The organism is Pseudomonas sp. Tof1 (assembly GCF_055390395.1).
The window spans coordinates 5,543,894-5,599,989 of record NZ_AP024344.1 but is presented as its reverse complement, the minus strand read 5'-3'; the positions used below and the strand labels follow the sequence as shown (position 1 = coordinate 5,599,989).

Annotated in this window: 48 protein-coding genes and 6 pseudogenes (2 of these 54 running past the window's edge); 38 read left to right on the top strand and 16 right to left on the bottom strand. The window is 63.8% G+C overall.

Features of this window, described 5'->3' with window-relative positions:
• The 4 genes from ACZ5KU_RS25170 to ACZ5KU_RS25155 all read left to right on the top strand — a co-directional run.
• Positions 1-382, top strand: the end of a protein-coding gene (locus ACZ5KU_RS25170; protein WP_054057577.1) for a sensor histidine kinase. Its footprint begins 899 nt before the window's first position; 382 of the gene's 1,281 nt are visible here — the last part of the coding sequence; its start codon lies beyond the left edge, outside the window; the stop codon is at positions 380-382.
• A 194-nt stretch (positions 383-576) separates the two neighbouring features.
• Positions 577-1,257 (top strand): class I SAM-dependent methyltransferase, encoded by a 681-nt coding sequence (locus ACZ5KU_RS25165; protein WP_054057576.1) that lies wholly within the window; start codon positions 577-579, stop codon positions 1,255-1,257.
• Between the two features lie 4 nt (positions 1,258-1,261).
• Positions 1,262-1,978, top strand: a complete 717-nt coding sequence (locus ACZ5KU_RS25160; protein WP_054057575.1) for a lipopolysaccharide kinase InaA family protein — start codon at positions 1,262-1,264, stop codon at positions 1,976-1,978.
• The gene (locus ACZ5KU_RS25155; RefSeq protein WP_054057574.1) at positions 1,978-2,205 is read left to right on the top strand and encodes a hypothetical protein; all 228 of its coding nucleotides are present in this window, start codon (positions 1,978-1,980) and stop codon (positions 2,203-2,205) included. Before ACZ5KU_RS25160 ends, ACZ5KU_RS25155 begins: the two co-directional genes overlap by 1 nt.
• A 71-nt stretch (positions 2,206-2,276) precedes the next feature.
• Here ACZ5KU_RS25155 and gap read toward each other — a convergent pair whose 3' ends face one another.
• Positions 2,277-3,278 (bottom strand): type I glyceraldehyde-3-phosphate dehydrogenase, encoded by a 1,002-nt coding sequence (gene gap / locus ACZ5KU_RS25150; RefSeq protein ID WP_054057573.1) that lies wholly within the window; start codon positions 3,276-3,278, stop codon positions 2,277-2,279.
• A gap of 212 nt (positions 3,279-3,490) precedes the next feature.
• On the opposite strand from gap, the gene edd reads away from it, so the two are divergent.
• The 4 genes and pseudogenes from edd (at position 3,491) to ACZ5KU_RS25130 (ending at position 8,643) form a co-directional block, all read left to right on the top strand.
• Positions 3,491-5,317, top strand: a complete 1,827-nt coding sequence (gene edd / locus ACZ5KU_RS25145) for a phosphogluconate dehydratase (RefSeq protein WP_054057572.1) — start codon at positions 3,491-3,493, stop codon at positions 5,315-5,317.
• Positions 5,314-6,272: pseudogene (locus tag ACZ5KU_RS25140) on the top strand (glucokinase). The gene edd and the pseudogene ACZ5KU_RS25140 overlap by 4 nt, the downstream one beginning before the upstream one ends.
• A 189-nt stretch (positions 6,273-6,461) precedes the next feature.
• Positions 6,462-7,193, top strand: a complete 732-nt coding sequence (locus ACZ5KU_RS25135) for a response regulator (RefSeq protein ID WP_054057570.1) — start codon at positions 6,462-6,464, stop codon at positions 7,191-7,193.
• On the top strand, positions 7,183-8,643 hold the full coding sequence (locus tag ACZ5KU_RS25130; RefSeq protein ID WP_054057569.1) for a sensor histidine kinase: 1,461 nt from the start codon (positions 7,183-7,185) through the stop codon (positions 8,641-8,643). The genes ACZ5KU_RS25135 and ACZ5KU_RS25130 overlap by 11 nt, the downstream gene beginning before the upstream one ends.
• Here ACZ5KU_RS25130 and ACZ5KU_RS25125 read toward each other — a convergent pair.
• Positions 8,612-9,253 carry an AP2 domain-containing protein gene (locus tag ACZ5KU_RS25125; RefSeq protein ID WP_273820271.1) on the bottom strand — a complete coding sequence of 214 codons (642 nt, stop codon included), beginning with the start codon at positions 9,251-9,253 and terminating at the stop codon, positions 8,612-8,614. The genes ACZ5KU_RS25130 and ACZ5KU_RS25125 overlap by 32 nt on opposite strands.
• Positions 9,254-9,595: 342 nt before the next feature.
• Here ACZ5KU_RS25125 and ACZ5KU_RS25120 point away from each other — a divergent pair, with 342 nt between their 5' ends.
• The 7 genes and pseudogenes from ACZ5KU_RS25120 (at position 9,596) to ACZ5KU_RS25090 (ending at position 17,796) form a co-directional block, all read left to right on the top strand.
• A complete protein-coding gene (locus tag ACZ5KU_RS25120) occupies positions 9,596-10,864 on the top strand; it encodes a D-mannose isomerase (RefSeq protein WP_464736423.1) in 1,269 nt (422 codons plus the stop codon).
• A gap of 125 nt (positions 10,865-10,989) precedes the next feature.
• A complete protein-coding gene (locus tag ACZ5KU_RS25115; protein ID WP_273820275.1) occupies positions 10,990-12,276 on the top strand; it encodes an ABC transporter substrate-binding protein in 1,287 nt (428 codons plus the stop codon).
• Positions 12,277-12,431: 155 nt separating this feature from the next.
• Positions 12,432-13,340 (top strand): carbohydrate ABC transporter permease, encoded by a 909-nt coding sequence (locus ACZ5KU_RS25110; protein ID WP_026145004.1) that lies wholly within the window; start codon positions 12,432-12,434, stop codon positions 13,338-13,340.
• Positions 13,333-14,178 carry a carbohydrate ABC transporter permease gene (locus ACZ5KU_RS25105; RefSeq protein WP_054057566.1) on the top strand — a complete coding sequence of 282 codons (846 nt, stop codon included), beginning with the start codon at positions 13,333-13,335 and terminating at the stop codon, positions 14,176-14,178. Before ACZ5KU_RS25110 ends, ACZ5KU_RS25105 begins: the two co-directional genes overlap by 8 nt.
• Positions 14,179-14,180: 2 nt before the next feature.
• Positions 14,181-15,338 (top strand): ABC transporter ATP-binding protein, encoded by a 1,158-nt coding sequence (locus tag ACZ5KU_RS25100; protein ID WP_054061621.1) that lies wholly within the window; start codon positions 14,181-14,183, stop codon positions 15,336-15,338.
• Between the two features lie 90 nt (positions 15,339-15,428).
• Entirely contained in the window at positions 15,429-16,778 is a 1,350-nt protein-coding gene (locus ACZ5KU_RS25095) for a carbohydrate porin (RefSeq protein ID WP_054057564.1), read from the top strand.
• 125 nt (positions 16,779-16,903) lie between these two features.
• Positions 16,904-17,796 (top strand): annotated as a pseudogene (locus ACZ5KU_RS25090) (D-hexose-6-phosphate mutarotase).
• Here ACZ5KU_RS25090 and ACZ5KU_RS25085 read toward each other — a convergent pair.
• Positions 17,769-18,629 carry a MurR/RpiR family transcriptional regulator gene (locus ACZ5KU_RS25085; RefSeq protein ID WP_192842675.1) on the bottom strand — a complete coding sequence of 287 codons (861 nt, stop codon included), beginning with the start codon at positions 18,627-18,629 and terminating at the stop codon, positions 17,769-17,771. The pseudogene ACZ5KU_RS25090 and the gene ACZ5KU_RS25085 overlap by 28 nt on opposite strands.
• Before the next feature lie 211 nt (positions 18,630-18,840).
• Between ACZ5KU_RS25085 and zwf the strand changes: the two genes are divergently transcribed.
• Genes zwf through ACZ5KU_RS25070 form a run of 3 tightly spaced genes read left to right on the top strand, consistent with a single transcriptional unit; the run spans position 18,841 to position 21,693 of the window.
• On the top strand, positions 18,841-20,310 hold the full coding sequence (zwf, locus tag ACZ5KU_RS25080) for a glucose-6-phosphate dehydrogenase (protein ID WP_054057561.1): 1,470 nt from the start codon (positions 18,841-18,843) through the stop codon (positions 20,308-20,310).
• Positions 20,297-21,010 (top strand): 6-phosphogluconolactonase, encoded by a 714-nt coding sequence (pgl, locus tag ACZ5KU_RS25075; protein WP_273820285.1) that lies wholly within the window; start codon positions 20,297-20,299, stop codon positions 21,008-21,010. Before zwf ends, pgl begins: the two co-directional genes overlap by 14 nt.
• A gap of 17 nt (positions 21,011-21,027) precedes the next feature.
• A complete protein-coding gene (locus tag ACZ5KU_RS25070; protein WP_054057559.1) occupies positions 21,028-21,693 on the top strand; it encodes a bifunctional 4-hydroxy-2-oxoglutarate aldolase/2-dehydro-3-deoxy-phosphogluconate aldolase in 666 nt (221 codons plus the stop codon).
• 193 nt (positions 21,694-21,886) lie between these two features.
• Here the strand turns inward: ACZ5KU_RS25070 and ACZ5KU_RS25065 are convergent, their stop codons facing one another.
• Positions 21,887-23,071: an aminotransferase class V-fold PLP-dependent enzyme gene (locus ACZ5KU_RS25065; protein ID WP_464736422.1), complete on the bottom strand. Its 1,185-nt coding sequence runs from the start codon at positions 23,069-23,071 to the stop codon at positions 21,887-21,889.
• Between the two features lie 27 nt (positions 23,072-23,098).
• On the bottom strand, positions 23,099-23,335 hold the full coding sequence (locus ACZ5KU_RS25060; RefSeq protein WP_054057557.1) for a DUF3820 family protein: 237 nt from the start codon (positions 23,333-23,335) through the stop codon (positions 23,099-23,101).
• A gap of 204 nt (positions 23,336-23,539) precedes the next feature.
• Here ACZ5KU_RS25060 and ACZ5KU_RS25055 point away from each other — a divergent pair, with 204 nt between their 5' ends.
• Positions 23,540-24,004, top strand: coding sequence for a PA2169 family four-helix-bundle protein (locus tag ACZ5KU_RS25055; RefSeq protein WP_054057556.1), 465 nt, complete (start codon positions 23,540-23,542; stop codon positions 24,002-24,004).
• 115 nt (positions 24,005-24,119) lie between these two features.
• Here the strand turns inward: ACZ5KU_RS25055 and ACZ5KU_RS25050 are convergent, their stop codons facing one another.
• Positions 24,120-24,596 carry a MaoC family dehydratase gene (locus ACZ5KU_RS25050; RefSeq protein WP_017905299.1) on the bottom strand — a complete coding sequence of 159 codons (477 nt, stop codon included), beginning with the start codon at positions 24,594-24,596 and terminating at the stop codon, positions 24,120-24,122.
• A gap of 60 nt (positions 24,597-24,656) precedes the next feature.
• The gene (locus ACZ5KU_RS25045; RefSeq protein WP_054061616.1) at positions 24,657-25,601 is read right to left on the bottom strand and encodes an alpha/beta hydrolase; all 945 of its coding nucleotides are present in this window, start codon (positions 25,599-25,601) and stop codon (positions 24,657-24,659) included.
• A gap of 239 nt (positions 25,602-25,840) precedes the next feature.
• On the opposite strand from ACZ5KU_RS25045, the pseudogene fadD2 reads away from it, so the two are divergent.
• Both fadD2 and fadD1 read left to right on the top strand, forming a co-directional pair.
• Positions 25,841-27,528 (top strand): annotated as a pseudogene (fadD2, locus tag ACZ5KU_RS25040) (long-chain-fatty-acid--CoA ligase FadD2).
• Between the two features lie 545 nt (positions 27,529-28,073).
• Positions 28,074-29,771 carry a long-chain-fatty-acid--CoA ligase FadD1 gene (fadD1, locus tag ACZ5KU_RS25035; protein ID WP_054057553.1) on the top strand — a complete coding sequence of 566 codons (1,698 nt, stop codon included), beginning with the start codon at positions 28,074-28,076 and terminating at the stop codon, positions 29,769-29,771.
• 62 nt (positions 29,772-29,833) lie between these two features.
• Here fadD1 and ACZ5KU_RS25030 read toward each other — a convergent pair whose 3' ends face one another.
• Positions 29,834-30,211, bottom strand: coding sequence for a hypothetical protein (locus ACZ5KU_RS25030; protein ID WP_054057552.1), 378 nt, complete (start codon positions 30,209-30,211; stop codon positions 29,834-29,836).
• Between the two features lie 198 nt (positions 30,212-30,409).
• Between ACZ5KU_RS25030 and ACZ5KU_RS25025 the strand changes: the two genes are divergently transcribed.
• From ACZ5KU_RS25025 to def, 3 genes are all read left to right on the top strand, one after another.
• Entirely contained in the window at positions 30,410-30,601 is a 192-nt protein-coding gene (locus tag ACZ5KU_RS25025; protein WP_054057551.1) for a CsbD family protein, read from the top strand.
• Between the two features lie 175 nt (positions 30,602-30,776).
• Positions 30,777-31,727: a YihY/virulence factor BrkB family protein gene (locus ACZ5KU_RS25020; RefSeq protein ID WP_054057550.1), complete on the top strand. Its 951-nt coding sequence runs from the start codon at positions 30,777-30,779 to the stop codon at positions 31,725-31,727.
• Positions 31,724-32,263 carry a peptide deformylase gene (def, locus tag ACZ5KU_RS25015; RefSeq protein ID WP_054061614.1) on the top strand — a complete coding sequence of 180 codons (540 nt, stop codon included), beginning with the start codon at positions 31,724-31,726 and terminating at the stop codon, positions 32,261-32,263. The genes ACZ5KU_RS25020 and def overlap by 4 nt, the downstream gene beginning before the upstream one ends.
• Positions 32,264-32,278: 15 nt before the next feature.
• On the opposite strand, the pseudogene ACZ5KU_RS25010 reads toward def, so the two are convergent.
• Both ACZ5KU_RS25010 and ACZ5KU_RS25005 read right to left on the bottom strand, forming a co-directional pair.
• Positions 32,279-33,114 (bottom strand): annotated as a pseudogene (locus ACZ5KU_RS25010) (class I SAM-dependent methyltransferase).
• 58 nt (positions 33,115-33,172) lie between these two features.
• On the bottom strand, positions 33,173-33,610 hold the full coding sequence (locus tag ACZ5KU_RS25005) for a GNAT family N-acetyltransferase (RefSeq protein WP_054057547.1): 438 nt from the start codon (positions 33,608-33,610) through the stop codon (positions 33,173-33,175).
• A gap of 173 nt (positions 33,611-33,783) precedes the next feature.
• On the opposite strand from ACZ5KU_RS25005, the gene ACZ5KU_RS25000 reads away from it, so the two are divergent.
• The 9 genes and pseudogenes from ACZ5KU_RS25000 (at position 33,784) to ACZ5KU_RS24960 (ending at position 44,572) form a co-directional block, all read left to right on the top strand.
• Positions 33,784-34,725, top strand: a complete 942-nt coding sequence (locus ACZ5KU_RS25000) for a fatty acid desaturase (RefSeq protein WP_054057546.1) — start codon at positions 33,784-33,786, stop codon at positions 34,723-34,725.
• 9 nt (positions 34,726-34,734) lie between these two features.
• Positions 34,735-35,556 (top strand): phosphate/phosphite/phosphonate ABC transporter substrate-binding protein, encoded by an 822-nt coding sequence (locus ACZ5KU_RS24995; RefSeq protein ID WP_054057545.1) that lies wholly within the window; start codon positions 34,735-34,737, stop codon positions 35,554-35,556.
• 148 nt (positions 35,557-35,704) lie between these two features.
• On the top strand, positions 35,705-36,214 hold the full coding sequence (locus ACZ5KU_RS24990) for a sigma-70 family RNA polymerase sigma factor (protein ID WP_273820310.1): 510 nt from the start codon (positions 35,705-35,707) through the stop codon (positions 36,212-36,214).
• Position 36,215: 1 nt separating this feature from the next.
• On the top strand, positions 36,216-37,175 hold the full coding sequence (locus ACZ5KU_RS24985) for a FecR domain-containing protein (RefSeq protein WP_419735312.1): 960 nt from the start codon (positions 36,216-36,218) through the stop codon (positions 37,173-37,175).
• Positions 37,176-37,293: 118 nt separating this feature from the next.
• Positions 37,294-39,957, top strand: coding sequence for a TonB-dependent receptor plug domain-containing protein (locus ACZ5KU_RS24980; protein WP_273820312.1), 2,664 nt, complete (start codon positions 37,294-37,296; stop codon positions 39,955-39,957).
• Positions 39,958-40,105: 148 nt separating this feature from the next.
• Positions 40,106-41,104 (top strand): annotated as a pseudogene (locus tag ACZ5KU_RS24975) (ABC transporter substrate-binding protein); the annotation flags it as partial.
• Positions 41,105-41,117: 13 nt separating this feature from the next.
• The gene (locus ACZ5KU_RS24970; protein ID WP_054061609.1) at positions 41,118-42,047 is read left to right on the top strand and encodes an aliphatic sulfonate ABC transporter substrate-binding protein; all 930 of its coding nucleotides are present in this window, start codon (positions 41,118-41,120) and stop codon (positions 42,045-42,047) included.
• Positions 42,048-42,071: 24 nt separating this feature from the next.
• The gene (locus tag ACZ5KU_RS24965) at positions 42,072-43,076 is read left to right on the top strand and encodes an ornithine cyclodeaminase family protein (protein ID WP_464736421.1); all 1,005 of its coding nucleotides are present in this window, start codon (positions 42,072-42,074) and stop codon (positions 43,074-43,076) included.
• The gene (locus ACZ5KU_RS24960; protein WP_464736420.1) at positions 43,073-44,572 is read left to right on the top strand and encodes an aromatic amino acid lyase; all 1,500 of its coding nucleotides are present in this window, start codon (positions 43,073-43,075) and stop codon (positions 44,570-44,572) included. The genes ACZ5KU_RS24965 and ACZ5KU_RS24960 overlap by 4 nt, the downstream gene beginning before the upstream one ends.
• 73 nt (positions 44,573-44,645) lie before the next feature.
• Here ACZ5KU_RS24960 and gstA read toward each other — a convergent pair.
• Positions 44,646-45,250 (bottom strand): annotated as a pseudogene (gstA, locus tag ACZ5KU_RS24955) (glutathione transferase GstA).
• Positions 45,251-45,356: 106 nt separating this feature from the next.
• Between gstA and ACZ5KU_RS24950 the strand changes: the two are divergent.
• Positions 45,357-46,223 carry a LysR family transcriptional regulator gene (locus ACZ5KU_RS24950; RefSeq protein WP_464736419.1) on the top strand — a complete coding sequence of 289 codons (867 nt, stop codon included), beginning with the start codon at positions 45,357-45,359 and terminating at the stop codon, positions 46,221-46,223.
• Between the two features lie 157 nt (positions 46,224-46,380).
• Here the strand turns inward: ACZ5KU_RS24950 and ACZ5KU_RS24945 are convergent, their stop codons facing one another.
• The gene (locus ACZ5KU_RS24945; RefSeq protein ID WP_054061604.1) at positions 46,381-46,932 is read right to left on the bottom strand and encodes a hypothetical protein; all 552 of its coding nucleotides are present in this window, start codon (positions 46,930-46,932) and stop codon (positions 46,381-46,383) included.
• 240 nt (positions 46,933-47,172) lie between these two features.
• On the opposite strand from ACZ5KU_RS24945, the gene ACZ5KU_RS24940 reads away from it, so the two are divergent.
• Positions 47,173-48,618 carry an NAD-dependent succinate-semialdehyde dehydrogenase gene (locus ACZ5KU_RS24940; RefSeq protein WP_054056522.1) on the top strand — a complete coding sequence of 482 codons (1,446 nt, stop codon included), beginning with the start codon at positions 47,173-47,175 and terminating at the stop codon, positions 48,616-48,618.
• On the opposite strand, the gene ACZ5KU_RS24935 is transcribed toward ACZ5KU_RS24940, so the two are convergent.
• The gene (locus ACZ5KU_RS24935; protein WP_464736418.1) at positions 48,613-49,410 is read right to left on the bottom strand and encodes an NAD-dependent epimerase/dehydratase family protein; all 798 of its coding nucleotides are present in this window, start codon (positions 49,408-49,410) and stop codon (positions 48,613-48,615) included. The genes ACZ5KU_RS24940 and ACZ5KU_RS24935 overlap by 6 nt on opposite strands.
• 119 nt (positions 49,411-49,529) lie before the next feature.
• Entirely contained in the window at positions 49,530-50,561 is a 1,032-nt protein-coding gene (gene gntR / locus ACZ5KU_RS24930) for an HTH-type transcriptional regulator GntR (protein ID WP_464736417.1), read from the bottom strand.
• Between the two features lie 227 nt (positions 50,562-50,788).
• On the opposite strand from gntR, the gene ACZ5KU_RS24925 reads away from it, so the two are divergent.
• Both ACZ5KU_RS24925 and ACZ5KU_RS24920 read left to right on the top strand, forming a co-directional pair.
• Entirely contained in the window at positions 50,789-51,319 is a 531-nt protein-coding gene (locus tag ACZ5KU_RS24925) for a gluconokinase (protein WP_054061602.1), read from the top strand.
• 97 nt (positions 51,320-51,416) lie between these two features.
• On the top strand, positions 51,417-52,769 hold the full coding sequence (locus ACZ5KU_RS24920) for a GntP family permease (protein ID WP_054056518.1): 1,353 nt from the start codon (positions 51,417-51,419) through the stop codon (positions 52,767-52,769).
• Positions 52,770-52,827: 58 nt separating this feature from the next.
• Here the strand turns inward: ACZ5KU_RS24920 and alaC are convergent, their stop codons facing one another.
• Entirely contained in the window at positions 52,828-54,045 is a 1,218-nt protein-coding gene (gene alaC / locus ACZ5KU_RS24915; RefSeq protein ID WP_017905281.1) for an alanine transaminase, read from the bottom strand.
• A gap of 161 nt (positions 54,046-54,206) precedes the next feature.
• Between alaC and ACZ5KU_RS24910 the strand changes: the two genes are divergently transcribed.
• Positions 54,207-54,692 (top strand): GyrI-like domain-containing protein, encoded by a 486-nt coding sequence (locus tag ACZ5KU_RS24910; RefSeq protein ID WP_054056517.1) that lies wholly within the window; start codon positions 54,207-54,209, stop codon positions 54,690-54,692.
• A 370-nt stretch (positions 54,693-55,062) separates the two neighbouring features.
• Here ACZ5KU_RS24910 and ACZ5KU_RS24905 read toward each other — a convergent pair whose 3' ends face one another.
• Positions 55,063-56,096, bottom strand: the 3' portion of a protein-coding gene (locus tag ACZ5KU_RS24905; RefSeq protein ID WP_464736416.1) for an NHL repeat-containing protein. The gene runs 184 nt beyond the window's last position; 1,034 of the gene's 1,218 nt are visible here — the last part of the coding sequence; the start codon falls outside the window, past its right edge; it ends in the stop codon at positions 55,063-55,065.

Below are 56,096 nucleotides of genomic sequence, written 5' to 3'. Positions count from 1 at the left end.
CCCGATCGAGGAGAAGGGGCTGACGTTGATCTTCGAGCCGGGCTCTCCGTTGAGTACGCGCTATAACGCCACATTCCTGCATGCGGTGATGGGCAATCTGTTACGTAATGCCCTGCACTATACGGAGCAGGGTTTCATTCGGCTGACGCTGGAGCCCGAGGGGTTCGTGGTCGAAGACACGGGCGTCGGGATTCCCGAGGAGAAGCGCGAAGCCATGTTCCAGCCGTTCGTGCGGGGCGATGAAAAGCGTGGCGAAGGATTGGGGCTGGGTCTGTCGCTGGTGCAGCGGATCTGCGAGAACCAGGGGTGGCATGTCAGCCTGACGACCATGGAGCCCAATGGTTGCCGCTTCCAGGTCGACCTGGCGCGCTCCAGCACCTGAAACCGTCCCTCCGTGCCCCGCGCCGCTGGGGCACAAACTGCCACGGGGTTTACGACTGTGGCCCCCTGCTATTATTGTTGACCTGTAAAAATTTGTAATGGTTTGCCCTGGACGGTACGAATTTTTCACGAGGGAACGACCTGTAGCTGACGCGTGCCTGCCTAACCTCTGGCCGTCACTTACAGGAGACGGTTATGAGTTCCCCGGTAAAACTTGAATTTTCCGACAAGTACGACGAGCAGCACGCTCAGGAATATTTGCACAAGCATCAGAACGGCTTGTGGCGACGGTTGTCCCACCTGCGTGACGAGCAATTGGCTCGTCATGCCCTGGCGCTGGCGGGTGAGCCGGGCCTGGTGCTCGACCTGCCCTGCGGTGCCGGGCGTTTCTGGCCCTTGCTGGCACAGAAGCCGAACCGCGTGATCATCGGCGCGGACAATTCCGCGCCGATGCTGGAAACCGCGCTCAAGGCGCAACCGGCGAATGTGGTGAGCCGGATACGCCCGCTGCAGACCTCGGCATTCGATATCGACTTGCCGGAGAACTCGGTGGACAGCATTTTCTGCATGCGTCTGCTACACCATATCGGTGAGTCGGCCCATCGGCTGGCGTTGCTCAAAGAATTTTATCGGGTAACCCGTGACAGCGTGATCGTTTCATTGTGGGTGGACGGCAATTTCAAGGCCTGGCGCCGCAAGCGCCTGGAGCGCAGGCGGGAGGCCGCGGCGCAGCCGTCCAGCTACCGGAATCGTTTTGTATTGCCGGCCGCGCAGGTCGAAGAAGAGTTCAGGCGCGTGGGTTTTCGCGTCCAGCAACACCTGGATTTTTTCCCTTTTTACGCCATGTGGCGGGTCTATATCTTACGCAAGAGGTAGCAGGATGACCGTTGAGTACGCTTCGTATACCGCACAGACCACCACGGATCGTTTCGAGCACTTCTGGACGCGCAAGGGCGAGTGGGTCGAAGAACCCAACCGGCGTCGCGGAGGCGAAAGTGGGGTCCAGCGCGTGACGGGCAGCAGCGGTCGGCTGTTGTACGTGAAGCGTCAGGTGGGGCATATCTATCGCAGCCTGCTGCACCCCTTCGGTCGTCCGACCGTCCTGCGTGAGCAGGCGGCGCTGAACAACCTGCGCATGCTCGACGTCGGTGTCCCCGAACTGGTGTTCTGTGGGGCGCGCCGCGGTCCCGAAGGCCAATGGCAGGCCCTGCTGGTGACCGCCGCCCTGGATGGGTTCATCGAAATCGAGCAATGGTATGCCCAGGGTGGGCGTGAACGGCATGGCGAGGTATTGCACGATCGCCTGCTCCAGGAACTGGCCGGTACGCTGGCGCGCATGCACCGTGGCCGCTGGCAGCATGGTTGCCTGTATATCAAGCACGTGTTTGTCCGGGTCGTGGGCGAGGGCGAGTCGGCCAGTGTCGAGGTGGCCCTGCTGGACTTCGAGAAAGCCCGCCAGCGCTTGAGCCGTCGCCGGGCGGCGCAGCACGACATGAAGCAACTGCGGCGCCATTCGTCGTGGAATGAAGCGGACTGGGAGCGGCTGAACTACTTTTACAGTATGGCGTTCGGCAGCACCATCAAAGGCTTACGGTGATGAAGTTAGAATTGGCTAGAGGTTTGTTTCTGATCGGGGCATTGGCTATCGCTTCCCTGGCGCTGGTGGTCTGGGAGCAGCCGCGACCGCAGGTCCTCAGCATGACCCAGAGCGCAGAGCGCTGTCCCCTGCCGCGAGTGGCCAAGGCCAGTGTGAGTGTCAAGCCCGATCATGACCTGTTGCTGCTCATGTTCGGTCTTTCACAGGGCTTGAAACCGCAAAGTTGAACCCCCGCTCTCCCCGAAAGCCTCGCGATTGACGAGGCTTTTTCTTCTGGCCGACTAAACCGGCTGTGCTGTCATTCCGCGTTGCACAGCGCCAGGCAGTTATCCAGCATGCGGTTGGAGAAGCCCCACTCATTGTCATACCAGGCCAGGACCTTGAGCAGCTTGCCACTGGCCTTGGTGTGGTTGGCGTCGAAGATCGACGACAGCGGATTGTGGTTGAAGTCGCTGGAGACCAGCGGCAGGGCGTTGTAGCCGAGAATCTTCGAATGCCGGCTGGCTTCCTTGAACAGCGCGTTGATCTCGTCGGCGCTGGCTTCGCGCTTGAGTTGCACAGTCAGGTCGACCAGCGACACGTTGATCACCGGCACGCGTACGGCCATGCCGGTCAACTTGCCGGCCAGGGTCGGCAGCACCAGGCCGACGGCTTCGGCCGCGCCGGTCTTGCTCGGGATCATGTTCTGGGTCGCCGAGCGGGCGCGGTACGGGTCGGTATGGTAGACGTCGGTCAGGTTCTGGTCATTGGTGTAGGCATGGATGGTGGTCATCAGGCCACTTTCGATGCCCAGTTCGCGATGCAGCACCTGGGCCACCGGGGCCAGGCAGTTGGTGGTGCACGAGGCGTTGGAGATGATCTCGTGGGACTGGCGCAGGATATCGTGGTTGACGCCATACACCACGGTGGCGTCGGCACCCTTGGCCGGAGCGGAGATGATCACCTTGCGGGCACCGGCGCTGATGTGCGCGGCAGCCTTGGCGCGGTCGGTGAACAGGCCGGTGCATTCGAACACCACGTCGATCCTTTCGGCGGCCCAGGGCAGTTCGGCCGGGTTGCGGATCGCGCTGACCGCGATGCGGTCGCCGTTGACTGTCAGGCTTTCGTTGTCATGTTCCACGCTGGCATCGAAAGTGCCGTGGACGGTGTCGTACTTGAGCAGGTGGGCATTGATCGAGCTGTCGCCCAGGTCATTGATGGCGACGACCTGCAGGTCCTGACGGTAACCTTGGGTATAGAGTGCGCGCAGGACGTTGCGGCCGATACGGCCAAATCCGTTGATTGCGATTCTTAGCGTCATGGGAAAAGCGCCTGTCGTAATTTTGTTGTTGGAATTACAAGATTATTCGCATAGAAATAGAAAACAAGCCTTTTTAGTGGCAATATTTTGTTTTATCTACAACGAGTGACCTGAATCAACGGGTCCGGATGAACGAAAAGCCCCGCCAGCCGAGGCCTTCGCTCACCTCAGGACGCACAGGTCGCCCTATCCGTTAGCCTGGAGTTCTACACATGCATCCCCGCGTTCTTGAGGTCACCGAACGGCTTATCGCCCGCAGCCGCGCCACCCGCGAGGCGTACCTGGCTCTGATTCGTGGTGCCGCCAGCGACGGTCCCGTGCGCGGCAAGCTGCAGTGCGCGAACTTCGCCCATGGCGTCGCCGGCTGCGGCAGCCAGGACAAGGAAACCCTGCGGATGATGAACGCTGCCAACGTGGCAATTGTTTCGTCATATAACGACATGCTTTCCGCGCACCAACCCTATGAGACCTACCCGCAACAGCTCAAGCAGGCCCTGCGCGAGATCGGATCGGTCGGCCAGTTCGCCGGCGGCGTGCCCGCCATGTGCGATGGCGTGACCCAGGGCGAGCCGGGCATGGAACTGGGGATCGCCAGTCGCGAAGTGATCGCGATGTCCACGGCGGTCGCGCTGTCGCACAACATGTTCGATGCGGCGCTGATGCTCGGTATCTGCGACAAGATCGTGCCGGGCCTGATGATGGGCTCGCTACGCTTCGGCCATCTGCCGACCATCTTCGTGCCGGGCGGGCCGATGGTCTCGGGCATTTCCAACAAGCAGAAGGCCGATGTCCGCCAGCGCTACGCTGAAGGCAAGGCCAGCCGCGAGGAGTTGCTGGAGTCGGAGATGAAGTCCTACCACAGCCCCGGCACCTGCACCTTCTACGGCACCGCCAACACCAACCAGTTGCTGATGGAGGTCATGGGCCTGCACCTGCCGGGGGCGTCCTTCGTCAACCCGAACACGCCGCTGCGTGACGCGCTGACCCGCGAGGCGGCGTTCCAGGTGACGCGCATGACCAAACAGAGCGGCAACTTCATGCCGATCGGCGAGATCGTCGACGAGCGGGCGCTGGTCAACTCCATCGTCGCCCTGCACGCCACCGGCGGCTCGACCAATCACACCCTGCACATGCCGGCCATCGCCCGCGCCGCGGGAATCCACCTGACCTGGCAGGACATGGCCGACCTTTCCGAGGTGGTGCCGACCCTGGCCCACGTCTATCCGAACGGCAAGGCCGACATCAACCACTTCCAGGCTGCGGGCGGCATGTCGTTCCTGATCCGTGAACTGCTCGAGGCCGGCCTGCTGCATGAGGACGTCAATACCGTGGCCGGTCGTGGCCTGAGCCTCTACACCCGCGAGCCATTCCTGCAGGACGGCGAACTGGTCTGGCGCGAAGGGCCGATCGAGAGCCTCGATGAAAATATCCTGCGTCCGGTGGCCCGTGCGTTCTCGCCCGAAGGTGGCCTGCGGGTGATGGAAGGCAACCTCGGCCGTGGCGTGATGAAGGTTTCCGCGGTGGCGCCGGAGCACCAGGTCGTCGAAGCGCCGGCGCTGGTGTTCCAGGACCAGCAGGACCTTGCCGATGCGTTCAAGGCCGGCCAGCTGGAGAAGGACTTCGTGGCGGTGATGCGCTTCCAGGGCCCGCGTTCCAACGGTATGCCGGAACTGCACAAGATGACCCCGTTCCTCGGTGTGCTGCAGGACCGTGGCTTCAAGGTCGCGCTGGTGACCGATGGCCGCATGTCCGGTGCCTCGGGCAAGATTCCGGCGGCGATCCATGTCTGCCCCGAGGCCCATGTCGGCGGCGCGCTGGCACGGGTACGCGACGGTGATGTGATCCGCGTCGACGGGGTGACGGGCACGCTCAAGGTGCTGGTCGATGACACCGAATTCGCCGCGCGCGAGCCGGCAGTCGGTCTGCTGGGTAATAATGTCGGCTGTGGCCGCGAACTGTTCGGCTTCATGCGTATGGCCTTCAGCTCGGCGGAGCAGGGGGCCAGTGCCTTCACTTCGGCCCTGGAGAGCCTTGAATGAAATTGGCCCTGGTTGGCGATATCGGCGGTACCAACGCCCGTTTCGCCCTGTGGAAAGATAACGGCCTGGACTCGGTCAAGGTGCTGGCGACTGCCGACCACGCCTGCCCCGAGGACGCCATCAGGGTGTACCTGAGTGAGCTGGGGCTGCAACCTGGCGCCATTGGCGCGGTGTGCCTGTCGGTGGCGGGGCCGGTGAGCGGCGATGAATTCCGCTTCACCAACAATCACTGGCGCCTGAGCCGCGAGGCGTTCTGCGCGACCCTTCAGGTCGACCAGTTGCTGCTGGTCAACGACTTCTCGGCCATGGCCCTGGGCATGACCCGCCTCGAACCCGGTGACTTCCGTGTGGTCTGCGAAGGGACTGCGGAACCGCGGCGGCCGGCGGTGGTGATTGGTCCGGGCACCGGTCTCGGGGTCGGCACCCTGCTGGATCTTGGCAACGGCGGTTTCATGGCCTTGCCGGGGGAAGGCGGGCATGTCGACCTGCCCCTGAGCAGCCCGCGGGAAACCCAGCTGTGGCGGCACATTCATGACGAAATCGGCCACGTCAGTGCCGAGACCGCCCTCAGTGGTGGTGGCCTGCCGCGCGTCTACCGGGCGATCTGCGCGGTGGATGGACATGAGCCGGTGCTGGAGACACCGGAGGCGATCACCGCTGCCGGCCTGGCCGGGGACCCGGTGGCCCAGGAAGTGCTGGAGCAATTCAGCTGCTGGCTCGGGCGGGTGGCGGGCAACAACGTGCTGACCACGGGGGGCGCGGTGGTGTCTATATCGTTGGTGGGGTGATTCCGCGGTTTGCCGATTTCTTCATCAAGAGTGGCTTCGCCAAAAGCTTTGCCGACAAGGGCTGCATGAGCGACTACTTCAAGGGTATTCCGGTGTGGCTGGTGACGGCGCCGTATTCCGGCCTGATTGGGGCAGGGGTGGCCCTGCAGCAGGCGCTTTGCGGCTGATTCGGCGTGGATCTCTTCGCGGGCAAGCCCGGCTCCTACAGGCACAGCGGTGATTTCAAACTCACCGCAATCCTGTAGGAGCCGGGCTTGCCCGCGAATGGGTCCTCAAGGACAACACATCTTCACGGCTCAATCGATTAAGGCATAATCCGCGTTTCGGTCCTAACCACAACAACAGGGACATCCACCGTGAGCGCAGTCAGTAAGTCCATTCTCCTGGTCGACGACGATCAGGAAATCCGTGAACTGCTGGACACCTACCTCAGTCGTGCCGGTTTCCAGGTGCGTACGGTCGGTGATGGCGCCGGTTTTCGCCAGGCGTTCAACGAAGCTCCCGGCGACCTGGTCATTCTCGACGTGATGCTGCCCGACGAGGACGGTTTCAGTCTCTGCCGCTGGATCCGGCAGCACCCCCGTCAGGCCCATGTGCCGATCATCATGCTGACCGCCAGTTCCGACGAGGCCGACCGGGTGATCGGGCTGGAACTGGGCGCCGACGATTACTTGGGCAAGCCCTTCAGCCCCCGTGAACTGCAGGCGCGGATCAAGGCCCTGCTGCGCCGTGCCCAGTTCGGCCAGGAGCGCGCCGGCAGCGAGGTGCTGGCTTTCGACGAGTGGCGGCTGGACACGGTCAGCCACCGGCTGTTTCACATCGATGGTGAAGAGGTCATTCTCTCCGGCGCCGATTTCGCCCTGCTCAAGCTGTTTCTCGACCATCCCCAGGAAATCCTCGACCGTGACACCATCGGCAACGCCACCCGCGGGCGTGACCTGATGCCCCTCGACCGTATCGTCGACATGGCCGTCAGCCGCTTGCGCCAGCGCCTGCGCGACACCGGGAAACCACCGCGACTGATCCGCACCGTGCGCGGCAGCGGCTACCAATTGGCCGCCCACGTCACGGCCGCCAATGTTCTCTGAACTGCGCCAGCGCCTGCCGGTGCCGCGTTCGCTGCTCGGAAGGATGCTGCTGCTGACATTGCTCGCGGTGTTGCTGGCCCAGGCGCTGTCCAGCGTCATCTGGCTTTCGCAACTGCGTGCCACCCAACTCGAAGGGCTGGTCACCAGTGCCCGCAGCCTGGCCCACTCGATGACTGCCAGCGTCAGCTACCTGCGCTCGTTGCCCCTGGCCTATCGGCCGCTGGTGCTCGACCAGTTGCGCAGCATGGGGGGGACGCGCTTCGTCGTGACCCTCAACGACAAGCCGCTGGACATGCAACTGCTCGGCCCGACCCCGCGCAAGACCGCGGTGCTCGAGGCGGTCCATGAGGTGCTGCGCCAGTCCCTGGGCAACGACGTGGATATCACGGTGAATTTCGTCAGCCCCGACAATCTGCGGATCTTCAACGGCGGCCTGAAACTCGATGAACTGCCTCGTTCGTGGGCCCACTACGCCCTGACCCTGGAGCCGGTGAACCCGCCGGTGCTGGTGACGCAGATCCAGATGTCGCCCGGCGAATGGCTGTATATCGCCTCGCTGTTGCCCGAACCCTACACCAGCCTGGAGGAGGAGGGGCTGCCGGCCCAGCAGGTCTGGTTCATCCTGCTCACCAGCGGGTTCCTGCTGCTGTTCATCGGCCTGCTGGTGCACTGGCAGAGCCGGCCGCTCAAGCGCCTGGCCCGTGCCGCGCGGGACATGTCGCTGGGAGCCGAAGAGGTGCGGCCGGTGCTTGCCGGCGGTGGCAGCGAGGTGATGGAGGTCGGGCGTGCGCTCAATACCATGCGTGAGCGCATCAGCCGCTACCTGACCGAACGCAGCCAGCTGTTCAGCGCGATTTCCCACGACCTGCGCACGCCCATCACCCGTCTGCGGCTGCGGGTCGAGTTGCTCGAGGATGAGCAGATGCAGTTGAAGTTCGGGCGCGATCTCGATGAGCTGGAGATGCTGGTCAAGGGGGCGCTGCAATGCGTGAAGGACACCGACATCCACGAGAATATCGAGGCGGTGGACCTCAACCAGGCGCTCGATACCCTGGTCGAATGCTACCTCTCGCCTACCGGCAATGGTCTGGTCAGCCTCGAAGGCCGTGCGCTTGCCACCTACCCGGGCAAGCCGCTGGCCTTGCGCCGCTGCATGGGCAACCTGATCGACAATGCCCTCAAGTATGGCGAGCGGGCGCACCTGCACATCGAGGACGATGACAGTGCGTTCATCCTGCATGTCGACGACGAAGGTCCCGGGGTTCCCGAGCAGCGCCTGGAACAGGTGTTCGAGCCGCATTTCCGCCTGTCCGGCCAGCAGCCGGGTTATGGCCTGGGCCTGGGTATCGCCCGCAACATCGCCCACAGCCATGGCGGCGAAGTGAGCCTGCAGAACCTGCGCGAAGGCGGCCTGCGGGTTACTTTGTTCCTGCCGCGAAATGCCGACTGATCGACAGCGAGGCCTGCTCCGGGGTGATGACCAGTTGTGCCGGGTCGCCCGACAATTGGCTGTCGGCTGAGGTGCGGCGCCCCCGGGCCTGGCCGATGGCCGCCTGGATCCGGTGTTCGCGCACGCGGGCGTTGGTCTGGCTGAAATGCTGCTGCAGGATCTTCATGGCCTGTTCGTAGGGCTCTTCGCAAAGCGCCAGTTGCCGTTGCCGCTCGTTCAGCGCCAGGCGCTTGGCCTGTTCCTCGCCATAGCGTTCGACGCTGAAGCTGCGGTTCAGGTTGTAGCCATGGATCCGCGTGCTGGCCCGCCAGTAGCCGATGTTGTTGGTCTCGATCCGCATCACCCCCGGATGACCGCTGGTGTTGTTCGGCAGCAGGCGCTGGCGGCTCTCGTAGGTCAGCGCGGCTGGCATCTTCAGCACCAGTGCGTTGCGGCACGACTCGGCGGCCAGCCGCGCCGGCTCTTCGCCACCGTACTCCTCGAACGTGAATATTTCGCTCAGCAGCTTGCCGCCCCGCCGCACTTCCACCTTCCAGGCGTACTGCCGGTTGCCCTGGCGCAATGGAAAGATGCAGCACTGGCGTGCCAGGCGTGGATTGTCGTTGACCATGGGGAGTGCCTCCTTAACGGGTGTCGGCTTTTCATGGGGCATGTCAGGGATGACGGATGGCGAGATTCGCTCAGGCAAAGTCGAGCTTCAATGTGGGAAAAGGCTTTAGGGATAGCTCCTACAGAGAAAAGGGAAGCGGCCTAATCGGCATTTTTCCTACTTTGCGTCATGAAAGAACCTTACAGGCATCGCGTTGCAGAGCCCGGGAATTGTCACCGGTTGGTGACATTCTCGTCAGCCTTCGTTACCTGTCGTCACCAGGCCGCTGGTTAGAATCCTCGGCACGACAGGCGCGCGACCTGCCCCTGAACAAGCTCCTGAATAACAAGAACGGTGAAGCGCATGACAGGCGACAGCCTTGAATTTTCGTTCGGCAGCTGGCTGAACGCACCTGCCCACAGTGCCTGGTTGATGGACGAAGGACGGCGCCTGCTGGCGTTCGCCAGGGCCGCCAGGCTCGATGAAGGATTCGGCAATCTCGACGGCCAGGGGCGCCTGCCGGCCCACGCCATGGCCGAGACCATGAATACCGCCCGCATGACCCACTGTTTTGCCATGGCCCATGTCCAGGGCATTCCCGGCTGCCTGCCGCTGGTCGAGCACGGTGTCGCCGCGCTCTGGGGGCCGCTGCGCGATGCGACCTTCGGTGGCTGGTACGCGGTACCGGAACATCGCGATGGCAACAGTGGCAAGGCCGCCTACCTGCATGCCTTCGTCGCGCTCGCCGCCAGTTCGGCGGTGGTCGCCGGCAGCCCGCAGGCCCCGGCCCTGCTGGCCGAGGCGATCCGGGTGATCGACACGCATTTCTGGAGTGAGGAGGAGGGCGCACTGCGCGAGTCCTTCGCCCGCGACTGGAGCAACGAGGAAGCCTATCGCGGCGCCAACAGCAACATGCACGGCACCGAGGCCTTCCTCGCCCTGGCCGACGTGACGGGCGACAGTCGCTGGCTGGACCGCGCCCTGCGGATCGTCGAGCGACTGATTCACCGGCAGGCGGCGGACAACGGTTTTGCGGTCATCGAACACTTCGACCGGCATTGGCAGCCGTTGCGCGAGTACAATCGGGACAATCCGGCGGACGGTTTCCGCCCCTACGGCACCACCCCGGGACATGCCTTCGAGTGGTCGCGGCTGCTGCTGCATCTTGAAGCGGCCCGCCGCGCAGCCGGGCTGGCAACCCCGGACTGGCTGCTGGAGGACGCCCGTGGACTGTTCGCCGCCGCCTGTCGCCATGCCTGGGCGGCGGATGGCCGGCCGGGGGTGGTCTATACCCTGGACTGGGACAACCGCCCGGTGGTCAGCGAGCGCCTGCACTGGGTGCACTGCGAGGCCAGCGCGACCGCGGCGGCCCTGCTGCGGCGTACGGGAGAGCAGCAGTACGAAACCTGGTACCGACGTTTCTGGGACTTCAACGAGCTGCATTTCATCGACCGGCAGTATGGCAGCTGGCATCACGAACTGGACGATCACAACCGGCCCAGCGCGCGGATCTGGGGTGGCAAGCCCGACCTCTATCACGCCTACCAGGCACTCCTGTTACCCTGCCTGCCGTTGGCGCCAAGCCTGGCAAGCGCTCTGGCCCGGCACTTTGCGTCGAAAACCGCGGTCTGACTCATGTAACCAGACGGTGACATTTGCGCGTCCCTTCGTTACCTGCGAGGGCACTCGCCTTTACTAGAATCCGATGCAGCGCAAGCACCAGACTTGCATGCATAACAACAAGAAAGGTACTTCAGATGAATTCGATTTCTCGCCTCGCCGCAATGATTTCCCTCGCCTCGTTGTTCCCCCTCAGTGCACTGGCTGCCGACTCCAAAGGGAGTGTGGAAGTGGTTCACTGGTGGACGTCCGGTGGGGAAAAAGCGGCTGTCGATGTGCTCAAGGCCCAGGTCGAAAAAGACGGCTTCACCTGGAAGGACGGGGCTGTCGCCGGCGGTGGCGGTGCCACGGCCATGACCGTGCTGAAAAGCCGTGCCGTAGCCGGCAACCCGCCTGGCGTCGCGCAGATCAAGGGGCCCGATATCCAGGAGTGGGCCTCCACCGGGCTGCTCGACACCGACGTCCTCAAGGACGTGGCCAAGGAAGAGAAGTGGGACAGCCTGCTCGACAAGAAAGTCTCCGATACCGTGAAGTACGACGGTGACTACGTCGCCGTGCCGGTGAACATCCACCGCGTCAACTGGCTGTGGATCAACCCCGAGGTCTTCAAGAAGGCCGGCATCGCCAAGGCGCCGACCACGCTCCAGGAATTCTACGCAGCCGGCGACAAGCTCAAGGCGGCGGGTTTCATCCCATTGGCCCACGGTGGCCAGCCTTGGCAGGACAGCACCGTGTTCGAAGCGGTGGTGCTCTCGGTGATGGGGGTCGATGGCTACAAGAAAGCCCTGGTCGACCTGGACAACGCTGCCCTGACCGGTCCTGAAATGGTCAAGGCCCTGACCGAGCTGAAGAAAGTCGCGACCTACATGGACGCCGACGGCAAGGGCCAGGACTGGAACCTGGAAGCGGCCAAGGTCATCAACGGCAAGGCCGGCATGCAGATCATGGGTGACTGGGCCAAGAGCGAATGGACCGCGGCCAAGAAAGTCGCCGGCAAGGACTACGAGTGCGTAGCCTTCCCGGGCACCGACAAGGCCTTCACCTACAACATCGATTCCCTGGCGGTGTTCAAGCAGAAGGACAAGGGCACCGCGGCCGGCCAGCAGGACATCGCCAAGGTGGTGCTGGGCGAAAACTTCCAGAAGGTCTTCAGCATCAACAAGGGTTCGATCCCGGTGCGCAACGACATGCTGGGCGACATGGCCAAGTATGGCTTCGACTCCTGCGCGCAGACCGCTGCCAAGGACTTCCTGGCCGATGCCAAGACCGGCGGCCTGCAGCCGAGCATGGCGCACAACATGGCGACCACGCTGGCTGTTCAGGGCGCGTTCTTTGATGTGGTGACCAACTACATCAACGACCCGAAAGCCGACCCGGCCGACGCGGCGAAGAAGCTCGGCGCGGCGGTCAAGTCCGCCAAGTAACCCGTAGGCAAGCCCTCCCCGTAGGAGCGCGGCTTGCCCGCGAAAGCGGTCTGTCAGCCTGTTCATCCGTTGACTGATACACCGCTTTCGCGGGCAAGCCACGCTCCTACAGGGGGCGCTGAAGCAGTTCCTTTTTTCCTGTAGTGGATTTTCCCATGAGCTCTGTTGCTGTGTTCAGCAAGGCCTCGCCGTTCGATTTCCTGCAGCGCTGGCTACCCAAACTGGTGCTCGCGCCGAGCATGTTCATCGTGCTGGTGGGCTTCTACGGCTACATCCTGTGGACGTTCGTGCTGTCGTTCACCAACTCGACTTTCCTGCCGACCTACAAGTGGGTCGGCCTGGCGCAATACGCGCGGTTGTTCGACAACGACCGCTGGTGGGTGGCGAGCAAGAACCTGGCGCTGTTCGGCGGCCTGTTCATCGCCATCACCCTGGCGATCGGCGTGATGCTGGCGGTGTTCCTCGACCAGCGGATCCGTCGCGAAGGCTTCATCCGTACCATCTACCTGTACCCGATGGCGTTGTCGATGATCGTCACCGGTACCGCCTGGAAATGGCTGCTCAACCCGGGCATGGGCCTGGACAAGCTGCTGCGTGACTGGGGCTGGGAAGGCTTCCGCCTGGACTGGCTGATCGACCCCGATCGCGTCGTCTACTGCCTGGTGATCGCCGCGGTCTGGCAGGCCTCGGGCTTCATCATGGCGATGTTCCTCGCCGGCCTGCGTGGCGTCGACCAGTCGATCATCCGTGCCGCCCAGATCGATGGCGCGAGCATGCCGAAGATCTACTGGAAGGTGGTGCTGCCCAGCCTGCGCCCGGTGTTCTTCAGTGCGGTGATGATCCTGGCGCATATCGCGATCAAGAGCTTCGACCTGGTGGCGGCGATGACCGCGGGCGGTCCCGGCTACTCGTCCGACCTGCCGGCGATGTTCATGTACTCCTTCACCTTCAGTCGCGGCCAGATGGGCATGGGTTCGGCCAGTGCGATTCTGATGCTCGGTGCGATTCTCGCGATCATCGTGCCTTACCTGTACTCCGAGCTTAGGACCAAGCGTCATGACTAGTCTCACCGACAAACCTTCCATCAGCCTGAGCCGCATCGCCATCCACGCGGTCCTGATCATCGCCGTGCTGCTGTACCTGGTGCCGCTGGTGGTGATGCTGCTGACCAGCTTCAAGTCGCCGGACGACATCAGCACCGGCAACCTGCTGAGCTGGCCGACGGTGTTTACCGACATCGGCTGGATCAAGGCCTGGGCCACGGTCAACGGCTACTTCTGGAACTCGATCAAGATCACCGTTCCGGCGGTGCTGATCTCCACCGCCATCGGTGCGCTGAACGGCTACGTGCTGTCGATGTGGCGCTTTCGCGGTTCGCAGCTGTTCTTCGGGCTGCTGCTGTTCGGCTGCTTCCTGCCGTTCCAGACCGTGCTGCTGCCGGCCTCTTTCACCCTCGGCAAGATGGGCCTGGCCAGCACCACCACCGGCCTGGTGTTCGTGCACGTGGTCTATGGCCTGGCCTTCACCACACTGTTCTTCCGCAACTACTACGTGAGCATCCCCGATGCGCTGGTCAAGGCGGCACGCCTGGATGGCGCGGGTTTCTTCACCATTTTCCGGCGGATCATCCTGCCGATGTCGACCCCGATCATCATGGTCTGCCTGATCTGGCAGTTCACCCAGATCTGGAACGACTTCCTGTTCGGCGTGGTGTTCTCCAGCGGTGATTCGCAACCGATCACCGTGGCGCTGAACAACCTGGTCAACACCAGCACCGGGGTCAAGGAATACAACGTGGACATGGCGGCGGCGATGATCGCCGGGCTGCCGACGCTGCTGGTCTATGTGGTCGCAGGCAAGTATTTCGTGCGCGGGCTGACGGCCGGCGCAGTCAAGGGGTAATCATGGCAACGCTCGAACTTCGCAACGTAAACAAGACCTATGGCGCCGGCCTGCCGGACACCCTGAAGAACATCGAACTGTCGATCAAGGACGGTGAGTTCCTGATCCTCGTCGGCCCTTCGGGTTGCGGCAAGTCGACCCTGATGAACTGCATCGCCGGCCTGGAGAACATCACCGGCGGCGCGATCATGATCGGCGACCAGGACGTCAGTGGCATGAGCCCCAAGGATCGCGACATCGCCATGGTGTTCCAGTCCTATGCGCTGTACCCGACCATGAGCGTGCGCGAAAACATCGAATTCGGCCTGAAGATCCGCAAGATGAGCCAGTCGGCCATCGACGAGGAAGTCGCCCGGGTCGCCAAGCTGCTGCAGATCGAACACCTGCTCAACCGCAAGCCGGGCCAGCTCTCCGGTGGACAGCAGCAGCGCGTGGCGATGGGCCGGGCGCTGGCGCGGCGGCCGAAGATCTACCTGTTCGACGAACCGCTGTCGAACCTCGACGCCAAGCTGCGGGTCGAGATGCGCACCGAAATGAAACTGATGCACCAGCGCCTGAAGACCACCACGGTCTACGTCACCCACGACCAGATCGAGGCGATGACCCTGGGCGACAAGGTGGCGGTGATGAAGGACGGCATCATCCAGCAGTTCGGTACGCCGAAAGAGATCTACAACGACCCGGCCAACCAGTTCGTCGCCAGCTTCATCGGTTCGCCGCCGATGAACTTCATTCCGCTGCGCCTGCAGCGCAAGGACGGTCGCCTGGTGGCGCTGCTCGACAGTGGCCAGGCGCGCTGCGAACTGCCGCTGAACACCAGCCAGGCCGGCCTTGAGGATCGTGAAGTGGTACTGGGCCTGCGCCCCGAGCAGATCCTGCTGGCCAATGGCGATGCCGATCTGCCGAGCATCCGCGCCGAGGTACAGGTCACCGAGCCGACCGGCCCGGACACCCTGGTGTTCGTCACCCTCAACGACAGCAAGGTCTGCTGCCGCCTGGCGCCGGATGTGGCGCCGCAGGTGGGCGAGACCCTGACCCTGCAGTTCGACCCGGCCAAGGTGTTGCTGTTCGACGCCGCGACCGGCGAGCGCCTGGGCCAGGTGGTGCAGTCCCGGCCCCAGGCCAGTGGCGACAATGTGGCGCAGTTCAAGGGCCGCTGAATTCAGGGCGGGCGGCTTGCCGCTCGTCGCGTTCGATGTAAACCACGTTCAATAAAGACTGTTAATAACAATAAAGACGAGGATGTAGGGATGAAAAAGAGGAACACCAACACCCGCTTGATCTGCCAGTTGTCAGCGGCGGCGGCCTTGGTCATGGCTGGCCATGCGGTGGCGGACGAGGCGTTCAGCGCCGACTCCAAGTGGATGACCGGCGACTGGGGGGGCGAACGTACCCGGCTCATCGAGCAGGGCATCGATATCAAGGCCGACTACGTCGGTGAAGTCGGTGGCAACCTGCATGGCGGCTACAACGACGACAAGACCGCACGTTACGCCGACCAGTTCGGCCTCGGCGTGGCGCTGGACCTGCAGAAACTGTGGGGCTGGGACAACACCCAGGCAAAGATCCAGCTGACCAACCGCAACGGCTACAACATTTCCAATGACCGGGTCGGTGACCCGCGTGCCGGCACCCTCAGTTCCTCCCAGGAAGTCTACGGCCGTGGCCACATGGTCCGCCTGACCCAACTGTGGATCCAGCACCAGTTCCTCGACGGCAAGCTCGACGTCAAGGCCGGTTACTTCGGCGAAGGCGAAGACTTCAACACCTTCCCCTGCGACTTCCAGAACCTGGCGTTCTGTGGCTCCCAGGTGGGCAACTGGGCAACCGGCATCTGGTACAACTGGCCGGTCAGCCAGGCGGCGCTGCGGGTCAAGTACCACATCACCCCTGAGCTGTATGCGCAGGTCGGCGCCTACAACCAGAACCCATCGCAGCTGGAGCATGGCAACGGCTTCAAGCTCAGCGGCAGCGGCACCAAGGGTACCGTGCTGCCGGTCGAACTGGTCTGGTCGCCGAAGCTGAACAGCCTGCCGGGCGAATACCGGGTCGGCTACTACAAGAGCACCGCGCCGGCCAATGACGTGCGCGAGGACGTCAATGGTGCCGATGCCGCAACCACCGGCAACGCCTATCGCGTTCACGACAGCAAGCACGGCTACTGGTTCGTTGCGCAGCAGCAGCTGACCAGCCACAACGGCGACGCCTCCCGTGGCCTGAACATCGCCGCCAACGCGACCTTCCACGACAAGGACACCAACGTCGTCGACAACTATCAGTCGCTGATGCTGGTGTACAAGGGGCCGTTCGATGCACGTCCCAAGGATGACATCGGCTTCGGCGTCGCCCGTATCCATGTCAACGACGACGTGAAGAAAAACGCCGAGCTGGCCAACGCCGCCATCGGTGTCAGCGACTATGACAACCCGCTGTACTCGCCACTGCGCGAAACCGAGTACAACTACGAGCTCAACTACGGCATCCATGTCACCAACTGGCTGACCGTACGGCCCAACCTGCAGTACATCACCCATCCGGGTGGTGTGGATCAAGTCGACAACGCCCTGGTGGCCGGCCTGAAAATTCAGTCGGTCTTCTGAGGCGTCGGCTGATAAGCTCTCTCTCTATGTGCGCATCTTGCGGATGGTCACCCGACCGTCCGCTTTTTTTTGCGCATCAGGACGCGTTGGCTTCACGACGATAGAGATTCCAGGATTCGCGGCACATGCACGAGCAACCGCTACAACGTTTCTTCAAATCCCGGCGCGAACAGCCGGTGTTCCAGTGGGAGCGCTTCCAACAGCGTGAAGTGCTGGTGATCGACCATCCGCTGTGCCAGGCGGTGTTCAGTCGCCAGGGGGCGCAGTTGCTGCACTTCCAGCCGCGCGGGCAAAAGCCCTGGTTGTGGTGTGCGGCGAAGTGGCCGCAGGTCGGGGCGATTCGCGGCGGGGTGCCGGTGTGCTGGCCGTGGTATGGCCGCCATCCGAGCGAAAATGCCTGGCCGTCCCATGGCTGGGCGCGGCTGATCGACTGGAAGTTGCTGGAGAGCAGTTCCGACGAACAGGGGTCAGCCTGCACTGGCGCCTGCAACTGTGCGACTGGCAGGTGGATCTGCAGGCGCGCCTTGGCGAAAGCATGGAGCTGCGCCTGAGCACCGAGCACCAGGACAGCGAACCTTGCCAGTTGAGTCATGCCTTGCACGCCTATTGGCGTATTGGCGACGTGGGTGAGGTAGCGCTGTCTGGGCTCGATGGCGCCGAGGGATACGACCATCTGAGTCGCCAGGTCTGCCGGCAGCGCGGCGAGTTGCGGGTCGAGGGTGGCTGTCAGCGGGTGTTCCAGCACGAGGGCGAATTGCACCTCAAGGACCATGCCTGGCAGCGTGAGTTGTGCATCGATACCGGGGAGAGCGGCGATACCGTGGTCTGGCACCCGGGGCCGCGGCCGTTGCTCGGGGTGAGCTGGAACGAGGTGATGGGCTTCGTCTGTGTCGAAGCCGCCGGTGGCGGCACCGACAGCCTGTGCCTGGCCCCGGGGGAGCAGGCGCACCTGAGCCTGCAGGCACGCGCGCAGGCTGTCGGTTCACATCGTCAGTCGTACTCGTCGCCCACCGGGTAACGGCTGGCGTTGAGGCTTTCCTTGATCTTGCGCAGGTGTGGCTGGAAGTCCACGCCGCGGCGCAGGGTCATGCCGGTGGCCAGCACGTCGAGCACGGTCAACTGGACGATCCGCGAAGTCATCGGCATGTAGATGTCGGTGTCCTCCGGCAACGGGATGTTCAGGCTCAGGGTGCTGGCCTTGGCCAGGGGCGAGCCGGCAGCGGTCAGCCCCAGGACCGAGGCGCCGTTGGCCCGGGCGATGCGTGCCACTTCCACCAGTTCCCGGGTGCGGCCGGTGTAGGAGATGATCACGAACAGTTCGCCGGTATGGGCCACCGAAGCGATCATGCGTTGCATCAGTACGTCGGCGTGGGCCGTGACCGCAATGTTGAAACGGAAGAACTTGTGCAGGGCGTCCATGGCCACCGGTGCCGAAGCGCCGAGGCCGAAGAAGTGGATCTGCCGGGCCTGGGTCAACAGGTCGACGGCCCGGTTGACCTGCTCGGGGTCGAGCACCTTGCTGACGCTGTCGAGGGAGGCGATGGCGCTGGCGAAGATCTTCTGCGTGTAGGCCTCGGAATTGTCGTCGGCTTCCACCGCCCGGCTGACATAGGCCGCGCCGCTGGCCAGGCTCTGCGCCAGTTGCAGCTTGAGTTCCGGGTAGCCGCTGACGTCGAACGAACGACAGAAACGGTTGACCGTCGGTTCGCTGACCGATGCCGCCTGGGCAAGGGCGGCGATGCTGTAGCGGGTCGCCTGCTGCGGGTTGAGCAGGATGACTTCGGCGACCTTGCGCTCGGCCTTGTTCAGGTCTTCGAGGCGATTCTGGATCTGTTCCAGCAGATTTCGCACGCGGTCCATGTTGGTGTTCCTTGGTTCTGCAATGCATGGGAGAACGCGTTTTGGCAGTTCTCGGCGGTGGCCTATCCTACTGATGGCGCTTGTGGACCACCACTCGCAATCGTGATTTTGAAGAAATGTTGTGGTTATTACTACATTTTTTCCTTGAGTGATGCCTCGAAAAAAGGTATTTATCGTTTAACTTGATAAAAGAACAAACATCATGCCTTCGATAACGGTTGAACCGTGCACCTTTGCCTTGTTCGGCGCCCTGGGCGACCTCGCGCTGCGCAAGCTGTTTCCTGCCTTGTACCACCTGGATGGCGCCGGCCTGCTGCATGAGGACACGCGCATTCTCGCCCTGGCCCGTGAGCCGGGCAGCGTCGACGAGCACCTGGCGACCATCGCCAGCGAGCTGCGCGAGTTCGTCGAGGCGAAGGAGATCGATGAGGCGGTTGTCGAGCGTTTCCTCGGCCGCCTGAGCTACCTGCATGTGGACTTCCTCAAGCCCGACGACTATGTGGCCCTGGCCGATACCGTCGGGCGCAACGAACAGCTGATCGCCTATTTCGCCACGCCGGCCGCGGTGTATGGCGCGATCTGCGAGAACCTGGCGAAGGTCGGCCTGGCCGACAACACCCGGGTGGTGCTGGAGAAGCCGATCGGCTCGGACCTGGAGTCGTCGCGCAAGGTCAACGACGCGGTTGCGCAGTTCTTCCCGGAGAACCGCACCTATCGCATCGACCACTACCTGGGCAAGGAGACGGTGCAGAACCTGATCGCCCTGCGTTTCGCCAACAGCCTGTTCGAGACCCAGTGGAACCAGAACTACATTTCCCACGTGGAAATCACCGTGGCCGAGAAGGTCGGGATCGAAGGCCGCTGGGGCTACTTCGACAAGGCCGGGCAACTGCGCGACATGATCCAGAACCACCTGCTGCAGCTGCTGTGCCTGATCGCCATGGACCCGCCGGCCGACCTGTCCGCCGACAGTATCCGCGACGAGAAGGTCAAGGTGCTCAAGGCCCTGGCGCCGATCAGCCCGGAAGGGCTGACCACCCAGGTGGTGCGTGGCCAGTACATCGCCGGGCACAGCGAAGGCCGCTCCGTGCCGGGCTACCTGGAAGAAGAGAATTCCAACACCCAGAGCGACACCGAAACCTTCGTCGCCCTGCGCGCCGACATCCGCAACTGGCGCTGGGCCGGCGTGCCGTTCTACCTGCGGACCGGCAAGCGCATGCCGCAGAAGCTGTCGCAGATCGTCATCCACTTCAAGGAACCGTCGCACTACATCTTCGCACCCGAGCAGCGCCTGCAGATCAGCAACAAGCTGATCATCCGCCTGCAGCCGGACGAAGGCATTTCCCTGCGGGTGATGACCAAGGACCAGGGCCTGGACAAGGGCATGCAACTGCGCAGCGGGCCGCTGCAACTGAATTTCTCCGACACCTATCACAGTGCGCGGATTCCGGATGCCTACGAACGTCTGCTGCTGGAAGTGATGCACGGCAACCAGAACCTGTTTGTCCGCAAGGACGAAATCGAGGCCGCGTGGAAGTGGTGCGACCAGTTGATCGCCGGCTGGAAAAAATCCGGCGATGCGCCCAAGCCCTACGCCGCCGGGTCCTGGGGACCGATGAGTTCCATTGCACTGATCACGCGGGATGGGAGGTCGTGGTATGGCGATATCTGAACTGAAACTGCCCAAGGGCGTGGTCGGGCACGAGTTCCGCACGCCGGTGCTGTTGGCCGAAGGCCAGGCCCTGGCCGTGGCGCAACAATTGCGTACGGCGATTGCCGCCCGTGGCGTGGCAACCCTGGTGGTTTCCGGCGGGCGCAGCCCGGTGGCGTTTTTCCAGCACCTGGCCAAACAGGATCTGGACTGGAGCAAGGTGGTGATCAGCCTGGCGGACGAGCGCTGGGTACCGGTCGAGCACGCCGACAGCAATGCCGGGCTGCTCAAGCGTTATCTGCTGCAGGGTGCGGCGGCCAAGGCGCGCTTCATCGGCCTGTACAACGCCGCGGCCAACCTCGACGAAGCGGCGCAGCAGGCCGACCAGTTCCTCGCCGAACTGCCGGACATCGACGTGCTGGTGCTCGGCATGGGCGATGACGGCCACACCGCGTCGCTGTTCCCGGACAGCCCGAACCTGCAGGCCGCCTTGCAGGTGGACGGCAGCCGGCGGGTCTGGCCGATGCTGGCACCGACCGTGCCGCATCAGCGGCTGAGCATGAGCCGGGCCTTGCTGGCTTCGGCGACCTTTACCGTATTGGCGATTTCCGGTCAGTCGAAACTGACCACCCTGAATGCCGCCCTGGCCGGCGATGACCTCGCCGCCATGCCGGTTCGTGCGTTTCTGCAACCCCCCCTAGAGATTTACTGGTGCCCATGAGCCAAGGATCAGCCGCTATGACAAAAAATGCCCCGACCGTCTCCATGGCAGACAAGGTCGCCCTGATCGATCAGTTGTGCACCCGTGCGCGGATCCTGCCGGTCATCACCATCAACCGCGTGGCGGACGTGCTGCCACTGGCCGATGCCCTGGCCGCTGGTGGCCTGACCGCCCTGGAAGTGACCCTGCGCTCGCAGTTCGGCCTCAAGGCCATCGAGATCCTGCGGGAGCAGCGCCCGGAACTGGTGACCGGTGCCGGTACCGTGCTCGATCGCCAGATGCTGGCGGCAGCCGAGGCGGCGGGTTCGCAGTTCATCGTCACGCCGGGCATTACCCGTGATCTGCTGGAGGCTGGCGTCGACAGCCCGATCCCGCTGTTGCCGGGCATCAGCAGCGCCTCGGGGATCATGGAGGGCTACGCCCTGGGCTATCGCCGCTTCAAGCTGTTCCCGGCGGAAGTCAGCGGTGGCGTGGCAGCGATCAAGGCCCTGGGCGGGCCGTTTGGCGAAGTGAAATTCTGCCCGACCGGCGGTGTCGGTCCGGGCAACATCAAGAGCTACATGGCGCTGAAAAACGTCATGTGCGTCGGCGGCAGCTGGATGCTCGATCCGGAGTGGATCAAGAACGGTGACTGGGGCCGCATCCAGGAATGCACGGCCCAGGCCCTGGCGCTGCTGGACTGATTCACCTCTTACCGAATTCGTTGTGTGTTCTACGGCTTTACGGTGCGCTTGGTCGGCGCACCGTTTTTTTTTGCCTTGGGAAAGTGGCGGGGCTGTTCGCGGATGAGTCCGGCTCCCAGTGGCCAACCCGGTGTCGGGTGTACGCCGGTGGGCGCTGGACTCATCCGCGAACGGGCTTCACACCGACCCCAGGTCAGCCACTCAGTTCGGCCAGCGCCCTGATCAACTGACCCATCTCCTGCGGCGAAGTGGTAAAGCCCGGAGTAATCCGGATACAGGGCCCGCAAGCCGACCCGCTGCGCATCACGGTGAACAGGTTGTATTCCTTGAGCAACCGCTCGACCATCACCTGCTGGTTCGCCTGGCGGGTGAAGCGCAGCGAGGTGATCGCGCCATACAGCCGCGGATCGTCCGGGGTCAGCACCTCGATGCCGGGCAGCTGGCGTGCCTCGCTCACCCACAGGTCGCGCAGGTAGGCCAGGCGCGCACCCTTGGCCGCGGCGCCGCCGATTTCCCGATGCTCGGCGAGCACCGTCGGCAGGGTCATCAGTGCCGGAATGTTCGCTGTGCTGTGGGGCGTGCGCGAGCGTACGTCGGTGATGGGGAAGTGCGTTTCGCCCATGTCCGGGTCGATGTCGCCCAGGCGCTCGGGGGCGATGTAGAGCACCCCCAGGCTCAGTGGCGCGCCGATCCATTTCTGCAGGTTGAAGCCGGCGAACGCCACACCCAGTTCCTGCAGGTCGAAGTCGAGCTGCCCCAGGGCATGGGCGCCGTCGAGAATCACATCGACCCCATGCTCGGTGGCCGCGTCGACGATGGCCTTGACCGGCATCACCAGCCCGGTGCGGTGGGTGACATGGGTCAGCGCCATCAGCTTCAGGCGCGGGTAGCGGGCGAACGCCTCGCGATAGCTCGCGAGCAGGCTGTCGTAGCTGGCCGGATGCGTGTGCCCGATACGGACCACCTGCACGCCACGATGGCGCTCCAGCCAGTTCAGCGCGCCCTTGACCGTCTCGTATTCCAGGTCGCTGTACAGCACCTGGTCGCCTGGCTGCAGGCGGTTGTAGTTACGGATCAGCACCTGCAGGGAATCGGTGGCGTTCTGGCTGAAGGTGATCGCCTGTTCGCTGACGCCCATGAGCTCGGCCAGCTCGGCGCGAATCGCCGCGCCCCCGGTCCTGTCGAAATGCTGGCGGACATGCACCGAGTTACTGCGGTTGATGAAGTCGATATTGCGCTGGTACTCCTCGACCACCCGGCGGGTCATGCGGCCGAAGTAGCCGTTCTCCAGGTTGATCGGGCCCGGCTCGACGTCGTAGCGCCGGGCCACTGCCTGCCAGAAGTGTTCGTCGCGGGCGTTGTCTTGATTCCTTGGCATGCGTGCACTTTCCTTCGGGGGCGGGTTTCAGTGACGGGGCTTGGGCTTGCCGTGTTTGGCGCGCAGCGGGTCGAGCAGGTCGCCGAGGCCGTTGTGGTCGATCTCGTGCATCAGCGCCAGCAGGCCCCCGAGTTCGCCGTGGGGAAAGCCTTCACGGGCGAACCAGTTCAGATAGGGGCCGGGCAGGTCGGCGAGGATGCGTCCCTTGTACTTGCCGAAGGGCATCTCGCGCGTGACCAGCAGTTCGAGTTTTTCAGGGTTCATGCGGGCTTGCCTCAGGTGTTCAAGCAACGGGAAAAATACCGGCATTCTGCATGCAGGCCAATTGACAGATCATGCAAATAGCAGTGATACAGATTTTTCGGATATTCGTAAGTTATTGAAAATAAAAGGTAAAAATCCAGCTTCAAGGCTGGCATGCGCTCTGCAATATACGACTCAACTACCACCACCAGAAGGAATTGAGTCATGACCGACGTGAACAAAGAAGCCATTTCGATCCTCAACCACCTGATCGAGGTCAGCAAGGATGGCCAGGAAGGCTTCAAGACCTGTGCCGAGGATATCAAGCACCCTGAACTGAAGGCGCTGTTCGTCAAACGCTCCAGCGAATGTGCCGCCGCGGCGGCAGAGTTGCAGGCTGAAGTGCGCAAGCTGGGCGGCGACCCGGAAACCACCACCAGCCTTTCCGGTGACCTGCACCGGCGCTGGGTCGATGTGAAGGCGCTGTTCACCGGCAAGGGTGAGGAAGCGGTGCTCAACGAGGCCGAGCGCGGTGAGGACCATGCCAAGAAGGCCTATCGCGAGGCGCTGGAGAAGCTGGTCAAGCACAACATGCTGGGGCTGCGTGATCTGGTCGATCGCCAGTACCAGGGCGTGTTGCGCAACCATGACCAGGTCAAGGCGCTGCGCAACATCGCTCGCGCGAGCTGAGTGTCTGCCTGAATGAAAAACGCCGGCTCAGCCGGCGTTTTTTCATGGGTTCCCGGTAACGTTGAAGCGCTGTCGGCCGACCCTGGTATTCGCGGGCTGCCCGCGAAGGGGCCGGTCAGACGCCGCCGATGGTGATCGGTGGCGGGCTGGTCAGGGTTACGGTCTGCTGTTTACGCGGCGCCAGGATCTCCGCCTCCCCGTCCACCACCAGCTCATCGCGCTGGTTGAACACACGGGTGGCGATACGCACGCGGAACTTCGGCAGCTTCTCGAGGATTTCCAGGCGTACGGTCAGGGTGTCGCCGATTTTCACCGGCTTCTGGAAGCTCATCTGCTGGCCCAGGTAGATGGTGCCCGGCCCGGGCAGTTCGCAGGCGACCGCCGCGCTGATCAGCGCGCCGCTGAACATGCCGTGGGCGATGCGCTCCTTGAACATGCTGGCGGCGGCGAACTCGGCGTCCAGATGCACCGGGTTGTGGTCGCCGGACATCGCGGCGAACAGCTGGATATCACGTTCTTCCACGGTCTTGCTGTAGCTGGCGGTCTGGCCGACTTCGAGTGCCTCGTAAGGCGTGTTGGTCACCTGGGTCATCTGATACCTGTCCTGTGAAGAGATTCTTAAAATCAAACCATTGATTTTAAACGTTGGAAATTATTCGGCATGCCCCGGCCGACGATGCGCCAGGGTCTGTTCCAGCCACTGCAGCACGTCGGCGGTCACTTCGTCGCGGTTGGTTTCATTGAACAGTTCATGCCGCGCCTGTGGGTAGACGCTCAATTGCAGGTTCTGGCTACCTGCATTGCGCAATGCATCGGCAAGATCCTTCAGGCGCCTGCCTTCGCTCACCGGGTCATGTTCGCCGCCGATCACCAGCAAGGGCAGGCCGGGATCGATCTGCGCCAGGTTGCTGGCCTTGCTGATCTGCTGCAGGCCACCCAGCATGTCGATCCACATCTGGTTGGTGCAACGGAAGCCACAGAGCGGGTCGGCGACGTACTTGTCGACCTCCTCCGGGTCGCGGCTGAGCCAGTCGAAGGCCGTGCGATTGGGCTTGAAGGCCTTGTTGAAGGAGCCGAACGACAGCCAGTCGATCAATGCGCTGCGGCCGGTCGGTCCCTGGCGCCAGCGTTCGAAACGGGCGATGGCGCGGGCGGCGCGATAGAGCGCCACGGGCTGGAAGTTCGAGCCGCTGAGGATCGCCCCCTGCAGGCTGGCGCTGTGGTGCAGCAGGTAGGCCTGGGCAATATAGCTGCCCATGCTGTGGCCGAGCAGGATGATCGGCTTGCCCGGATACTCTTCGCCGATGCGCTGGTTGAGGCTGGCCAGGTCACTGACCACGGTACTCCAGCCATCCCGGTCGGCGTAGTGTCCGAGCACGCCCTGTTCGGCGGTTTTGCCATGCCCGCGCTGGTCGGGGGCATACAGGCCATACCCGGCCTCGCACAGCGCTTGGGCCAGGCGTGCATAACGCCCGCTGTGCTCGGCCATGCCATGGGACAGCATCACCAGCGCCACGGGCTCGCCCTGGGGCAGCCAACGATTGACGTAGAGGCGGCTGTGGTCACTCACGCTCAGCCAGAAAGTGTCATGGATCATGGCGGTTCCTTTGCACGGGACGAAACGGGGCAGGTGATGGAATACACAGTCGCCCCATTGTATAGCGCATCCTCGGTCAGGAAGCAGACCAAGCTGCACATTGGCGGCAAGATTCATGATGTTAATGAGTGTGTCCGGCATATTTGCCTGATTCCCCATTGCTGCTACCGTCCGCTAAGCAGCGCTTTTTCGCTTTGGCGAAGCGACTCCGGATAGGCTCAGGCAAGAGGACAAGAACAATGCAACCTGATTTCTGGAATGACAAACGCCCGGCCGGCGTACCCCTGGACATCGACGTGGGGGCCTTCAGGTCGGTGGTCGAGGTTTTCGAGCGTTCCTGCAAGAAATTCGCCGATCGCCCGGCCTTCAGCAGCCTGGGCGTGACCCTCACCTACGCCGAGCTGGAGCGCTACAGCGCGGCCTTTGCCGGTTACCTGCAAGCCAACACCGACTTGCGTCCGGGCGACCGCATCGCGGTCCAGTTGCCCAACGTCCTGCATTACCCGATCGCCGTGTTCGGCGCCATGCGCGCCGGGCTGATCGTGGTCAATACCAATCCGCTGTACACCGTGCGCGAGATGCGCCACCAGTTCAAGGACTCCGGTGCCCGTGCACTGGTCTACCTGAACCTGTTCGGTGCGCGGGTCCAGGAAGTGCTGCCCGATACCGGCATCGAGTTCCTCATCGAGGCGAAGATGGGCGACCTGATGTCGCCGGCCAAGGGCTGGCTGACCAACCTGGTGGTCGACAAGGTCAAGAAGCTGGTGCCGCCCTACCAGTTGCCCCAGGCCATCTCGTTCAAGAGCGCCTTGCACATGGGCCGCGGCCAGAGCATCCGGCCGCTGCAGGTCGGCCTCGACGATATCGCGGTGTTGCAGTACACCGGCGGCACCACGGGCCTGGCCAAGGGCGCGATGCTCACCCACGGCAACCTGGTGGCGAACATGCAGCAGGCGCGGGCCTGCATGTCCCAGACGGGCACCGACGGCCATCCGCTGCTCAAGGAAGGCCAGGAGGTGATCATTGCGCCGCTGCCGCTGTACCACATCTATGCCTTCACCGCGAACTGCATGTGCATGATGGTCACCGGCAACCACAACGTGCTGATCGGCAATCCGCGGGACATCGGCGGCTTCGTCAAGGAGCTGAAGAAGTGGCGATTTTCCGCATTGCTGGGGCTCAACACACTGTTCGTCGCGCTGATGGAGCATCCGGAGTTCAAGAACCTGGATTTCTCCGCACTCAAGCTCACCAATTCCGGCGGCACCGCACTGGTCAAGGCCACTGCCGAGCGTTGGCAGAAGGCCACGGGCTGCCGCATCACCGAGGGCTACGGGCTCACCGAAACCTCACCGGTGGCCTGCACCAACCCCTATGGCGAGCTTGGCCGCCTGGGCACGGTCGGCCTGCCGCTGCCGGGCACGGCGCTGAAGGTCATCGATGACAACGGTGTCGAGCAACCGCTGGGGCAGCCTGGCGAGCTGTGCATCAAGGGCCGCAGGTGATGAAGGGTTACTGGCAGCAGCCACAGGCGACGGCCGAGGTGCTCGATGACGAGGGCTGGTTCAAGACCGGCGATATTGCGGTGATCGACCCGGATGGGTTTGTCCGCATCGTCGACCGCAAGAAGGACATGATCATTGTCTCCGGTTTCAACGTGTACCCCAATGAAATCGAGGACGTGGTGATGGCTCACCCGAAAGTCGCCAACTGCGCGGTGATCGGCGTACCGGACGAGCGTTCCGGCGAGGCGGTGAAGCTGTTCGTGGTGGCGCGGGAGGCCGGGGTCAGCGTCGAGGAGCTCAAGGCCTACTGCAAGGAGAACTTCACCGGCTACAAGGTACCCAAGCACATCGTGCTGCGTGATTCGTTGCCGATGACGCCGGTGGGCAAGATTCTGCGGCGGGAGTTGCGCGATATCGCCTAGCGGGAAACAGCGGCGGTCTTGCGGGCCCATTCGCGGGCAAGCCCTGCTCCTACAGTTCAGTGTCATCCATCAATGGAACGTACGACATTGAACTGTAGGAGCGTGGCTTGCCCGCGAAGCTTTTTTGCTCCTGAAAACCCCGCTCTAGAGCGGAAAATCAGAAGAATAGAATTTTTGCTCTAAAATGACTGATTGGTATTCTTGAGTCATGTTTATGACTGTAGGGGCCATGTTTGGCTCTAGTCGACCCTCGGCAAAGCTGCTACTCTCGGCGCGCTTTGTGACTTCTCGGCGTAGGTTAGGCTGTGTACGAAATTGCTTGAAACGCAGGTTAGGCAATGCAAAAAGCGGCGAGGAACGCCCGGGGTCGCGCCCGACTTGACTGGTTGTCAATGAGTATTCCGAGCCGGTTTTTAACGCAGCATAACCAAGTTTCAAACGATTTCGTACATAGCCTAAAGCCAGATCACTCAATAACAAACATAGACAAATAATAATCGCATCAAATGCGGTGCTGAATTCGCGTTGCTGAGGAGTGGGCTTCCATGATCGAAGACTTTTGGAAGGATAAGTACCCAGCGGGGATTGCTGCCGAAATCAATCCCGATGAGTACCCGAATGTTCAGACGGTATTGAAACAGTCTTGCCAACGATTCGCCAGCAAGCCGGCCTTTAGCAACCTCGGCAAGACGCTCACCTATGGCGAGCTGTACGAGCTGTCCGGGGCTTTTGCCGCCTACCTGCAACAGCACACGGACCTGCAGCCGGGCGACCGCATCGCCCTGCAGTTGCCGAACCTGCTGCAATACCCGATCGCCGTATTCGGTGCCATTCGCGCCGGCCTGATCGTGGTCAACACCAACCCGCTGTACACCGCGCGGGAAATGGAACACCAGTTCAACGACTCCGGCGCCAAGGCCCTGGTGTGCCTGGCAAACATGGCGCACCTGGCCGAGGCGGTGGTGCCCAAGACCGGCGTACGGCATGTGATCATTACCGAAGTGGCCGACATGCTGCCGCCGCTCAAGCGTCTGCTGATCAACAGCGTCGTCAAGTACGTGAAGAAGATGGTGCCGGCCTATCACCTGCCCAAGGCTGTCAGGTTCAACGACGTGCTGAGCAAGGGCCTGGGCCAGCCGGTCAAGGAAGCTAACCCGGCGAGCAGCGACGTGGCCGTGTTGCAGTACACCGGTGGTACCACCGGCGTGGCCAAGGGAGCGATGCTGACCCACCGCAACCTGGTCTCGAACATGCTGCAGTGCAGGGCGCTGATGGGTTCGGAGCTCAAGGAAGGCTGCGAGATCGTCATCACGCCGTTGCCGCTGTATCACATCTACGCCTTCACCTTTCACTGCATGGCGGTGATGCTGCTGGGCAACCACAACATCCTGATCACCAACCCGCGCGACCTGCCGGCGATGGTCAAGGAACTGTCGAAGTGGAAGTTCAGCGCCTTTGTCGGCCTCAACACCCTGTTCGTTTCGCTGTGCAACAACGAGGCGTTCCGCAAGCTGGACTTCTCCGCGCTCAAGGTCACCCTGTCCGGTGGCATGGCGTTGCAACTGGCGGCGTCCGAGCGTTGGAAGGCGGTGACCGGCTGCTCCATCTGCGAAGGCTACGGCATGACCGAGACCAGCCCGGTGGCCTCGGTGAACCCGAGCCAGAAGATCCAGCAGGGCACCATCGGCATCCCGATGCCGTCGACCCTGTGCAAGGTGGTCGACGACGCCGGCGTCGAGCTGCCGCTGGGTGAGGTCGGGGAGCTGTGCATCAAGGGCCCGCAGGTGATGAAGGGCTACTGGCAGCGCCAGGATGCCACCGACGAGATCCTCGACAGCGAAGGCTGGCTGAAGACCGGCGACATCGCGATCATCCAGCCGGATGGCTACATGCGGATCGTCGACCGCAAGAAGGACATGATCCTGGTGTCGGGCTTCAACGTCTATCCGAACGAGCTGGAAGACGTGCTGGCGACCCTGCCGGGCGTGCTGCAATGCGCGGCCATCGGCGTGCCGGACGAGAAATCGGGCGAAGTGATCAAGATCTTCATCGTCGCCAAGCCGGGCGTGACCCTGACCAAGGACCAGGTGATGGAGCACATGCGCGCCAATGTCACCGGCTACAAGGTGCCCAGGTTCGTCGAGTTCCGCGATGCCCTGCCGACCACCAACGTCGGCAAGATACTGCGCCGCGAACTGCGTGACGAGGAACTGAAGAAGCTCGGTCTGAAGAAGACCGCCTGAGGCCCAGGCCAAAAAAATACAAAGCCCCGCATTGCGGGGCTTTGTCGTTTGCAGCGGTTGGTTTACTGCTGGAACTGCGCAAAACTCACGCCGGTACCGTTCGGCCGCACGTCCTGGAGGAAGGCGTCCTTGTCCGCGCTCAGTTCCAGGCTCACGGTCGGCTTGCGCTTGCCGGCATTGCGCACCACCAGGCCTTCAAGCTTCTCGCGCAGGAACACTGTCGGTACCTTCAGGTGCAGCAACTGGTCGGTGCTGGGCGTGTGCAGCAGCAGATGCACCCATTCGTACTGGCCGATAGCCAGGCGCCCCAGCGGGATGTCGAACCACCAGATGTTCCGGTTGCGGCTCAGTTCGGTGAAGTGGCAATTGTTCGTGCCCAACACCGCACCGCCCAGTTCCTGGTTCCTGCGGGCAATAGCCTGCTTTTTATCGAGTTTCATCACTTTCCTACCGTTATCGATCTTCAGCGCCGGAGCCTGAATCTGCCGCCTATTCTCGGGGGTTGGCGGACAAACATAAAGGTAAACCTGACTGCTCTGATGAAAGAACCGACGAAAAAAAATGAAACTCCTGGCGAAATCCTCGGTCAACCTTGTGTAGCGACACTGATACCCCGCATTTCCCCATGGAGAAATATCATGAGCAGCACTGGCGATAAGATCAAAGGCACAGCGAACGAAGCGGTTGGTAACGTCAAGCAAGGCATCGGCAAGGCCACCGACAATGATCGGCTGCGGGCCGAAGGCAAGGCCCAGGAGTTGAAGGGCCAGGCCCAGAAGGCCAAGGGCAACGTCAAGGAAACGATCAAGAAGGGCATCGACCGGGCCTGAAGTCCTGACCGATGAGTGACCGAGCGGCCATCCCAGGATGGCCGTTCTGCTGTTCCGGCAGGCTGGTGTCAAATCCGGAAATTGTTTACCGCTTGCCAACTGCGCTACCGTGAGTGAAAAACCGCCCTTGAGTCGCCTGCTGACTGACTCCGTGATTGCGGCGAAAGGAGACGCTATGATTTTTCCGGACTTGCGTGGTCTGCCCCTGCATCGCGTGCTGATACGCACGGTCCAGGAGTTCGTCGACGACGAGATGTCGACCTATGCTTCGGCACTGGCCTATCAGATGCTGTTTTCGCTGTTCCCCTTCCTGCTGTTCCTGATCGCCCTGATCGGTTTCCTGCACCTGCCGGACTTCTTCAGCTGGTTGCGCATGCAATCGGAACTGGTGTTGCCGCCCCAGGCGCTGGACCAGGTCAACCCGGTGATCGACCAGTTGCAGCAATCCAAGGGGGGCCTGTTGTCGGTGGGTATCGTCATCGCCCTGTGGACCGCCTCGGCAGGTGTACGGTTGATGATGAGCGCGATGAATGCCGCCTACGACGTGAACGAAGGCCGGCCGATCTGGAAGCGCCTGCCGTTGTCGGTCTTCTATACCGTGGGCATCGCCGGCATGTTGCTGGCGGCCGCCGCGCTGATGGTCCTCGGGCCGCAGGTGATGAGCTGGCTGGCCGGGCAGATCGGCATGGAGGAGTTCGTCGTGACCCTCTGGACCGTCCTGCGCTGGCCGGTGATCGTGCTGCTGCTGATGTTCGCCGTGGCGTTGATGTACTACGTGATGCCGGACGTGAAGCAGAAGTTCGTGTTCATCACCCCCGGCTCGGTACTGGCGGTGGTGGTATGGATCATCGCCTCGCTGGGCTTCGGCTACTACGTGAAAACCTTTGCCGACTACAACGCGATGTATGGCAGTATCGGTGCGATCATCGTGTTGCTGCTGTACTTCTACATCTCGGCGGCAGTGTTGCTGTTGGGGGCGGAAATGAATGCGGTGATCGAGCACATGTCGGCCGAAGGCAAGAATCCCGGCGAGAAGGATTTTCATGAACAGGCCGATCGGACGACGGTGCTCGGCCACGTGCATGAGCACTCCCCCAAACCGACTACTGACGAAAGCCGATCATGATCCGTGAAATCCTGAAAATGGGCGATCCGCGCCTGTTGCGTGTAGCGCCGCCGGTTCCCCCGGAAATGTTCGACAGCGCCGAGCTGTGGCAACTGATCGACGACATGTTCCAGACCATGGAGCACGTCGGCGGAGTCGGCCTGGCCGCGCCGCAGATCGGGGTCGACCTGCAACTGGTGATCTTCGGTTTCGAGCACAGCGAGCGTTACCCGGACGCCGAGGCGGTGCCGCAGACGATCCTGATCAATCCGCTGATCACCCCGCTGGGGCCGGAAGTGGAAGAAGGCTGGGAAGGCTGCCTGTCGGTGCCGGGCCTGCGCGGCGCGGTGGACCGTTACCGGCGTATCCGCTACGAAGGCTTCACCCCCAAGGGCGAGCCGCTGGTGCGGGTCGCCGAGGGCTTTCATGCGCGGGTGGTGCAGCACGAGTGCGATCACCTGATCGGCCGCCTGTATCCGTCGCGGATCACCGACTTCAGCAAGTTCGGGTTTACCCAGGTGCTGTTCCCCGAGCTCGACCCGGCTGCCGACGATTGAGTGGCTGACCGGCCACTAGCGGGCCGCCACCTTGTCCGGTTTGACGAAGCGCAGGGTCAGGCGGTCCGATTCACCGATGGCCTGGTATCTGGCCTTGTCCTGTTCACCCAGGCGTAGGGTAGGAGGCAGGGTCCAGACACCGTCGGGATAATCCTTGGTGTCCCTGGGGTTGGCGTTGATCTCGCTTTGCCCATCCAGCACGAACCCGGCATCGCTCGCCAGTTTCACCACGTAGGCGGTGGGCAGGTAGCCGCTGCGCTTGATGCTTTCCAGATCCGCGCCATCCTTCGCGCGATGGTCCACCACCCCAGCACGCCACCCGGCTTGAGCACCTGGAAGAAGGCCGAGAACATCGCCGGCGCGTCATCGGCCATGACCCAGTTGTGCACGTTGCGGAAGGTCAGTACCCGGTCGGCCGAGTTCGGCTTGCCGAGCACCGGCGCCTGGGGATCGAACTCGACGAGGCTGGCCCGCACGTATTGGCTCGGATCCCTGGCGAACTTCTGCTTCAGGCTGTCGGCCGAGCGTCTGGCGTATTCGCTGCTCGACGGCGCCTGCACGGCGGCGATGTACTGGCCCTGGCCGCGCAGCAGCGGCGCGAGCACTTCGCTGTACCAGCCGCCGCCGGGGGTGATTTCGATCACCGTCTGGTTGGCCTGCAGACCAAAGAACTGCAAGGTCTGGCGGGGATGGCGATAGACATCGCGCACGCTGTTTTCCGGCGCACGCCAGCTGCCCGCCAGGACCTTGGCATATTGGGCATCGGTGATGGTCGTGTCGGTGCTTGCCGCCTGGCCGAGAGCGGGAGCGAGCAGGGCGGTGAGGGATAAGGCCACGAGGGTACGGTTCATGATCATCCTGTCAGGAACGGGTGGAAACCGAGGCTATCACGGGGTTACCGGCGGCTGATCACACATTTTCCGCAGTCGAGCTAACCGATGGTTCTATACCCAGGGCAATCAGCGGCTTGCTGCGCGAGTAGCGGGCCAGTCGGTCGGCGAGGGCCTGGGGCAGTTGGCGGGTGGGGCTGAAACCGAGTTTCCCGTAGAAGTCGCGCAGGTCCGGATGGCAGAACAGCCAGGTGCGGCCGGTGAGTGTGGCCAGGGCATGGGCGACCAGTTGCCCGGCGATGCCCTGGCCGCGCCGTTGTGGGTCGACGAACAGGCCGGTCAGCCAGAAACCGTCGGCGACTGCGGTCAGCGAAAGCCCGGCGATGATTCCACCGTCGCGGGCCACCCACAGTTGCCCTTCGCCGTTGGCGCGCATGGAGGAACCATGGGCCCGGTAGAACTTGTCGAGCAGGGGGCGCAGCGAGGGGGATAGTAGGGCGTAGTCGAGGTTTGGCATGGGGCTTGTCGGTTGAGGCGGAAAGCCGATTATAGGGGCAGGGGCGGACATGTCCCGGTCACTTCGGGTTCTAAGCTGATAACCAATCGATCTGCAAGATTTTGCCGGCTCGTCGCACATCAGCAGATGAAGCCGAAGTGTGTCCTTCGGCCTGTCCCATGCGAAGCCGATCGATGCCCAACTACCTCGACCCCGTTCACCGCGAAGAAATTCTCTCCCTGACGCGCTCCTTCACCGGCCGTAGCGAATGGCCGACCTGGTTGCTGCTGGCGCTTGTCTACGGCGGCTGGTTCGCCGTCGTACTCGGCAGTGCCCGGTTGGGCCTGTGGCCGAGCACTGCCTTGCTGATTGTCCTGGTTACGCTCTGGCTGTCGCTGCAGCATGAATTGCTGCACGGCCATCCGACCCGTCTGGACTGGTTGAACAAGCTGCTGGGCTACGCGCCGTTTGCCGTCTGGTATCCCTACACCCTCTACCGCGACAGCCACCTGCTCCACCATCGCGATGAAGACCTGACCCTGCCGGGTATCGACCCGGAGAGCCGTTACCTGCGCCAGCAGGACTGGCAACGCTGCTCGCTGTTCGAGCGGAGCCTGTTCCGGCTGAACAAGACGGTCCTTGGTCGGCTGCTGATCGGCGCCCCGCTGGCCCTGTTCGACCTGCTGCGCGAAGAGGGCCGGCGCTTGTGCCGGGGCGAGCGCAAGGCCTGGCTGATGTGGTCGACCCATGGCCTGCTGACGCTGCTGATGCTGGCCTTCGTCGTCCGCTACAGCATCATTGCGGCCTGGCAATACCTGCTGCTGATCAGCATCCCGGCATTGTCGCTGGCGATGGTGCGTTCCTACTATGAACATCGGCCCCATGCCGCTCCCGAGCAGCGCACGGTGATCAACGAGGCCGGCTGGCCCTGGAGCTGGCTGTTCCTGCACAACAACCTGCACCTGCTGCACCATGATCTGCCCGGGCTGCCCTGGTATTTCCTGCCGCGGGTCTACCGGGCCCGGCGCGAACAGTGGCTGGCGCGCAGCGGTGGCTTTCTGGTGAAAGGCTATGGCGAACTGCTGCGCCAGCATGGGCTGAAAGCCATCGACAGCCCGCAACATCCGTTCGCCTGAGGAGGCCCCATGACCGCTGGTTACGCCGAACTGCTGATGTACGTGGCTCCGGAGGCCGTGCAACAGGCCAACGAACAATGGCTCGGGCGCATTCTCGACAAGCTCGGGGCGAGTCGCCGCCCGGCTGGCGGTTTGGACCTCATGGCGCTGTGGCTGGCACCGGACCTGCTGCTGACCCAGACCTGCGGTTACCCGCTGATGACCCGGCTACGCGGCCAGGTGAGTGTCGTCGGGCGCCCGCATTACCGGTTGCCGGATGCGGCCGACGGTCAGCATTGCAGCCTCCTGCTGGCTCGTGCGGACAATCCGCGCTCGGCGTTGGCGGAGTTTTTCGGCAGCCGTGGGGTGATCAATGACGATGGCTCCAACAGCGGCATGAACCTGTTGCGCCATAGCCTGGCGGCGCTGCACAGGGATGGGCGCTTCTTCGCCAGTGTCGGGCGCAGCGGCGCCCACCGCGAAAGCCTGCGCTGGCTGCGGGAAGACCTGGCTGACCTGGCCGCGGTGGACAGCGTGACCTTCGCCTATCTGGCCCGCTTCGCCCCGCAGGAGGTCGCCGGCTTGCGGGTGGTGGCGCGCAGTGCGTTGAGTCCCTGCCTGCCGTACATCGGCGTGGCGGGGTTGGCAGAGGGGGAGGTGGCGCGGATTCGCGAAGCGATGAACCAGGCGTTGCGGGAACTGCCCGAGGTTGGCGAGGTGCTGGGGTTGCGCGAAGTGTTGCCGGCCTGCGAGGCGGACTACCAGGTGTTGCTCGACTATCGCGATGAAGCTGAGCGTTCGGGGTTTCGCCTGGACCTTCCCGAGCAGGGCTGTGTGAGCGTTCGCGGATGAACCGGAGCGCCTGCTTCCATCAGGGGGCGTTTGTTAGTTTTGTTATATAAAAATACTTTTTAAGTATTATTAAAGAATAAGCAGGGTTGGTAGCATCCCGCCACCGGACCACCGGACATATAGCGCAACTCTTTTTCCAGGAGCCACTATGTCCGGCGCCGACACACCTCACAGCGACTATGTGGGCGGATTGTTCCGCAGCCATTACGACTGGCTCTGCGGCCGCCTGCGCCGTCATCTCGACTCCAGCGCCAGTGCCGAAGACATTGCCGCCGACACCTTCGTCCAACTGCTGGTGGCCGCCAATGGCCTGCCGATTCGCCAGCCCCGCGCCCTGTTGACCACCATCGCGCAACGGCTGATGTACCAGCTCTGGCGCCGCCGCGATCTGGAGCGGGCCTATCTCGATGCCTTGCAACAGGACGCCGAAGTACCGGTGCCATCGCCCGAGGACCTGGCGCAGATGCTCGAGGCGCTGGAGCGCATCGACCGTCTGCTCGGCGGGTTGCCGGACAAGGTCAAGGCGACCTTCCTGCTCTCTCAGGTCAATGGCCTGACCTATCCCGAGATCGCCGCCGAACTGGGTATTTCCCAGCGCTCGGTCAGCGATTACATGGCTCGCGCGCTCAACCGTTGCCTGCGGGCGAGGCTCGATTGAGATGAGCCAGGAACAGGAATCCGACCCGTTGATCGACGAGGCCGTGCGCTGGATCGTCCAGTTGCGCTCCGGCCATGCCAGCGAGGCCGACCGGCGCGCCTATCAGCAATGGCGCAGCCAGGACCCGCGCCACGAACAACTCTGCACGCAGTTGGAAACCCGTCTGGGGGTATTCCAGATCCCCATCGACCAGGGCATCCGAGGAGAACTGCTGCAACGGGCACTGACGGTCCCAACCGGTCGGCGCCGGCTGCTGCAGGGCGCATTGCTGGGCGTCGGGGCGTTGGTGGGTACCGGCCTGCTGCTGGGAGGGAGCGCAGCGTCGCTGGCCGAACTGACCGCCGACCTGCGCACCGGCACCGCCGAACGGCGCAGCCTCGAACTACCCGACGGCAGCGAACTGCAGCTCAACGCCCGCAGTGCCGCGGATATCGATTTCGACCGCCAGCAGCGGCGCATCCGCCTGCTCGATGGCGAGCTGCTGGCCAGGGTCGCCACCGATGCCGGGCGACCCTTTGTCATCCAGGCGCCGCAAGCGCGGGTGCAGGCCTACGGCAATCGCTTGCTGCTCCGTGAGCGCGACGGCCTGGGGCATGTCGTCGCCCTGGGTGGAACCGTGGACATCTTCGGTCCGGCCGGTGAGCGCCTGCAATTGCCGGGTGGTCACGAGGTGTCCTATGACCGCTACCGCTTCGGTTCGGTACGCCCCAGCCCCAAGGGTGCCACGGCCTGGGTCGACGGTCTGCTGGAAGTGCGCGATGCCCCTCTCGGCGAGGTGATCGACGCCCTGCGGCCCTGGCGGGCCGGGGTGCTGCGTCTCGATCCGGCGATTGCGCCGCTGCGGGTCAGCGGCCTGTTCCGGCTGGACCGGCCGGAACAGACCCTCGACACCCTGGCCCGCACGCTGCCGATCCGCGTCGCCCGCCATACCGATCTGTGGGTGACCTTGGGCCCGGCCTAGCGGCCTGGTTCTAAGGCCATAACCAAAGGGTCTGCAAGTTTTTCTCCGGTCACTGCACATCACTCCCGTAAGCGCTGCCGAGGGAGCAGCGTGGTTCGATTCCATGGGGGGAGTCATCTTGCGTTCGTTCAACACCACGACATCGTTGCGTCATCCATTTCGCAGCCTGGCCCTGGGCCCGCTCGCCAGCCTGTTGCTGGCCGCCGGGGCCCAGGCGGCCGAGGACAGCCGGCAGGTCTATCACATCGCGCCGGGTCCGCTGGACGAGGTGTTGCTGAACATCAGCCGGCAAAGCGGCCAGGTGATTTCCTTCACGCCGCAGTTGAGCAACTACTCCTCGGCCCGGGTCGACGGTTCTCTCTCGGCCCGGCAGGCGGTCAGCGCAGCGTTGCTGGGGACCGGCCTGCAACTGCAGGTCAGCCCGGACGGTGCGTTCATCATCCAGGAAGGTGGCAAGCCGGCCCAGACCGGTGCTGCGTCCAACGACAAGAGCCATGAGCGCGAGGCGGCTGCACCGACCCTCGACCGGGTGATCGCCCTCGGTACCCGCCGCAGCGATGCCACGGCGCTGACCAGTGCCGCGCCGGTGGACGTGATCAGCAGCACGGAACTCAAACAGACCGGCGCCACCAGTCTCAACCAGGCGCTGTTCCAGTTGCTGCCCTCGTTCAACTACCCGCAGAACCAGAGCGCGACCCGTGGGCAGAATCCCAAGGGCGCCTCGCTGCGCGGCCTGGCGCCGGACCAGACGCTGGTGCTGATCAACGGCAAGCGCCGGCATGCCTCGGCGGTGGTGAACATTTCCGGTGGCGTGCCGTTCATTGGCGCCCAGCCGGTGGACCTCGACATGATCCCGCTCAGCGCCATCGACCATATCGAAGTGCTGCGTGACGGCGCCTCGGCGCAATATGGTTCCGACGCGGTGGCCGGGGTGATCAACATCGTGCTCAAGGAGCGCGACAGCGGCGGCCAGCTCAATACCCAGGTCGGCAAGTACGCCCAGGGTGACGGCCTGAGCAAGACCGCCGACGGCTGGTACGGCCTCGGCCTGCCGGGAGACGGTTTCCTGACCCTGAGCTTCAACAGCCTGAACAACCGACCCGACGATATCGGCGACAAGTATGTGGCCGATGGTCGCGAGCAGGACCCGCGCTGGGGCGGTGCCGGACGCAACAAGTACAACCTGGTGGCGAATGCCGAGATCGGCCTGGACGACCAATGGCGGCTTTACAGCTTCGCCACCTTCGGCCAGGACACCTCGGTCAACAACACGCCACCGCTGCTGGCGGGCAACCCGAACAACGTCGCGGCGATCTACCCCAACGGCACTATCCCGAAGTATCGCTACCGCTACGAGGATGGTGCGCTGACCGTCGGCAGCCGCTACGAGGACGCCAGCCTCGGCCGCTTCGACCTCAGTGCCACCTATGGCCGCGACACCCATGACGAACTCGCTTTCAACACCGTCAACCCGAGTTTCGGCGCCAACAGCCCGACCAAGTTCGAGGTGGCGACGCTGATCAACGAGCAGACCAACCTGGGCCTCGATTACGCCAAGGATCTGGATGTCGACTGGTCGAGTCATCCGCTGACCCTGTCTGCCGGCATCGCCTATCGCAACGAGCGCTATCGGCTGGAGGCGGGCGATGCCTCTTCCTACTCGTTTGGCGGAATCAACGGCGTGCAGGTCGGCGCGGTGCAGGCTTCGGGGCTGACCCCGGACGATGCCGGAACCTACAGTCGCGATGTCGGCGGGGTGTACTTCGGCCTGGAGAACCAGCTCACCGACCAATTGCAGTTCGGCCTGGCCGGGCGCACCGAGCACTACTCGGACTTCGGTTCGGCCACCACCGGCAAGGTCTCGGCGCGTTACGACTTCACCCCGCAGGTCGGTCTGCGGGCGACCCTCAACAATGCCTATCGCGCCCCAACCCTGGGCCAGATCGGTACCTCCTGGACCACCACGACCAACGTCGACAGCAATGGCAACCCGGTGCTGACGCGCATGCTGCCGGCCGACAACCCGGCCGCCCGCGCCCTCGGTGCCCAGCCGCTGAAACCGGAGAAGTCCACCAACTTCTCCCTGGGACTGGTGCTGCGGCCAAGCGAGCAGGCCTCGCTGACCATCGATGCCTACCAGATCAGCATCCGTGATCGGCTGCTCTACAGCGGCGGCATTTCCGGACCGCGGGCCGAGCAGATTCTCCAGGCCGCCGGCTACGGCCAGTACACCTGGGCGCAGTTCATGACCAATGCCGCCGACACCCGTACCCGTGGCGTCGATATCGTCGGCAAGTACAACCTCGACCTGCAGCGCTACGGCGCTCTGAGCCTGAGCGCCGGCTATACCAGGGCCCGGACCATCATCGAGCGGGTCAACGAGAACCCCTACGGTTTCGACGTGTTGACCCGCGAGGCCCGTGGCTTCCTCGAACATGGCTATCCGCAGGACAAGCTGGTACTCGGCGCGACCCACCGTTACGGCCCGTGGACCATCGCCCTGAACGAGACCCGTTATGGCGAATACCGCAAATACGCGGCCTCCGCCGCCAACGCCCGATACGACCAGACCTTCTCCGCGCAATGGACCACCGACCTGGACGTGAATTACGCGTTCACCCGGCAACTGCGGGTGTCGGTCGGTGCCAACAACCTGTTCGGCAGTACGCCGGATGACTTCAACAGGCAACTGCGCCAGACGCCGGGCCAGCAGTACAGCTACCTGTCGCCGGCGGCGCCGGAGGGAACCTTCTACTACACGCGCCTGAGTTATGACTTCTGAGGTGTGCTCTGTGGGAGCGGGCCTGCCCGCGAAGCTGTTGTTGGCCAGAAGGGCCCGTTCGCGGGCAGAGCCGCTCCCACACCGAACATTCCACCAGGCTGTTTTGCTTGAACCCACCACATGAAAACCAGACCACCACGAGGTGACCATGACATCCATCAAGACCCTGCTCGGCAGCTCGCTGCTGGCACTGAGCCTGCTGGCCCAACAGGCCCCCGCCGCCGACCAGCCGCCCCCCATCCATTTCGGTGACATCACCTGGGAAAGCGGCAGCCTGATCACCGAGGTGCTGCGGCTGATCGTCGAGAAAGGCTACGGCTATCCGACCGACACCCTGCCCGGCAGTACCGTGAGCCTGGAGGCCGCCCTGGCGAAGAACGATATCCAGGTGATCGGTGAGGAATGGGCCGGTCGCAGCCCGGCCTGGGTCAAGGCCGAAAGCGAAGGCAAGGTGTTCGGCCTCGGCGATACCGTCAAGGGGGCCACCGAAGGCTGGTGGGTACCGGAATACGTGATCAAGGGTGACCCGGCGCGGGGTATCAGGCCGCTGGCGCCGGATCTCAGGTCGGTGGCCGACCTGCCACGCTACAAGGACGTGTTCGCCGACCCGGAAGACCCGTCCCGCGGCCGTTTCCTCAACAGCCCCACCGGCTGGACTTCGGAAATCGTCAACAGCCAGAAGATCAAGGCCTACGGCCTGAGCGACAGCTTCGTCAACTTCCGCACCGGTTCCGGCGCGGCGCTGGACGCCGAGGTCAGCTCCGCGGTCAAGCGCGGCAAGCCGGTGCTGTTCTACTACTGGTCGCCCACCCCGCTGCTGGGGCGCTTCAATCTGGTCAAGCTGGAGGAGCCACCCTTCGACGCCGAGGCCTGGAAGACCCTGGCCGATGCCAGCAACCCGCATCCACGTGGCACCCGCTCGCTGCCGGCGCATCTGGCGATTGGTGTTTCCGCCGCTTTCAAACAGCAGTACCCGGAGTTGGTCGAGGTGTTCGAGAAGGTCGACCTGCCCATCGACCTGCTCAACCGCACCCTGGCGCAGATGAGCGAGAAGCGCCTGGCGCCGCGGGCGGTAGCGACCACCTTCCTGCGTGAACAGCCGCAGGTCTGGAGCCAGTGGGTACCCGCTGCCGTTGCCGAACGCGTCAAGGGGCCCTGTGATGCTCAAGCGAATCTGGCTGGCCTTGTCCCTGGTCCTGCTGAGCCAACTGGCCCAGGCTGCCGAGCCCGCTACCCTGCGGATCGGTTACCAGAAGAGTTCGGTGAGCATGGTCCTGGCCCGCGAGCACAAGCTGCTGGAAAAGGCCCTGCCCGGCACCCAGGTGCAATGGGTCGAATTCCCGGGCGGTCCGCAACTGATCGAAGCGCTCAACGGCGGTAGCCTGGATGTAGGCAACATTGGCGATATCCCGCCGATCTTCGCCCAGGTCGCCGGTATCGATTTCGTCTACATCGGCATCGAACCCACCGATGGCCAGACCGAGGCGATCATCGTGCCCAAGGCCAGCGACGTGCAGGACGTGGCGGGTCTCAAGGGCAAGCGTGTCGCGCTGCTCAAGGGCTCCAGCGCGCACAACCTGTTCCTCAAGAGCCTGGGCAAGGCCGGCCTCAAGCTCAGCGACGTGAACCTGGTCTACCTGTCGCCGGCCGATGCCCGGGCGGCCTTCGAACAGGGCAAGCTGGATGCCTGGGTGATCTGGGACCCATACTACTCCGCGGCCCTGCTCGATGGCAGCGCGCGCCTGCTCAGCGACGGCCAGGGGCTCAACTCCGGCGGTTCGCTGTACATCGCCAGTGGCGCGTTCGCCCGCCATTACCCGCAAAGCATCGCGCCCATCCTCAAGGCCATCGGCCAGGGCCAGCAGGTGTCCTTCGACCAGCCTGATGCGAGCATCGACCTGATGACCCAGGCCCTCGGCCTGCAACGGCCGGTGGTCCAGCGTTACTTCGAGCATCGCTCGCGGGTACCGCTGCGCGCCATCGACCAGGCCACCGTCGATAACCAGCAGCGTACCGCCGACCTGTTTTTCGCCAATCACCTGGTGCCCAAGTCGATCAAGGTGCAGCAGAACGTGTTCAAGGCCGAATGAGCCCAGCAGAGGAAAACACCTTCCATGCAACCTGTTTACATCGACTTTCTCAACGGTCCGGACATCGACGCCCTGGACCTGGGCAATGACGAAATTCTCGACGCCATCGAAGCCAGCCTGGCGATCCAGGGCCGCGGCGAAGCGGTGATCGAACCGCGTACCCACCTGATTCCCGGTGGCGCGATCAAGGGGCACTTCAATATCCTGCGTGGTGTGCTGGGTGGCGATATCGGCTATGCCGGGGTCAAGGTGGTCGGCGATTTCGTCGACAACTATCGTCAGGGCCTGCCGTCGGAACTGGCGATCCTCAACCTGATGGACCCGGCCACCGGGGTGCCGAAGGCGATTCTCGATGCCTCGGCGATCACCGACATGCGCACCGGCGCGGTGACGGCCATCGGTGCCAAGTACCTGGCCCGTCCCGACAGCAAGGTGCTCGGGCACATCGGCGCACGGGGCACCGCCTACTGGAACGTGCGACTGCTCGATCACCTGTTCGACTTCGACGAGATCCGTGTGCATTCGCGTCGCGAGGAAAGCCGCGAGGCTTTCGCCGAACGCCTGCGTCGCGATCTTGGCAAGCCGGTGACGGTCACCCACGACTGGGAAAGCACGGTGCGCGGAGCCGATATCGTGGTCGAGGCCTCGCGCCTGGACCAGCCGCAACCGCTGTTGCGCACCGAGTGGATCAAGCCCGGCGCCTTCGTCGTGCCCTACGGCACCATGAGCGCGGTGGAGCTGTCGCTGACCGATATCATGGACAAGCTGGTGGTCGACGACTGGGGCCAGTGCAAAGGCGGTCTGTTCGGTGCGCTGCGAGCCCATGTCGAGGCGGGCAAGCTCAGTGAACAGACCCTGCATGCGGAGTTGGGGCAGATCGTCGCCGGCTTGAAGAACGGTCGACAGAGCCCCGGGGAACGTATTCTGTTCTGGCATCGCGGGCTGAGCCTGAGCGATATCGCCCTGGGCCATGCGCTGTTGCGCAAGGCGGCCAGGCTGGGGATCGGCCAGCGGTTGCGTTTCGCATGACGGCCATCGAACTGGGTGAGCGACCGTTGTCTGTGCAGGACCTGCTACGGGTTGCCCGGGGTACCGCCGCACTGCGCCTGGGCGAGCCGGCGCGCCAGCGGATCGACCAGTCCCACCGCTTGTTGCTGGCCCGGGCCGAGGCGGGTGCGGCGATCTATGGCGTCACCACCGGCCTTGGCGCGGCGGTGGATCTGCGCCTGCCGACGGATGACCCGCGGCGGCAGCCACGCATTGCCTTGGGGCGTGCGGTCGGGGTCGGACGCCTGGCCAGTCGCGAGGAGGTTCGGGCTATCGCCGCGGCTCGCCTGGCCGGGTTGGCCGAGGGGCGTTCGGGCATTTCCCTGGCGACGGCAGAGGCACTGCTGGCGTTGCTCGACGCCGATATCTGCCCGGAGATTCCGTTGACCGGTTCGCTCGGCGAAAGCGACCTGGCACCGCTGGCGCACCTGAGTCTCGGGCTGCTCGGCGAAGGCTGGGTGCAGTGGCGCGGGCAGCGCGTGCCGGCGGCGCAGGCACTGGCCGAATGCGGCCTGGCGGTGCCGGCGTTGTCCGGCAAGGATGGCCTGGCGCTGGTCTCGGCCAATGCGGCGAGCCTCGGACTCGGCAGCTTGCTGCTGGACGAGGCGGACCGGGCGCTGGACTCGTTGCTGGCGGCACTGGCTTTGTCCTGTGAGGGCTACCGGGCCAATCTCGGCCCGTTCCGGCCGCGGGCCGCGCAACTGCATCCGGTCAGTGGGCACGCCGCACAGGCGGCGTTGTTGCTGGCGCTGTTCGAAGGTGGTGAGCTGACGCAGCCACAGGCCGCGCGACGCTTGCAGGACCCACTGAGTTTTCGCTGTGCCGCGCAGGTTCAGGGCGCTGCCCGGCAGGCCTGGCAACAGTTGCGCGACACACTGGCGACGGAGCTGGCGAGCGGTGCCGACAATCCGGCGTTGGTGGTCGAGGATGGACAGGTACTGGCCAATGGCAATTTCGACAGTACCCATCTGGCACTGGCAAGTGAGGGTCTGGGCCTGGCTTTCAGTCGCCTGGCGGCGTGCTCGGCGGAGCGCCTGGCGAAGTTGTTGTCGCCGGCCTCCAGCGAGCTGCCGCGCTTTCTGATCGAGACGCCGGGGCATGTCGGGCTGGCGGCGTTGCAGCGGACTTCGGCGGCGCTGCTGGCGCAGATCGGGCACCTGGCCAATCCGTTGCCGGCCGTGTGTATCGCGGTGGCGGATCGGGTGGAGGATTATGCCGGGCAGGCGTTGGCGGTGATCGACAAGACCCGCGAACTGGTGCGCCTGGTGCAAACCCAGGCGGCCATCGAACTGATCGCCGCCGCCCAGGCGGTGGACCTGCGTGGCGATGTGCGCCTGGGGCAGGGGACCGCCGGGATCCATCGGGCGGTGCGCAGCCAGGTGGCCCGGCTGGAGACGGACCGGCCGGGCGCCTGGGATGTGCAGGCATTGCTGGCGTTGATCGAGAGCCGGAGGTGGCCGGAGCTGCGCAGGTCGTGAGTCTTGTGTCGGTCGAATCGGCGCTATCGCCCGCAAGCGGAGCGCCGCCCGGCCCTCTCCCGCAAGGGGAATATCACGGCGCCGACTCGACCTCCAGCGCCAGCTTGACGTTAGGCCGTTCGCCAATCCGTGTCATGAAGCGCACCAGGGCCGGCCAGGGCGCCAGGTCGATGGCGAAGAAACGGTTCCAGCGCATCACCGTGAACAGATAGGCATCCGCCACGCTGAAGTCGCCTTCGAGCAGATAGTCCTGCTTCGCCAGGGTGTTTTCCAGCAAGTCGAAGCGCTGGAACAGCCGTGTGCGGAAGATCGCCTTGACCTCCTCGGGATCGTCACGTTGAACAACGGCCCCATGGTCCCGTGGATCTCGCTGCCGAGAAAGTTCAGCCACTCCTGCAGGCGCACCCGTTGCCAACTGCCATGGGGTGGCGCCAGCCCAGCCTCGGGCCTGAGGTCGGCGAGAAACTGCAGGATGGCCGCCCCCTCGGTCAGCACCTCGCCGTTGTCCAGTTGCAGCGCCGCCACATAGCCCTTGGGGTTGATGCGGCGGAAATCGTCACCGTGCTCGGTGAGCTTGCTGCGGTTGTCGACCCGCACCCGTTCGAACGGCAAGCCGAGTTCGCGGAGCACGATATGAGGGGCCAGGGAGCAGGTTTCAGGAGCGTAGTACAACTTCATGGGCGATGGACTCCAGGGGGAAAACACAGTGGCGACAGTCTCGTCTGCGTCTGCAGTCCGGGTAAAATCGATCCTTCAGAAACGTGCCATAAGGACAGCTACTGGAATGATGAATCTGGTGCACTGGCGTCTGCTGGTGGCGGTGCTCGACAGCGGCACCATCAGCCGCGCCGCCGAGCAGGTCGGCATGACCCAGTCGGCGGCCAGCCAGGCCCTGGCCGGTATGGAGGAAACGCTCGGCGTACAACTGTTCGTGCGTGAGGCGCGCCAGGCGGTGCCGACGGCGATCGGGTTGCAGGTGCTGGAGCAGGCGCGGCTGATGCTGGGGGCCCTGCAGACCATTCGCCAGCGGGTCGACAGTGCCTGCGGATTGACCGGAGGCACCATCCGCCTGGCGAGTTTTCCCATGGTCCTGAGCAGCTTGCTGCCACCCTTGCTGCAGCGTTTCCGCCAGCGCCATCCGGGCATTGAGGTGGTCGCGCTGGAGGTCAGCGACCATGAGGTCGAGGCCATGCTCGCCGCTGATCTGGTGGATGTCGGCGTGGTCCTCAACCCGGAGCCGGGGCGCGTGGCCCATGAGCTGGGGCGCGATCGCTGGGTCGCGGTGGTGCCCCTGGGGCACCGCCTGGCGGCCCGTGGCCCCGAGGGCCGGGTCAGCCTCGCGGAACTGGTGGCCGAACCCTTTGTGCTGGCGACCGGGGGGTGCACGGTCAACGCCCGCAGCCTCGCGGCCGAGGCCGGCCTGCCGCTCGCGGATGTACGGGTCGAAGTGCGGGAGTGGAGCAGCGCCTTCGCGCTGGTGCGCGAGGGGCTTGGCGTGAGCCTGGTGCCGGAACTGACGCTACCGAAGGAGCGCCGGGGGCTGCGGGTGCTGCCGCTGGAAGTACCGGTAGAGCGCCGGTTCGCCCTGGTGGCGTGCCCGACGACAAGCCAGGGCGCGGCCGTGACGGCGTTGTTCGAGATGCTGGAATGACCCCGCCGGGTTCATCAATCAGCGGCCCTGGCGGGTGAGCGAAAGCGGGCGTACGCTCCATCTGCGCCAGGCACCGCCACTGCAGGAACCGGACTGGTCCGCGAAGCTGTTGGCGGCCTCGGGGCCCTTCGCGGACAAGCCGGCCACCGCGGTCCGATCAGCTATTGCTGGTGAGGAACGCGCTGGCCACCTGCTTCTCGACCGGGTTGGGGCTGTTCTTCTCGGTCTGGGCGTTGAACTGTTCCTTGATGCGCTCGGCGATCTTGTTGTTGATCGCCTGCTGCTGCTCGGGCGGCAACTGCTTGAAGCTTTCCTCGGTCAGCCCCTGGTCCTTGAGCATCTGCTCGCGCAGGCGTTCGGCCGGCGATTTGCTCATGTAGTCCTTGAATTCCTTCATCGCGTCGCTGTCGGTACTGGTGGCAGACGGCGCGGTGCGGGTGGTCGGCGGCGTGGCGCTGAGGGTCGCGGCGGCGGCCACGTCCGGGATCTTGGCCTGCAGGTGCACGCGGGTCTTGGCGAACGCGGCATTGACGTTGTCGGCGACCTTGTCGGCGGCGTTCTGGCTGGTCGGGTTCGAGCTGAGGCCGGCGGCGGCCTGTGCGGTTGGCACGTAGCCGCTGGCCAGCACGTTGTTGGCGGCGGTGGTGGGGTCCAGATCCGAACGGTTGGTGGGTTGGATCACCGGATTGTTACGGGCATTGACCAACATGGGATAAATACCTGAGTGTTAAGAGACCCCAGGCACCGAGCAATTTGTATGCCGGCTGGTACAAAGCCCGTTTTTCCACGCCTTGGGCGATACACGCCTGCAGGCGCTGGCCGGAAAGCGGAGAATCCTTGCCGCCGGGTTTGCCGCTCTGGCATGTTGAACATTCACTTGCAGCCCTGGGCGATAGCGCGTTCAGTAGCCTGCATCCGACGCCGTGAACGATTATTTGGGAGATAACCGATGACCGAAGCGAACTATGTGAACACGCAGTTGCTGATCGATGGCCAGTGGTGCGATGCGCAAGACGGCAAGACGCTCGACGTGCTGAACCCGGCCACCGGCCTGGTGATCGGCCAGGTCGCCCGTGCCGACATCGCCGATCTGGATCGGGCCCTGGCGGCGCTGCAGCGCGGTTTCGACGTATGGCGCTGGGTGCCGGCCAACGAGCGGGCGGTGATCATGCGCAAGGCGGCGCAACTGGTTCGCGAGCGTGCCGAGGGCATCGCGCAACTGCTGACCCAGGAGCAGGGCAAGCCGCTTTCGGAGTCGCGGATCGAGGTCAATTCCGCTGCGGATATCATCGAGTGGTTCGCCGACGAGGGCCGACGTGTGTACGGTCGTGTCGTGCCCTCGCGTAACGTCGCGGTGCAGCAGACCGTGGTACGCGAACCGGTCGGCCCGGTCGCGGCCTTCACCCCGTGGAACTTCCCGGTCAACCAGGTGGTGCGCAAGCTGTGTGCCGCGCTGGCCACCGGCTGCTCCTTCCTGGTCAAGGCCCCCGAGGAGACGCCGGCGTCGCCGGCGGCCCTGCTGCGCGCGTTCGTCGATGCCGGCGTGCCGCCTGGCGTGGTCGGGCTGGTGTTCGGCGACCCGGCACAGATTTCCTCCTACCTGATCGCCCACCCGGTGGTGCGCAAGGTCACCTTCACCGGCTCGACGCCGGTGGGCAAGCACCTGGCGGCGCTGGCCGGGCAGCACATGAAGCGGGCGACGATGGAACTGGGCGGGCATGCCCCGGTGATCATCGCCGAGGATGCCGACGTGGAAGCGGCGGTCAAGGCCATGGCCGGGGCCAAGTTCCGCAACGCCGGGCAGGTGTGCATTTCGCCGACGCGGTTCCTGGTGCATAACAGCATCCGCGAGGAGTTCACCCGGGAGATGGTCCGTTATGCCCAGTCGCTCAAGGTCGGCAACGGCCTGGAGGCCGACACCACCCTCGGTGCGCTGGCCAACGGCCGTCGCCTGAGTGCCATGACCCAGGTGGTCGAGAGTGCGCTGGCCAGCGGTGCGCGCCTGGAGACCGGTGGCGAGCGGATCGGCAACACCGGTAACTTCTTCGCGCCGACCATCCTGTCCGGTGTGCCGCTGGAGGCGGACGTGTTCAACAATGAACCGTTCGGCCCGGTGGCCGCGGTGCGGGGCTTCGACTCGCTCGACGAGGCCATCGCCGAAGCGAACCGGCTGCCCTACGGTCTGGCCGCCTACGCCTTCACCCGTTCGTTCGCCAATGTGCACCGGCTGACCCAGCGGGTCGAGGCCGGCATGCTGTGGATCAACCAGGCGATGACTCCCTGGGCGGAGATGCCGTTCGGCGGGGTGAAGGATTCGGGCTACGGCTCCGAAGGTGGACCCGAGGCGCTGGAACCCTACCTGGTGGCGAAGTCGGTCTACGTCAACTCGCTATGAATGGATGGCCATCCAGCTGGGTGGCCGCTCTCCACTGCCAGGGTTTCTCATCACCGGCTTCGGGTTGTTTGGGTGGGAACCCCGGGAACTGCCATCCAGCGGCTGGTAGCCCAGCACCCGACGGGTTTCGGCCAGGTCGAGGCGTTTGCCGTGATTGTCGGATATCCCGTGGGCAACCAGGTGCTGCACTCCTTGCACTTCGATGGCCCGTTGCAGCAATTGCACGGCGTCGCGCGGGCTGAGCCAAGTGCCCAGCTCGCGGGTATGCTGCCAGTCGTGATCGTCGGGGAGCCCGAAGACACCGAGGCGCAGGACGATGGTCGATAGGCCGTGCTGGCTGGCATACAGCGCGCATAGCGCTTCGCCATAGCATTTGCTGGCGCCGTACAGGCTCGCCGGCATCACCGGCATGTCCGGGGTGATCGGTCGATCCGGCGCATGGCCTTCGACGACCTGGGTGTTGCTGGCGAACACCAGCCGCTGGCAGCCGGCCTTCGCCGTGGCCTCCAGCAGGTAGGTGGTGGCGAGGATGTTGTTGGGCAGCAGCTCTTCGAAGGAGGCGTCCAGATGGGGGGAGCAGGCCAGGTGCACGACCACGTCGATGCCTTCGAGCAGCGACGGCAACGAGTCCTTTTCATCCAGGTCCAGCCGCACGAACCGGTGTTCTCCAATGGGGAAGTCCGGCAGGTGTCGATCGACGAGCAGGAACTCGTAACGGTCTTTGCTGGCGAGAAAAAACGTCTTGCCGATACGGCCGCAGGCGCCGGTGAGCAGGACTCTGGGCAGGTTCATGCGGGCTTCCTCGTCGGCGCTCCGGCCGGAATATGACCCATTGATGAACACTCACGTTAGCCCATCGCCCGTAACTTGCATGCCGCTCATCGGCTTTGTGCGAATCGGCCACCGAGACCCTAGCTGCTTTCGCGCACCATCAGTTCGAAGCCCATGTCCACCACCGGCTGGGGCACCGCATTGCCGGCCATCAGCTGCAGCAACTGCTCCGCCGCCCGTTGGCCGATGGCTTCGCGTGGGGTGCGGATGCTGCTCAGGCGCGGGACCATGAAGGCCGACACCGGCAGGTCGTTGAAGCCCAGCACCGCCACCTGTTCCGGCACCTTGATGCCGCAGCGCATGGCTTCGAGCAGGGCGCCCTGGGCCAGGTCGTCGTTGCCGAAGAAGATCGCGTCGACCTGTGGATGGCTGTTCATCATCTGCAGGAACAGCTCGCCGCCCAGGCCCACCGAGGATGGGCGTGGGGTCAGCAGTTCCAGGTCCGGGTCATAGAGCCCGGCCCGTTGCAGGGCCTGGCGGAAACCTTCGCCGCGCAGCAGGGTACGCTGGTCCAGCTGGGCGCCGATGTAGGCCAGGTGCCGGCGGCCCCGGGAGATCAGGTGCTCGGCGGCGGTGGCACCGGCGCTCTGTTGCGAGAAGCCGACGCAGTTCACGCCGGCGCCGGGATCGAGGTCCATCATGTAGACGCATGGCACATTGCTGGCCTCGACCATCCGTCGGGCGCTTTCCGAGCGGTCGAAGCCGGTCAGCAGCAGCCCGCGGGGCTGATAGGCCAGATAGTTGCGCAGCAGGTTCTCTTCTTCGTCACGGGAATAGTGGCAGTTGCCGATCAGCACTTCGAAACCGCGCGGACGCAGTACCTTGTGTATCGCTTCGAGGGTATCGATGAACAGCAGGTTGGACAGCGACGGCACCAGCACCACCACCGAATGGCTTTGTGCCGAGGCCAGGGCGCGGGCCGCCGGGTTGACCACGTAATTCAGCTCGTCAGCCGCCCGTTGGACCTTTTCCACCAGTTCCGTGGCCACTGTGCTGATACCGCGCAGCGCGCGGGACGCGGTGATCGGACTGACGCCGGCCAGGCGTGCGACTTCGTTGAGGGTGGGGCGTCCCGTGGTGCGGGTATTCTTGTCGTTCTTGGTGGAGGTCATCGGACGGCTTGCCAAACAAAATTCGAGGCACTAAGGTAGCGCTGTCTCGATGGGCCTGCAATTGGCTGGGCGTGGTTTGCCTGAACCCGCTCGGTAACACCTGCAAGCTGTAGCGCGGCAATCGATAAAAACGACAAGAAGACGTCGGCAACGAATGTTTTGTGCTTTGCTTTTGCAGTATCAAGAGCTCTGGCAAAGACAGCGCTGTCTTCGTGCTGAGGTGTTAGATGAGTCAACCCATCACTGCCCTGGTTATCATGGGTGTTTCCGGTTGTGGCAAGTCCAGCGTGGGTGAGGCTATCTGCCGGCTCGGCGCTGCCACCCTGATCGAAGGCGACAGCTTTCACCCTGCGGCGAACATCGCCAAGATGAGCGCCGGTATCCCCCTTAACGATGAAGACCGTGCCGGTTGGCTCGATACGCTGAGCGACGAGCTGCGTCGTGCCGTGGCGGCCGGCCAGCACCCGGTGCTGACCTGTTCGGCGCTGAAGCTGCGCTACCGCGACCGCCTGCGTAGCGCCGTGCCGGGCCTGGGCTTCGTGTTTCTCGAACTGACTCCGACGGTCGCCGCCGAGCGGGTCAACCATCGCCCTGGCCATTTCATGCCCGGCACCCTGATCGACAGCCAGTTCGCCGCCCTCGAATCGCCGGTGGGCGAACCCTTGACCCTGGCGCTCGATGCGACGCGGGAGGTCGAGCAACTGGCCCAGTCGGCCAATCGCTGGTGGCGGGACAACGGCCTGGAACGGATTGCCTGATGCCGGGAGCGAAAATCCCGGCCGGAAAAGATAGCGCTGTCCCCAGGGCTGTCGAACATTCACGAACACCATAAGAACAACAACCAGGAGACACCTCATGTTTGGACTGTCCCACGAGACCTACCTGCTGCTCGATGCAGTGGTCACGATTATCGGGCTGATCGTGCTGATCACCCGCTTCAAGATACATCCCTTCATTGCCCTGATCATCGCCTCGGCCTTCCTCGGGCTGACCTCGGGCATGCCGGTGGACAAGATCATCAAGGCCTTCCAGGACGGCTTCGGCGGGGTGCTGGGCTTCGTCGGCATCATCCTCGCGCTGGGGACCATGCTCGGCAAGATGATGTCGGATTCGGGCGGTGCCGATCAGATCGCCCAGACCCTCATTCGCGCCTTCGGCAAGGAGCGGGTGCAATGGGCGATGATGTTCGCGGCGTTCCTGGTGGGCATTCCGCTGTTCTTCGAGATCGGCTTCGTGCTGCTGATTCCGCTGGTGTTCATCGTTGCCCGACGCACCGGTGTGTCGCTGATCAAGATCGGTATCCCGTTGCTGGCCGGCCTGTCCGCGGTACATGGCCTGGTGCCACCGCACCCGGGGCCGCTGCTGGCGATCGGGGTGTTCAACGCCGACATCGGCAAGACCATTCTCTACGGGCTGATCGTCGCCCTGCCGACCGCCATCGTTGCCGGTCCGATCTTCGGCACCTTCATTGCCCGGCACATTCCCGGCAATCCATCGCAGGAACTGGTGGACCAACTGGCCCGCGAGCCGGTGTCCAGCACCTTGCCCAGCTTCAGCGTGACCCTGTTGACCGTGCTGTTGCCGGTGTTCCTGATGCTGCTCAAGACCTTCGCCGACATTGTCCTGCCGGACGGACATTTCTTCCGCCTCTGGATGGACATGATCGGCCACCCGATCAGCGCCTTGCTGCTGGCCCTGCTGCTGGCGCTATATACCTTCGGCAAACGCCAGGGCATGGATTCCAAACGGATCCTCAAGCTGCTGGATGCGAGCCTGGCGCCGACTGCGGCGATCATCCTGATCATCGGTGCCGGTGGTGGCTTCAAGCAGATGCTGGTGACCAGCGGCGTGGGCGATGTGATCGGCCATATCGCGGTGAATGCACAGATCTCGCCGATCCTGCTGGCTTGGCTGGTGGCGGCGGTGATCCGTGTGGCAACGGGCTCGGCCACGGTGGCGACGATCACCGGTGCCGGGATCGTGATGCCGGTGGTCGACCTGATTCCCGGTGTGAACCGTGAGCTGCTGGTGCTGGCGACGGGAGCGGGCTCGCTGATCCTGTCTCACGTCAACGATGCGGGGTTCTGGCTGGTCAAGCAGTACTTCAACATGACCGTGACCGAGACCTTCAAGACCTGGACGGCGATGGAAACCATCCTGTCGGTGGTGGGGCTGGTGTTCATCCTGCTGCTGTCGCTGGTGGTCTGATCGACTGATCACGCTCGTTCCCACGCGGAGCGTGGGAACGAGCGGCAAGGAGGGCGGATCAGCCTTCGGCTTTCTTCACCAGGCCATCGGCGCGGAACATTGTGCGAATCCCGCGTACCGCCTGACGGATACGGTCCTGGTTCTCGATCAGGGCGAAGCGCACGTGGTCGTCGCCGTATTCACCGAAACCCACGCCCGGCGAGACACAGACCTTGGCCTCGGCCAGCAGCTTCTTGGCGAATTCCAGCGACCCCAGGTGCGCATAGGCTTCGGGGATCTTCGCCCAGACATACATCGAGGCCTTGGGGTTCTCGACCATCCAGCCCAGTTCATGCAGGCCCTTGACCAGTACGTTGCGGCGTTGCCGGTACTGCTCGGCGATATCCCGCACGCACTGCTGGTCGCCTTCCAGCGCGGCAATGGCTGCCACCTGCAACGGGGTGAAGGTACCGTAGTCGTGGTAGCTCTTGATCCGCGCCAGGGCGCTGACCAGCTCGGGATTGCCGACCATGAAGCCGATCCGCCAGCCGGCCATGTTGTAGCTCTTGGACAGGGTGAAGAATTCCACCGCGATATCCTTGGCGCCCGGCACCTGCATGATCGACGGCGCCTTCCAGCCGTCGTAGACGATATCGGCGTAGGCCAGGTCGTGGATCACCAGCACGTCATACTGCTTGGCCAGGGCGATCACCCGCTCGAAGAAGTCCAGCTCGACGCACTGGGCGGTGGGGTTCGACGGGAAACCGAGAATCATCATCTTCGGCTTGGGGATCGAGCCGCGAATGGCCTGTTCCAGTTCGGCGAAGAAATCGACACCCGGCACCAGCGGCACCGACCGTACCTGGGCACCGGCGATCACTGCGCCGTAGATATGGATCGGATAGCTCGGGTTGGGCACCAGCACGGTGTCGCCATGGTCGAGGGTGGCGAGCATCAGGTGGGCCAGGCCCTCTTTCGAGCCGATGGTGACGATGGCTTCGCTTTCCGGGTCGATCTCGACGTCGTAGCGGTCCTTGTACCAGTGGGAAATCGCCCGGCGCAGCCGTGGGATGCCCTTGGACGTGGAGTAGCCGTGGGTGTCTTCGCGCTGGGCGACGGTCACCAGTTTTTCGACGATATGCGGCGGAGTCGCGCCGTCGGGGTTACCCATGCTCAGGTCGATGATGTCCTCGCCACGGCGGCGGGCGGCCATCTTCAGCTCGGCAGTGATATTGAATACGTAAGGGGGGAGTCGATCGATGCGCGCAAAGCGGCGCGGCGAACCTTGGTCTGCCATGTTGGCCTCTGAGACGTAAGCGCCCGGAACCGTCCGAGCGACGTTGGCCACTGCGGTGGCCTGCGCGGCAGAAGATAATGGCGCCGATGGCACTCTGTCCAGAGTCTTTTTTACTTCTATACTGCGACGCGGCTTCCTTTCTCTGACGGAGATCTGTACCCATGGATGATACCTCGCGCCATGTATTGGCACCGCCACGCTTCGAGCATGGCCACTTTCAATTGATCGCAGGACTGGGCGGGCGCTTCAACGCCGATACCTCGGCAGCCATCCCGGATCTTTGGGATGCCTTCGTACCGCATATCGGAAATGTGCCGGGCCAGTTGGGCGACGAGACCTACGGTATCTGCTGCAATCCCGATGGCAAGGGCGGCTTCGAGTACATTGCCGGCGTCGCGATCAGCAGGCTCGACGATCTGCCCGAACTCTATCGTTGGGTCGAACTGCAGCCCCAGTATTACGCGGTGTTCGAACACCATGGCCCGCTTGCGACCCTGAAACAGACCTTCGAGGCCATCTGGCAGCAGTGGTTGCCCAACTCCGGGCATACCGCAGCCGATGCGCCGGAATTCGAGCGCTACAGCGCCGACTTCGATCCGCAGGCCGGTACCGGCAAGGTGGAGGTCTGGCTGCCGATCCGCCACTGACCTGCGCCTTCGCCCGGTTGATCTGCGCGGCGCTATTCCCGCTCCTTCTGCGTTCTGGTTTCGCGCCAGAAGTCGAGGTAGAAGGTGACGACGCCAAAGACACTGATGCCGATCAGCACCGTCAGACCAATCTGGAAATTGCTCATGGCTGGACTCCGCAAAACACCGCATCAGGCGGCGACCTGCGGAGAAATAGTGGAAAACCGGCGCGAATGATATCGATTATACGGAAGCTTTACGGGGCGCTCGCGCAATAATACGGCGCGGATATGAAACGCCCCGAAGGTGCTGCCCGCGACCGTCTGCCCCGATCGAGACCGCCGGTGCCGAGCCTCCGGGCATCCGTTGGAAGACCGGAGGCGGTGCCGGTTCAGCGTCCGTGACAGCGAATGACCGCCGAGTGGGTCGCATAACGCCCGGATATCAGGATCTTGCCGTCGGGTTGCAGTTCCAGATGGGAGAAGTAGCTGGTGTCCCCCGGAATGCGGTTGACGTGGCTGATGCCCCGGTCGCCAAAGCCACCATCCACTTCACCATTGCCCTGGTGACGCATCAGCCAGGTCTGGCCGCCATTGTCGACATGACCGACACTGAGGATCATGCCGTCTTCCTGGATGAGGGTTGCCAGACACGACCCGATGCCGGGGAAGGCGAGCGGGCTGCCGGCGTTGAACCCGGGGTCCAGCGTGCCCTCTGCGGTGCTGCGTACCAGCAGGGCGACATCCTCCGAGCGGTTGGCCGAGCCGGCTGCGACGATTTTCTGGTCTGGCTGTACGGCCACGGCGAAGAACGTCGCGTTGCCTTCGCTGATGGATTCGAATTCCAGATAGCCCGCCTCGCCGAAGCGGGTGTCCGGCAGGCCGGTGCTGCCGTAACGCATCAGTACGGCCCGGCGGCCGCGGCGACCGGCGATCACCAGCCCGCCATCCGCCTGGAGCGCCAGTGCCTCGAAGGCGATGCCGGCTTCCCGTGCGGTGACCACGCCACAGGTTCCGAAACCGGGATCGTAGTTGCCGCTGCTGTCCAGGCGCACGATGACGTCTCTTTCCCCTTCGCCTGCGGCCTGACTCTTCAGCAGCAGGAGGATATGGCCGTCCGCCTGCAGGACGAGCCGGTGCCCACGGCCGGTCCACGGCGCCCGGTAGGGCAGCTGGACTTCGCCGTTGTCGCCAAAGGCCAGGTCCCGTTCGCCGGTCGGCGCAAGGCGTGTGCAAAAGGCCTGCTCACCATCGCGGAAGTTGCCGAGTATCACGAAGTTTTCCTGGTCGTCCTGCACCGCATGGATCAGTGCACGGCCCGCTCCGGGTAAAGGTGTAGCAAAATGACGATAATAAAAACCTTCGGGTTCGAAGTCGGCCAGCATTATATCGGTGGGCTCATCGTCATGAACGCCGATAAACAGAT

Bases quoted from the DNA above. Each gene is read 5' to 3' on its own strand.
- ACZ5KU_RS25110 (WP_026145004.1), top strand. From the start codon at position 12,432: ATGAGCTCTGTTGCTGTGTTCAGCAAGGCCTCGCCGTTCGATTTCCTG.
- ACZ5KU_RS25030 (WP_054057552.1), bottom strand. From the start codon at position 30,211: ATGAAACTCGATAAAAAGCAGGCTATTGCCCGCAGGAACCAGGAACTG.
- ACZ5KU_RS24950 (WP_464736419.1), top strand. From the start codon at position 45,357: ATGATGAATCTGGTGCACTGGCGTCTGCTGGTGGCGGTGCTCGACAGC.
- ACZ5KU_RS24960 (WP_464736420.1), top strand. From the start codon at position 43,073: ATGACGGCCATCGAACTGGGTGAGCGACCGTTGTCTGTGCAGGACCTG.
- alaC (WP_017905281.1), bottom strand. From the start codon at position 54,045: ATGGCAGACCAAGGTTCGCCGCGCCGCTTTGCGCGCATCGATCGACTC.
- ACZ5KU_RS25005 (WP_054057547.1), bottom strand. From the start codon at position 33,610: ATGCCAAACCTCGACTACGCCCTACTATCCCCCTCGCTGCGCCCCCTG.
- ACZ5KU_RS25095 (WP_054057564.1), top strand. From the start codon at position 15,429: ATGAAAAAGAGGAACACCAACACCCGCTTGATCTGCCAGTTGTCAGCG.
- ACZ5KU_RS25045 (WP_054061616.1), bottom strand. From the start codon at position 25,601: ATGATCCATGACACTTTCTGGCTGAGCGTGAGTGACCACAGCCGCCTC.
- ACZ5KU_RS24985 (WP_419735312.1), top strand. From the start codon at position 36,216: ATGAGCCAGGAACAGGAATCCGACCCGTTGATCGACGAGGCCGTGCGC.
- ACZ5KU_RS25100 (WP_054061621.1), top strand. From the start codon at position 14,181: ATGGCAACGCTCGAACTTCGCAACGTAAACAAGACCTATGGCGCCGGC.
- ACZ5KU_RS24940 (WP_054056522.1), top strand. From the start codon at position 47,173: ATGACCGAAGCGAACTATGTGAACACGCAGTTGCTGATCGATGGCCAG.
- ACZ5KU_RS25105 (WP_054057566.1), top strand. From the start codon at position 13,333: ATGACTAGTCTCACCGACAAACCTTCCATCAGCCTGAGCCGCATCGCC.
- ACZ5KU_RS25060 (WP_054057557.1), bottom strand. From the start codon at position 23,335: ATGAACCCTGAAAAACTCGAACTGCTGGTCACGCGCGAGATGCCCTTC.
- def (WP_054061614.1), top strand. From the start codon at position 31,724: ATGATCCGTGAAATCCTGAAAATGGGCGATCCGCGCCTGTTGCGTGTA.
- ACZ5KU_RS24910 (WP_054056517.1), top strand. From the start codon at position 54,207: ATGGATGATACCTCGCGCCATGTATTGGCACCGCCACGCTTCGAGCAT.
- ACZ5KU_RS25115 (WP_273820275.1), top strand. From the start codon at position 10,990: ATGAATTCGATTTCTCGCCTCGCCGCAATGATTTCCCTCGCCTCGTTG.
- ACZ5KU_RS25130 (WP_054057569.1), top strand. From the start codon at position 7,183: ATGTTCTCTGAACTGCGCCAGCGCCTGCCGGTGCCGCGTTCGCTGCTC.
- fadD1 (WP_054057553.1), top strand. From the start codon at position 28,074: ATGATCGAAGACTTTTGGAAGGATAAGTACCCAGCGGGGATTGCTGCC.
- ACZ5KU_RS25055 (WP_054057556.1), top strand. From the start codon at position 23,540: ATGACCGACGTGAACAAAGAAGCCATTTCGATCCTCAACCACCTGATC.
- ACZ5KU_RS25050 (WP_017905299.1), bottom strand. From the start codon at position 24,596: ATGACCCAGGTGACCAACACGCCTTACGAGGCACTCGAAGTCGGCCAG.
- ACZ5KU_RS24945 (WP_054061604.1), bottom strand. From the start codon at position 46,932: ATGTTGGTCAATGCCCGTAACAATCCGGTGATCCAACCCACCAACCGT.
- zwf (WP_054057561.1), top strand. From the start codon at position 18,841: ATGCCTTCGATAACGGTTGAACCGTGCACCTTTGCCTTGTTCGGCGCC.
- gap (WP_054057573.1), bottom strand. From the start codon at position 3,278: ATGACGCTAAGAATCGCAATCAACGGATTTGGCCGTATCGGCCGCAAC.
- ACZ5KU_RS24935 (WP_464736418.1), bottom strand. From the start codon at position 49,410: ATGAACCTGCCCAGAGTCCTGCTCACCGGCGCCTGCGGCCGTATCGGC.
- ACZ5KU_RS25025 (WP_054057551.1), top strand. From the start codon at position 30,410: ATGAGCAGCACTGGCGATAAGATCAAAGGCACAGCGAACGAAGCGGTT.
- ACZ5KU_RS25155 (WP_054057574.1), top strand. From the start codon at position 1,978: ATGAAGTTAGAATTGGCTAGAGGTTTGTTTCTGATCGGGGCATTGGCT.
- ACZ5KU_RS25070 (WP_054057559.1), top strand. From the start codon at position 21,028: ATGACAAAAAATGCCCCGACCGTCTCCATGGCAGACAAGGTCGCCCTG.
- pgl (WP_273820285.1), top strand. From the start codon at position 20,297: ATGGCGATATCTGAACTGAAACTGCCCAAGGGCGTGGTCGGGCACGAG.
- ACZ5KU_RS24995 (WP_054057545.1), top strand. From the start codon at position 34,735: ATGACCGCTGGTTACGCCGAACTGCTGATGTACGTGGCTCCGGAGGCC.
- ACZ5KU_RS25120 (WP_464736423.1), top strand. From the start codon at position 9,596: ATGACAGGCGACAGCCTTGAATTTTCGTTCGGCAGCTGGCTGAACGCA.
- gntR (WP_464736417.1), bottom strand. From the start codon at position 50,561: ATGACCTCCACCAAGAACGACAAGAATACCCGCACCACGGGACGCCCC.
- ACZ5KU_RS25065 (WP_464736422.1), bottom strand. From the start codon at position 23,071: ATGCCAAGGAATCAAGACAACGCCCGCGACGAACACTTCTGGCAGGCA.
- ACZ5KU_RS25000 (WP_054057546.1), top strand. From the start codon at position 33,784: ATGCCCAACTACCTCGACCCCGTTCACCGCGAAGAAATTCTCTCCCTG.
- ACZ5KU_RS25160 (WP_054057575.1), top strand. From the start codon at position 1,262: ATGACCGTTGAGTACGCTTCGTATACCGCACAGACCACCACGGATCGT.
- ACZ5KU_RS25020 (WP_054057550.1), top strand. From the start codon at position 30,777: ATGATTTTTCCGGACTTGCGTGGTCTGCCCCTGCATCGCGTGCTGATA.
- ACZ5KU_RS24970 (WP_054061609.1), top strand. From the start codon at position 41,118: ATGCTCAAGCGAATCTGGCTGGCCTTGTCCCTGGTCCTGCTGAGCCAA.
- edd (WP_054057572.1), top strand. From the start codon at position 3,491: ATGCATCCCCGCGTTCTTGAGGTCACCGAACGGCTTATCGCCCGCAGC.
- ACZ5KU_RS25165 (WP_054057576.1), top strand. From the start codon at position 577: ATGAGTTCCCCGGTAAAACTTGAATTTTCCGACAAGTACGACGAGCAG.
- ACZ5KU_RS25125 (WP_273820271.1), bottom strand. From the start codon at position 9,253: ATGGTCAACGACAATCCACGCCTGGCACGCCAGTGCTGCATCTTTCCA.
- ACZ5KU_RS24920 (WP_054056518.1), top strand. From the start codon at position 51,417: ATGTTTGGACTGTCCCACGAGACCTACCTGCTGCTCGATGCAGTGGTC.
- ACZ5KU_RS24990 (WP_273820310.1), top strand. From the start codon at position 35,705: ATGTCCGGCGCCGACACACCTCACAGCGACTATGTGGGCGGATTGTTC.
- ACZ5KU_RS24925 (WP_054061602.1), top strand. From the start codon at position 50,789: ATGAGTCAACCCATCACTGCCCTGGTTATCATGGGTGTTTCCGGTTGT.
- ACZ5KU_RS24965 (WP_464736421.1), top strand. From the start codon at position 42,072: ATGCAACCTGTTTACATCGACTTTCTCAACGGTCCGGACATCGACGCC.